The organism is Dysgonomonas hofstadii (genome assembly GCF_014196915.1).
Classification (GTDB): Bacteria; Bacteroidota; Bacteroidia; order Bacteroidales; family Dysgonomonadaceae; genus Dysgonomonas; species Dysgonomonas hofstadii.
The window spans coordinates 1-57,671 of the sequence record NZ_JACIEP010000020.1; the positions used below are offsets into that span (position 1 = coordinate 1).

Annotated in this window: 48 protein-coding genes and 1 riboswitch (1 of these 49 running past the window's edge); of the genes, 30 read left to right on the plus strand and 18 right to left on the minus strand. The window is 39.0% G+C overall.

Going from position 1 to position 57,671, the window contains the following annotated elements:
* Nucleotides 1-226 precede the first annotated feature (226 nt).
* Nucleotides 227-1,411: a low temperature requirement protein A gene (locus tag GGR21_RS18735; protein WP_183308801.1), complete on the minus strand. Its 1,185-nt coding sequence runs from the start codon at nt 1,409-1,411 to the stop codon at nt 227-229.
* 528 nt (nt 1,412-1,939) lie between these two features.
* Here GGR21_RS18735 and leuS point away from each other — a divergent pair.
* From leuS to GGR21_RS18760, 5 genes are read left to right on the plus strand one after another with little or no spacing between them, the layout of a single operon-like run.
* Nucleotides 1,940-4,741: a leucine--tRNA ligase gene (gene leuS / locus GGR21_RS18740; protein WP_183308802.1), complete on the plus strand. Its 2,802-nt coding sequence runs from the start codon at nt 1,940-1,942 to the stop codon at nt 4,739-4,741.
* An 11-nt stretch (nt 4,742-4,752) separates the two neighbouring features.
* Complete coding sequence (locus tag GGR21_RS18745) at nt 4,753-5,616, plus strand: YitT family protein (protein WP_183308803.1); 864 nt, start codon at nt 4,753-4,755, stop codon at nt 5,614-5,616.
* Between the two features lie 2 nt (nt 5,617-5,618).
* Nucleotides 5,619-7,280 carry a hypothetical protein gene (locus tag GGR21_RS18750; protein ID WP_183308804.1) on the plus strand — a complete coding sequence of 554 codons (1,662 nt, stop codon included), beginning with the start codon at nt 5,619-5,621 and terminating at the stop codon, nt 7,278-7,280.
* Nucleotides 7,281-7,284: 4 nt separating this feature from the next.
* On the plus strand, nt 7,285-8,058 hold the full coding sequence (locus tag GGR21_RS18755; protein WP_183308805.1) for an SDR family NAD(P)-dependent oxidoreductase: 774 nt from the start codon (nt 7,285-7,287) through the stop codon (nt 8,056-8,058).
* Nucleotides 8,059-8,066: 8 nt separating this feature from the next.
* Nucleotides 8,067-8,831, plus strand: a complete 765-nt coding sequence (locus tag GGR21_RS18760) for a DUF3667 domain-containing protein (protein WP_183308806.1) — start codon at nt 8,067-8,069, stop codon at nt 8,829-8,831.
* On the opposite strand, the gene GGR21_RS18765 is transcribed toward GGR21_RS18760, so the two are convergent.
* The gene (locus tag GGR21_RS18765) at nt 8,820-9,398 is read right to left on the minus strand and encodes a phosphatase PAP2 family protein (RefSeq protein ID WP_183308807.1); all 579 of its coding nucleotides are present in this window, start codon (nt 9,396-9,398) and stop codon (nt 8,820-8,822) included. The genes GGR21_RS18760 and GGR21_RS18765 overlap by 12 nt on opposite strands.
* 1,886 nt (nt 9,399-11,284) lie before the next feature.
* Here GGR21_RS18765 and GGR21_RS18770 point away from each other — a divergent pair.
* Nucleotides 11,285-12,583: an inositol-3-phosphate synthase gene (locus tag GGR21_RS18770; protein ID WP_183308808.1), complete on the plus strand. Its 1,299-nt coding sequence runs from the start codon at nt 11,285-11,287 to the stop codon at nt 12,581-12,583.
* A 50-nt stretch (nt 12,584-12,633) separates the two neighbouring features.
* Here the strand turns inward: GGR21_RS18770 and GGR21_RS18775 are convergent, their stop codons facing one another.
* From GGR21_RS18775 to GGR21_RS18785, 3 genes are read right to left on the minus strand one after another with little or no spacing between them, the layout of a single operon-like run.
* Nucleotides 12,634-13,797, minus strand: a complete 1,164-nt coding sequence (locus GGR21_RS18775; RefSeq protein WP_183308809.1) for an endonuclease/exonuclease/phosphatase family protein — start codon at nt 13,795-13,797, stop codon at nt 12,634-12,636.
* Nucleotides 13,781-14,671: a rhomboid family protein gene (locus tag GGR21_RS18780; protein WP_183308810.1), complete on the minus strand. Its 891-nt coding sequence runs from the start codon at nt 14,669-14,671 to the stop codon at nt 13,781-13,783. The genes GGR21_RS18775 and GGR21_RS18780 overlap by 17 nt, the downstream gene beginning before the upstream one ends.
* Nucleotides 14,652-15,407, minus strand: coding sequence for a rhomboid family intramembrane serine protease (locus tag GGR21_RS18785; protein WP_246348121.1), 756 nt, complete (start codon nt 15,405-15,407; stop codon nt 14,652-14,654). The genes GGR21_RS18780 and GGR21_RS18785 overlap by 20 nt, the downstream gene beginning before the upstream one ends.
* 223 nt (nt 15,408-15,630) lie before the next feature.
* On the opposite strand from GGR21_RS18785, the gene GGR21_RS18790 reads away from it, so the two are divergent.
* Nucleotides 15,631-15,897, plus strand: a complete 267-nt coding sequence (locus tag GGR21_RS18790; protein WP_183308811.1) for an HU family DNA-binding protein — start codon at nt 15,631-15,633, stop codon at nt 15,895-15,897.
* A gap of 167 nt (nt 15,898-16,064) precedes the next feature.
* The gene (argS, locus tag GGR21_RS18795) at nt 16,065-17,858 is read left to right on the plus strand and encodes an arginine--tRNA ligase (RefSeq protein WP_183308812.1); all 1,794 of its coding nucleotides are present in this window, start codon (nt 16,065-16,067) and stop codon (nt 17,856-17,858) included.
* A 2-nt stretch (nt 17,859-17,860) separates the two neighbouring features.
* Here argS and GGR21_RS18800 read toward each other — a convergent pair whose 3' ends face one another.
* A complete protein-coding gene (locus GGR21_RS18800) occupies nt 17,861-18,901 on the minus strand; it encodes a DUF6340 family protein (RefSeq protein WP_183308813.1) in 1,041 nt (346 codons plus the stop codon).
* Nucleotides 18,902-19,065: 164 nt separating this feature from the next.
* Between GGR21_RS18800 and GGR21_RS18805 the strand changes: the two genes are divergently transcribed.
* The 11 genes from GGR21_RS18805 to GGR21_RS18855 all read left to right on the plus strand — a co-directional run bounded on the left by GGR21_RS18805 (nt 19,066) and on the right by GGR21_RS18855 (nt 32,832).
* Entirely contained in the window at nt 19,066-21,228 is a 2,163-nt protein-coding gene (locus GGR21_RS18805; protein WP_183308814.1) for a helix-turn-helix domain-containing protein, read from the plus strand.
* Nucleotides 21,229-21,306: 78 nt separating this feature from the next.
* Nucleotides 21,307-22,563, plus strand: a complete 1,257-nt coding sequence (locus tag GGR21_RS18810) for a PLP-dependent transferase (protein WP_183308815.1) — start codon at nt 21,307-21,309, stop codon at nt 22,561-22,563.
* A gap of 6 nt (nt 22,564-22,569) precedes the next feature.
* On the plus strand, nt 22,570-22,956 hold the full coding sequence (locus GGR21_RS18815; RefSeq protein ID WP_183308816.1) for a VOC family protein: 387 nt from the start codon (nt 22,570-22,572) through the stop codon (nt 22,954-22,956).
* 425 nt (nt 22,957-23,381) lie between these two features.
* Nucleotides 23,382-23,846 carry a hypothetical protein gene (locus GGR21_RS18820; RefSeq protein WP_183308817.1) on the plus strand — a complete coding sequence of 155 codons (465 nt, stop codon included), beginning with the start codon at nt 23,382-23,384 and terminating at the stop codon, nt 23,844-23,846.
* 18 nt (nt 23,847-23,864) lie between these two features.
* Entirely contained in the window at nt 23,865-25,631 is a 1,767-nt protein-coding gene (locus tag GGR21_RS18825) for a hypothetical protein (RefSeq protein WP_183308818.1), read from the plus strand.
* 307 nt (nt 25,632-25,938) lie between these two features.
* Nucleotides 25,939-26,367 carry a type II 3-dehydroquinate dehydratase gene (aroQ, locus tag GGR21_RS18830; RefSeq protein ID WP_183308819.1) on the plus strand — a complete coding sequence of 143 codons (429 nt, stop codon included), beginning with the start codon at nt 25,939-25,941 and terminating at the stop codon, nt 26,365-26,367.
* Between the two features lie 46 nt (nt 26,368-26,413).
* Nucleotides 26,414-27,880, plus strand: coding sequence for a pyruvate kinase (pyk, locus tag GGR21_RS18835; RefSeq protein WP_183308820.1), 1,467 nt, complete (start codon nt 26,414-26,416; stop codon nt 27,878-27,880).
* Between the two features lie 788 nt (nt 27,881-28,668).
* On the plus strand, nt 28,669-30,117 hold the full coding sequence (locus GGR21_RS18840) for a hypothetical protein (protein WP_183308821.1): 1,449 nt from the start codon (nt 28,669-28,671) through the stop codon (nt 30,115-30,117).
* Between the two features lie 91 nt (nt 30,118-30,208).
* Entirely contained in the window at nt 30,209-30,853 is a 645-nt protein-coding gene (locus GGR21_RS18845; protein ID WP_183308822.1) for an O-methyltransferase, read from the plus strand.
* Between the two features lie 405 nt (nt 30,854-31,258).
* On the plus strand, nt 31,259-31,612 hold the full coding sequence (gene rbfA / locus GGR21_RS18850) for a 30S ribosome-binding factor RbfA (RefSeq protein ID WP_183308823.1): 354 nt from the start codon (nt 31,259-31,261) through the stop codon (nt 31,610-31,612).
* Between the two features lie 2 nt (nt 31,613-31,614).
* A complete protein-coding gene (locus GGR21_RS18855) occupies nt 31,615-32,832 on the plus strand; it encodes an FtsX-like permease family protein (RefSeq protein WP_183308824.1) in 1,218 nt (405 codons plus the stop codon).
* On the opposite strand, the gene GGR21_RS18860 is transcribed toward GGR21_RS18855, so the two are convergent.
* A complete protein-coding gene (locus GGR21_RS18860) occupies nt 32,827-33,312 on the minus strand; it encodes a GNAT family N-acetyltransferase (protein WP_183308825.1) in 486 nt (161 codons plus the stop codon). The genes GGR21_RS18855 and GGR21_RS18860 overlap by 6 nt on opposite strands.
* Entirely contained in the window at nt 33,309-33,731 is a 423-nt protein-coding gene (locus tag GGR21_RS18865) for a hypothetical protein (protein ID WP_183308826.1), read from the minus strand. The genes GGR21_RS18860 and GGR21_RS18865 overlap by 4 nt, the downstream gene beginning before the upstream one ends.
* A 115-nt stretch (nt 33,732-33,846) precedes the next feature.
* Here GGR21_RS18865 and yihA point away from each other — a divergent pair, with 115 nt between their 5' ends.
* The 6 genes from yihA (at nt 33,847) to rpsA (ending at nt 39,425) form a co-directional block, all read left to right on the plus strand.
* Nucleotides 33,847-34,446 (plus strand): ribosome biogenesis GTP-binding protein YihA/YsxC, encoded by a 600-nt coding sequence (yihA, locus tag GGR21_RS18870; protein WP_183308827.1) that lies wholly within the window; start codon nt 33,847-33,849, stop codon nt 34,444-34,446.
* Nucleotides 34,447-34,448: 2 nt separating this feature from the next.
* Entirely contained in the window at nt 34,449-34,928 is a 480-nt protein-coding gene (locus GGR21_RS18875; protein ID WP_394353496.1) for a nucleoside deaminase, read from the plus strand.
* A gap of 15 nt (nt 34,929-34,943) precedes the next feature.
* On the plus strand, nt 34,944-35,588 hold the full coding sequence (locus GGR21_RS18880; protein WP_183308828.1) for a carbohydrate-binding family 9-like protein: 645 nt from the start codon (nt 34,944-34,946) through the stop codon (nt 35,586-35,588).
* A gap of 162 nt (nt 35,589-35,750) precedes the next feature.
* A complete protein-coding gene (locus GGR21_RS18885) occupies nt 35,751-36,398 on the plus strand; it encodes a DUF47 domain-containing protein (protein ID WP_183308829.1) in 648 nt (215 codons plus the stop codon).
* A gap of 10 nt (nt 36,399-36,408) precedes the next feature.
* Nucleotides 36,409-37,455 carry an inorganic phosphate transporter gene (locus GGR21_RS18890; protein ID WP_183308830.1) on the plus strand — a complete coding sequence of 349 codons (1,047 nt, stop codon included), beginning with the start codon at nt 36,409-36,411 and terminating at the stop codon, nt 37,453-37,455.
* 173 nt (nt 37,456-37,628) lie between these two features.
* A complete protein-coding gene (rpsA, locus tag GGR21_RS18895; protein WP_183308856.1) occupies nt 37,629-39,425 on the plus strand; it encodes a 30S ribosomal protein S1 in 1,797 nt (598 codons plus the stop codon).
* A 61-nt stretch (nt 39,426-39,486) separates the two neighbouring features.
* Here rpsA and GGR21_RS18900 read toward each other — a convergent pair whose 3' ends face one another.
* The gene (locus GGR21_RS18900) at nt 39,487-40,713 is read right to left on the minus strand and encodes a carboxypeptidase-like regulatory domain-containing protein (protein ID WP_183308831.1); all 1,227 of its coding nucleotides are present in this window, start codon (nt 40,711-40,713) and stop codon (nt 39,487-39,489) included.
* A gap of 479 nt (nt 40,714-41,192) precedes the next feature.
* Here GGR21_RS18900 and GGR21_RS18905 point away from each other — a divergent pair, with 479 nt between their 5' ends.
* The 3 genes from GGR21_RS18905 to GGR21_RS18915 all read left to right on the plus strand — a co-directional run bounded on the left by GGR21_RS18905 (nt 41,193) and on the right by GGR21_RS18915 (nt 43,030).
* The gene (locus GGR21_RS18905) at nt 41,193-41,852 is read left to right on the plus strand and encodes a rhomboid family intramembrane serine protease (RefSeq protein ID WP_183308832.1); all 660 of its coding nucleotides are present in this window, start codon (nt 41,193-41,195) and stop codon (nt 41,850-41,852) included.
* A 138-nt stretch (nt 41,853-41,990) separates the two neighbouring features.
* Nucleotides 41,991-42,320, plus strand: coding sequence for a hypothetical protein (locus GGR21_RS18910; RefSeq protein ID WP_183308833.1), 330 nt, complete (start codon nt 41,991-41,993; stop codon nt 42,318-42,320).
* A gap of 35 nt (nt 42,321-42,355) precedes the next feature.
* A complete protein-coding gene (locus GGR21_RS18915) occupies nt 42,356-43,030 on the plus strand; it encodes an OmpA family protein (protein WP_183308834.1) in 675 nt (224 codons plus the stop codon).
* 109 nt (nt 43,031-43,139) lie between these two features.
* Here the strand turns inward: GGR21_RS18915 and GGR21_RS18920 are convergent, their stop codons facing one another.
* From GGR21_RS18920 to thiM, 8 genes are all read right to left on the minus strand, one after another.
* The gene (locus GGR21_RS18920; protein WP_183308835.1) at nt 43,140-43,547 is read right to left on the minus strand and encodes a hypothetical protein; all 408 of its coding nucleotides are present in this window, start codon (nt 43,545-43,547) and stop codon (nt 43,140-43,142) included.
* Nucleotides 43,501-44,664 carry a glycosyltransferase family protein gene (locus GGR21_RS18925; RefSeq protein WP_183308836.1) on the minus strand — a complete coding sequence of 388 codons (1,164 nt, stop codon included), beginning with the start codon at nt 44,662-44,664 and terminating at the stop codon, nt 43,501-43,503. The genes GGR21_RS18920 and GGR21_RS18925 overlap by 47 nt, the downstream gene beginning before the upstream one ends.
* A 583-nt stretch (nt 44,665-45,247) precedes the next feature.
* The gene (locus GGR21_RS18930) at nt 45,248-46,435 is read right to left on the minus strand and encodes a class I SAM-dependent rRNA methyltransferase (protein ID WP_183308837.1); all 1,188 of its coding nucleotides are present in this window, start codon (nt 46,433-46,435) and stop codon (nt 45,248-45,250) included.
* A 33-nt stretch (nt 46,436-46,468) separates the two neighbouring features.
* The gene (locus GGR21_RS18935) at nt 46,469-48,760 is read right to left on the minus strand and encodes a TonB-dependent receptor (RefSeq protein ID WP_183308838.1); all 2,292 of its coding nucleotides are present in this window, start codon (nt 48,758-48,760) and stop codon (nt 46,469-46,471) included.
* Nucleotides 48,761-49,337: 577 nt separating this feature from the next.
* Nucleotides 49,338-50,150, minus strand: coding sequence for a bifunctional hydroxymethylpyrimidine kinase/phosphomethylpyrimidine kinase (gene thiD, locus GGR21_RS18940; protein WP_183308839.1), 813 nt, complete (start codon nt 50,148-50,150; stop codon nt 49,338-49,340).
* A gap of 17 nt (nt 50,151-50,167) precedes the next feature.
* On the minus strand, nt 50,168-50,821 hold the full coding sequence (gene tenA, locus GGR21_RS18945; RefSeq protein ID WP_183308840.1) for a thiaminase II: 654 nt from the start codon (nt 50,819-50,821) through the stop codon (nt 50,168-50,170).
* A 7-nt stretch (nt 50,822-50,828) separates the two neighbouring features.
* Complete coding sequence (gene thiE, locus GGR21_RS18950; protein ID WP_183308841.1) at nt 50,829-51,470, minus strand: thiamine phosphate synthase; 642 nt, start codon at nt 51,468-51,470, stop codon at nt 50,829-50,831.
* A gap of 4 nt (nt 51,471-51,474) precedes the next feature.
* Nucleotides 51,475-52,269 carry a hydroxyethylthiazole kinase gene (thiM, locus tag GGR21_RS18955; protein ID WP_183308842.1) on the minus strand — a complete coding sequence of 265 codons (795 nt, stop codon included), beginning with the start codon at nt 52,267-52,269 and terminating at the stop codon, nt 51,475-51,477.
* 77 nt (nt 52,270-52,346) lie between these two features.
* A riboswitch (TPP riboswitch) is annotated at nt 52,347-52,441 on the minus strand.
* A gap of 159 nt (nt 52,442-52,600) precedes the next feature.
* Here thiM and clpB point away from each other — a divergent pair.
* Entirely contained in the window at nt 52,601-55,189 is a 2,589-nt protein-coding gene (gene clpB, locus GGR21_RS18960) for an ATP-dependent chaperone ClpB (RefSeq protein WP_183308843.1), read from the plus strand.
* Nucleotides 55,190-55,342: 153 nt separating this feature from the next.
* The gene (locus GGR21_RS18965) at nt 55,343-57,274 is read left to right on the plus strand and encodes a S9 family peptidase (RefSeq protein WP_183308844.1); all 1,932 of its coding nucleotides are present in this window, start codon (nt 55,343-55,345) and stop codon (nt 57,272-57,274) included.
* A gap of 57 nt (nt 57,275-57,331) precedes the next feature.
* On the opposite strand, the gene ahcY is transcribed toward GGR21_RS18965, so the two are convergent.
* A protein-coding gene (ahcY, locus tag GGR21_RS18970; protein WP_183308845.1) for an adenosylhomocysteinase crosses the window boundary here: on the minus strand, nt 57,332-57,671 show its 3' portion. 1,079 nt of this gene lie beyond the right edge of the window; 340 of the gene's 1,419 nt are visible here — the last part of the coding sequence; the start codon falls outside the window, past its right edge — the gene reads right to left on this strand; the stop codon is at nt 57,332-57,334.

Consider the following 57,671-nt stretch of genomic DNA (forward strand, 5'->3'; position numbering starts at 1 on the left):
GGACGTGAAACCAAATACTGTCTGAGCCGTAGGCGAGTTTATTTGGTTTAGTCCCTGAGCCTGTAACGGGTAGCACGAAGGACGAGCCACCAAAGAGTTTTTGGTTCCTTTTGGGGATTTGGCCAAAAGGAACACAAGCAATCTTCGATTGCGCGTAGTAGAAAATATTAGAACGTATATTTTCAACCATTGATTCACATTATATATAAATAAACATATATTTTCCTCATTTTGTTTTTATATATTTATGTTTAGTTTTAGGATTAAAGGTTTCATATAAACTGATAATAACAAAGATTGAAACCGACAAGGTGTTTAAGAACAATAAGTTTAAATGTCTGTAGAACGGTATTATGACTATTAAAGCCAGGATACCCCATATATGTGACTTAGCCAGCCGTTCGCAGGTGAACCATTTGTATATCATATTGGCTATAAGATATATTATAGGCCCTACTATAATGACGGAAATAGCTTCGGGACTGACGTGCCCAAGTGGATGTGCTACCACCAGCTCATCACCTACGGCGCTCATAATCAATGCACCGACCAAAACCACATGAACGGCGTGATATTTAAGTCCCAACATTCCGGGATTGTCCACCTCCTTTATCTTTTCAGCTCCGGCTTCACTGCTCGCGTCGAAATATACCCACCACATGGCCAGGCTGCTCAAAGCTGAAACCATTGCGGCGAGGATGACCGGGATATTCCAGTCTTCTATTTCGCTTAACGAAGCGCCCGTCATCAGGATAGTTTCTCCGAATGCAATGATTACGAATAGCTGGCTGCGCTCTGTCAGGTGATGCCCGTCGATAGTCCACTCTTTTGCTGAATCGGACTTTCCCAGAAACGGCAGATAAAAGCCGAACATCGGTGATATATAGTCACATATAACTGCTATGCTCCACATCGCAATACGCATATAGTCTTCCTGAAATGCTCCGGCGATCCAAAAGACGGCGGATATCGCAAACCAACCGAATATGCGGGTATAGTTTGGTGTCAGTTCATGTTTCTTGCCGAGCATAAACAATATAGCTCCTGTACGTCCCAATTGTATCACTACATAGCATATGGCAAAAATCAATCCCCTGCTGCCGAACGCATCGGGTATTGCAGCCGCTATAATAAGGCCTATCAGCATCAGTACGAACAATATCACTCTTATCTTTCTGATGTTGGGGTCGAACCAATTGGTCATCCATGTCGTGTGTTGCCATCCCAGCCATACTGCAAACCAAAGGATTGTGCTGTGTACGAAGCCCAGCCAGTTGAGGTTGTGTAGCAGGTAATGTGATATCTGTGTGACGGCAAATACATATATAAGGTCGAAAAGCAGTTCCGAAAAAGATACGGAAGCTATTCCTTCTCCCCGTTTACGTAATAAAGAATGAGTGGAGTGTGCCATGTGTTTATTTTTTAATTTAACAATTTCTGTTATTGTCTTGTTCGTTTTGTTCAAAGTCCGACTGTTAGTAATTAACAAAAAAGTTACAAAAGTTACACTTTTGCCGGTATTTATAAGGGTAACCCTTTGTAGTTGCCTGAGGATGAGATAAACGAGCAGGGACAAGCCTTTGCCCCTACAATCACTGTTTTTAACTAAAACCTGACATCTCTGACAGTTTTTATTTTATTTGCCTCCACTTTTAAGTGGAGGGTTGCAGAGAGATTTATGAATGGCTCTAGCCAAAAGGTTTTTATTTTTTATCCTCCAGCTAAAGCAGGAGGCAATTAACCAAAACCTGACAAACCTTACAACTTTTTCAAAGAGCGCTTTTACTATCTACCGACTACTGTCTACTAACTACTATTATAATACATAGATAAAGATTTCCCCAAATCATAAACTTTGCATATTGCCTTTTTATTAATGTATTTTAATCTAAAGAAATAACTATCTTTGCGCCAGTAAAAATTGTAGCGAAACTTAGTTATGGAATACAACTTTAAAGAAATTGAAAAACGTTGGCAACAGTACTGGATTGACAACAAAATCTACCGTGTAACAGAAGACAAGAACAAGCCAAAATATTATGTGCTTGATATGTTTCCTTATCCCTCGGGAGCAGGATTGCATGTCGGCCATCCACTCGGATACATTGCATCCGATATTTATTCCCGCTACAAAAGGCTCAAGGGCTTCAATGTGCTTCATCCAATGGGTTATGATGCATATGGGCTTCCTGCCGAACAATATGCTATACAGACCGGACAGCATCCGGCTATCACTACAGCACAGAATATCAACCGTTACCGCGAGCAGTTGGATAAAATAGGTTTTTCTTTCGACTGGAGCAGGGAAATTCAGACATGCGATCCGCGCTATTATAAATGGACGCAATGGGCGTTTATAAAGATGTTCAACAGCTATTATTGCTACGATGAACAACAAGCCCGCCCAATAGAGGAATTAATAGAAGCATTTGGCAGTGTGGGTACTGAAGGTATGAATATTGCCTGCAGCGAAGAACTGCACTTTAGTGCTGCCGAGTGGAAATCATATTCGGAAAAAGAACAACAGGAAATATTGTTGAATTATCGGATAGCTTACCTGAGCGATACGACCGTTAATTGGTGCGGTGCTTTAGGCACGGTGTTGGCAAACGATGAGGTGATCAATGGCCTGTCCGAACGTGGAGGTTATCCTGTTGAGCAGCGTCTGATGCGCCAGTGGAGCCTGCGTGTATCTGCTTATGCGCAACGCCTGTTGAATGGCCTTGATGCAATTGACTGGAGCGAATCTATCAAAGAGACTCAGCGCAACTGGATTGGTCGCAGCGAGGGTGCGGAAATGAAATTCAAGGTAAAGGATTCGGATATTGACTTTGAAATATTTACTACCCGTGCCGATACAATCTTCGGAGTAACTTTTATGGTACTTGCTCCCGAAAGCGAATATGTATTTCAGGTAACAACAGAAGATAAAAAGGCTGAAGTTGAAGAATATGTAAAGGCTACCAAACGCAAAACTGAGCGTGACCGCCAAATGGATAAAAAAGTATCCGGTGTATTCACTGGTGCTTATGCTATCAATCCGCTGAACGGAAAAGAAATTCCTATCTGGGTGGCCGACTATGTATTGGCCGGATACGGGACAGGTGCTATTATGGCCGTTCCGGGACATGACAGCCGGGACCATGCTTTTGCAAAACATTTCAATCTGCCGATCATTCCGTTGATTGAAGGGGCTGATGTGTCGGAAGAAAGTTTCGATGCCAAAGAGGGTATTATGATGAACTCCGGCTTTTTGGATGGTTTACAGGTGAAAGACGCTATCGAAAAAGCAAGACAATATATCAAAGAAAATAATCTGGGGCGTATAAAAGTAAATTATCGTTTACGTGATGCGATCTTTTCACGTCAGCGTTATTGGGGTGAGCCGTTCCCTGTTTATTACAAAGGCGATATGCCTTATATGTTGCCTATAGATAAACTGCCATTGGAACTGCCGGAGGTGGATAAATACCTGCCGACTGAAACCGGCGAACCGCCGTTAGGCCGTGCTACTAAATGGGCATGGGATGCCGTAAATGAAAAGGTGGTAGATAATACACTGATTGATCATAAAACTATTTTTCCTCTGGAATTGAATACAATGCCGGGATTTGCCGGATCATCCGCATATTATCTGCAGTATATGGATCCATATAATCCGGATGAATTGGTAGCAAAAGAAAAAGTGGAATACTGGCGCAATGTGGATTTATATATCGGAGGAACAGAACATGCTACCGGTCACTTGGTATACAGTCGTTTCTGGGACAAATTCCTATATGATATAGGTGTTTCCTGTGAAGACGAGCCTTTCAAAAAGCTGATCAATCAGGGAATGATACAGGGACGCAGCAATTATGTGTACCGTATCAACGGAACAAATAAGTTTGTTTCATATAATCTTAAAGATCAATATGAGACACAGGAACTTCATGTCGATGTAAATATCGTAAGCAATGATATTCTCGATCTGGAAGCTTTCAAAGCATGGCGTCCCGAATACGAAACAGCCGAATTTATCCTTGAAGACGGTAAGTATATCTGTGGCTGGGCAGTCGAGAAAATGTCCAAATCGTATCACAATGTTGTCAATCCTGACGATATTGCTGAAAAATATGGCGCAGATACGCTTCGTATCTATGAAATGTTTTTGGGGCCGCTGGAACAATCTAAACCTTGGGATACAAATGGTATAGACGGGGTTCACCGTTTTTTACGCAAATTGTGGAACCTGTTCTATAAAGGAGACGAATTTGTGGTAACGGATGATGTGCCTACAAAAGATGAGTTAAAGGCTCTTCACAAATATATCAAGAAAGTGACCGGAGATATAGAAGTGTTCTCTTTTAATACTTCGGTGTCTGCATCTATGATTTGTGTAAATGAGCTGACGGCGTTGAAATGCAGTAAAAAAGCGATTTTGCAGGAACTGGTTATTGTACTTGCTCCTTTTGCCCCTTTCATTGCCGAAGAATTATGGCATGCATTAGGTAATGAGACATCTGTGGTTAATGCCCAATGGCCAGTATATAATGAAGAATATCTTGTTGAGGATTCTTTCATATATGGCGTGGCATTTAACGGGAAAGTACGTTTCGATCTTGAATTTCCGGCAGATGTACAGCAGAAAGATGTGGAAGAAACAGTCTTGAACCATGAACTGGCTCAAAAATGGCTTGATGGAAAAACACCTAAAAAGGTGATATTCGTACCGAAGAAGATGATTAATGTCGTTTTATAATCTTTTAGACTATGCCGAAGCGATACCTTAAAGAGTTTTACTGGAAAGACTATGCTATAATATTTTTTGGTCTTGCTGTTTATGCAATAGGACTTATCGGGTTTATCAAGCCTGTGGGAATAGTTACCGGAGGACTTACCGGTATTGCCCTTCTTGTGGAGTATTCGACGGGTATTCCGCTGCAATACACTTACTTCCTGACAAATTTAGCCTTACTGGGCGTTGCCCTGAAAATATTGGGTGTGAAATTCCTGATAAAAACTATCTACGGAGTTCTCGTCCTCACAACCCTGCTCACTATCTGTCAGATGTATATAACAGAGCCTATTGTGAAGAATGAACCACTGCTGTCTGGGGTTATCGGGGCTATGCTGTGTGGTACGGGGATAGGTCTGGTTTTCAGTTCGAATGGTAGTACGGGAGGAACTGATATCGTTGTCGCTATCATCAATAAATATAAGAATATCGCCTTCGGACGGGGAATGCTTCTTTGCGATTTTGTGATCATCAGTTGTTCATATTTCCTGTTTTACGATTATCAGAAGATTGTATATGCCCTGATAGTGATGGGTGTGATGACCTACTGTATAGATATGGTGATAAACGGTTTCAGGCAGTCGGTACAGATACTGATATTTTCGGAAAAGTATGACGAAATAGCTACAGCGATCAACCGGGAATTACACCGGGGGTGTACCGTGTTGGATGGTACAGGCTGGTATACTAAAAAACCGACTAAAGTGCTAATAGTGCTGGCCAAACGTACCGAGGCTGTAGATATATTCCGTCTGATAAAAAGCATCGATGAAAAGGCATTTATCTCTCAAAGTACTGTTCGTGGAGTATATGGCGAAGGGTTCGATAAAATAAAATAAAGATGACATTTGAGCCATATTATATTGTACTGATTCTTTTCTGGATACTCGTCTTGATTTTCAATTTTAAAGAAATTGAAAGAGCAAAGACGATCGAGAGTAAACAGGATCGACAGTATATTTATTGGATACAACTAGTGCTTTTGGTGGGAGTTATTGTGCGTACACTACCTGTTAATATACCTGCCGGAATTTTCTTTGATGAGGCTATGAGTGGATATGATGCATGGTGTTTAGCCTATTATGGTGTCGATCAGCATCTAACTTCTTATCCGGTCTATTTGCGATCGTGGGGTGGTGGAATGAATGCGTTATATGCTTATATTTCGATTCCTTTTATAAAATGTTTCGGACTATCGCTGCCAGTGTTCAGATTGCCAATGGCTCTTGTTAGTTGCTTCTCTTTGCTTCTTTTATATTATACTTTGAGAAAAACGTCGATGAACTATTTGCTCATCTTTTTTATTATGTTTCTGATGATAGTTAATCCATGGCATATAATGAAAAGCAGGTGGGCTTTGGAGTCGAATATCGCTCCTGATATTATATTGATAGGGATATGTTTTCTTATATTAGGATATAATTCTATATCCGATAAAAAAAAGCGGGCATTCTTTTTTGCCGGATTCTTTTTTCTTGCCTTATCGGCATATGGTTATGCTGTAACGTGGTTTATGCTGCCCTTGTTTTGTCTGTTTCTGTTTGTATTTCTTTATAAAAAGAGAAAGATAAGAAAATATGAGATTGGTCTCTATTCACTCGAATTATTGATACTAGTATTCCCTTTGATTTTATTTGCTTTTTTAATCTTGACAAATGGAGAGCAATTTCGGTTAGGGCTAACTATAACAACATTAGAAGAAAATCGGCATAATAGCACCACGCTTTTTGGAGAGGGTGATTTTTTACCTCAAATAGTGATGTATCTAAAGAAGATATTCAACCTTCTTATACTCGGAGATGATACCTATAGATGGAATACATTTTATCTGTTTGGCCAATTTTATAATATATTACTTATCCCCATACTTATTTTTTCTTTTTATCTATTACGAAAGAGGAAATACCATAATATTTCTGATAGTTTATTTATTCTGTGGCTAATGGCTTCTGTTCCGATCGTGTTTTTGGTGGAGCCAAATGTAAATCATTGGAATGTACTATGGTTCCCTCTGATATATTTTACAGGAAGGGGATTGTATTTTTGTGCTGAAAAATATTACTATGTAAAGTATCTAATCATTGGAGGACTAATATTACTTTTTGTGATGTTTAGTAGAAAATATATTACATTTTTTGGACATGTTGATACCTCTGAACTTTCTGGTTTTGTAGGTGAATACGAGGGGTTTATCAGCTTTGCTAAAACGAAAGAGTTTGACAGAATATATTTTGATGGGTCATATCCTATGGTGTTGTTCTACAATCCTGTCAGTCCTTATATAGTGGCTTCCACAAAGAAGAAAAGACTGGACTCTTATAATATTTTCAATAGCGTCGAAGGATATGATAAATTTCGTTTTTATCTTCCGTCGGATAATATAGAACCGACCCCTAAAACCGCTTATATACTAAGAAACTACAGATTGAAATATTCAAATATTGATGTCGATAAATATAATATAGATAAAGGAGAAGTATTTTTCATTATCTGGAATGAGTAATTTTATGAATCTAACAGGCAAAAATATAGTCCTCACAGGAGCATCTTCAGGCATAGGAAAGGAGATGCTTGCTATATTATGCACATATGATGATGTGAAAATTATTGCTGTTGCCCGCCATATAGAAAATATTCTTCAGATAGAGAACAAAGTTTATCCCCTTGCTGTTGATATCAGTACGAAAGAAGGAGTCGACAAACTTTTTGAGGTAGCAAAAGAAATGGTGGGGCATGTAGATGTTTTTATCGCAAACGCAGGCTTTGCATACCTTGAAAAAATATCAGAAGCCGATTGGCAGCATCTCGAAAAGATATATTCCCTGAATGTATTTTCTCCAATCTATTCTTTAGAAAAACTACTTGTGTCGTCGCGAGATAAGCCTGTGGCCTTCGCCTGTACTATATCAGGGGCAGGTCTGGTCTCTCTGCCGGCATATTCGCTTTATTGTTCTACAAAAGCTGCACTGCATCATTTTATCAGAACATACAGATATGAACAAGATAAAAATATACAAATAACATCTGTTTATCCTGTAGCTACGCGTACTGGTTTCTTCGATAAGGCTACGGGAGAGAAAGAGACTCCGCTACCGTTCCCTTCTCAGGATGCAGTGACCGTAGCCCGGAAAATAATAAGTGGAATCGAAAAAGGGAAAAAGAATGTGTATCCGTCTGTCCTGTTTCGTTTGTTCTACCCCATAGGAAGAGCCTTTCCCTTTATGCTCCGGTTATATTCTTTGCAGGAGAAACAAAAAGTAAAAAAATGGCTAGATAAATAATGCTGACAATGGACACTTCATCAAACTTATGTAAAAACTGCGGAGAGACTACTAGCGGTAAGTACTGTATCAATTGTGGTCAAGAGGCTAAAACAGGGCGCATCGATCGACATTATATTATACATGAGATACAGCATACTGTTTTTCATGTAGACAGAGGGATCTTATACACAATAAAAGAACTGTTGGTACGACCCGGAAGCACTATCCGGGAATATCTGCTTGGCAAAAGAGTATCCTATTTCAAACCTTTTGCTTTTGTAATTATTATGGGAACCATATATGGTTTTATGGGTTACTTTTTTAAAGTATATCCGGAAGAATCGATTATGTTTTCCGATCCTGGTAATGCAGATGCTAATCGCTATTCGCAACAGACTATCGACTGGATATACGGGCATTATTCACTGGTCATGTTGGCATTTATTCCCTTTTATGCATTAGCCTCGTATATTATGTTCCGGAAGACCGGTTATAACTATATTGAGTTCCTTGTTATTTCTTCATATATTTCAGGTATACAGATATTTCTTCACATTGTGACGTATTTTATATATTACCTCACACTATCTGATTGGATTGTGGGTTTTATCCTTTTAATAAGTTATCTGTACGCTATATGGACGTATATTCAATTATTTGGCACTAAATCGTGGGTATCAGTTATATTCAGGACATTGATAAGTACGGTTTTATCAGTTTTTTTCATTATGATAACCAGTACTGCTTTCTTTGTAATCCTGTTTATCCTTTTTCCGGGTTTAAGGCCTTAAAACAGCCTTTTTCATTATGTAATATTCATATAGCTTGTACCCCACAATGCCTATCAGTATACCGAACAGTGTCCCTATGGCGACATCTGACGGATAATGCTTGGCCAGATATATTCTGCTGTAAGCCACCAAAGCAGCCCACACAATAGCCAGATATCCGTAAATCCGGTTTATCTTGTTATGGCTCACAAAAAGAAAGAAAAAGATAGCCATGGTAAAGGTAGTAGCAGAATGCGATGAAAAAAAACTGGTACTAGTACTGTATTTTTCTATGGCATGAATAATGCCCTCCCATTCCTCATTGTGTATAGGACGGGGACGTCCTACCATCATTTTAACCAGGTTAGTAAGCAGGGCGCTCATCCCGATTGAAAAAAGGAAGGCAAAAGAAGTAAGCTTCTTCCATCCATTACTTTTGATATATATAAATGCCACCAGAAGCAGGCATACTATAATCCAGCACCAATATGAACTGAGAACCAGCATCACAGGGTCGAGCCATGCCGTGTGTTTACTGTTGAGGTATAAGAGTAGTTCCTGATCCCACTGTATAAGCTTATCGAGCATAATCTTCTTTTGAAATTATGGACAAAGAAACAGAATTTTAATGCTACTGCATTAAAATTCTGTCAATCTTTGTACTTTTTAGCTTTTCAGGGGCTCATTTTTTGGGGTATAATGACACATTATGGATAATGCCCGCAAATAGCAAATTGTAAGCGCTGAATGTTAAAGCTTTACAAACTTTACATGTTTTACAGTTTTTTCTTCTCCCGTCTCTTTCTTATTGATGCAATCTACCTTATCTACCTGTCAATATATTATTTTTCAAAGACCGCTTTTTATTAGCCACTGGCTAATAGCTATTAGCTTTTTAGTTAAAACCTGACACATCTGACAAGTTTTCTCGCAAAGTAGCAAAGTGTAATTTTAATTTATACTCTCTCTGTTTCTCCCCCCAAGGGGTAGGGCTGTTAAGTTCTCTGCTTTGTTCTGTTATTTTCTGCTGTCATCCTGAGTGAAACGAAGGATCTCTTATCTTGCAAGAGATGTTTCACTCCGTTCAACATGACAAAGAGGGTATAAATTCAGAACTTAACAGCCCTGCCCCTTGGGGGGAGACGGAGGGGGCTTCTATTACATAGATAAATATCCCCAAAAAAAATGCAGGGTTGCCCACCGGATAACCCTGCATTCTCATCGACAGTCATCAACTGTCATTTTTATACATAATTAACTGCACTTCGTTCCGTTGAACGTTGCCTCGCCTGCGCTCCGTCGATTGCTTCGCAATCCATCATTCATCATAATAGGTTTGTTTCCGGCGATACTTTCAAAAAGCCGTTTATCCCCTATTTTCACAAACGGTAGAATAAAAGTTGAAGACAATTTTGTTAAAAGACAAGACAAAAAAATTACCGGCGGTAAGTAAATATCCCGGAAACAAAGAACTTATTAAGAGAATGAATAGTGTAGCCTCCGCACCGGATACACCTGTGGCGGAAAATATAAGGCTGCGGAAATTTTGAGAAAAACTTCCGGAGTTTTTAATAATTTATAAAATATTTTTTAGGTTATTGCGCATTGGTGCGCGCAGTATTGCGCAGGTGTTCAGATAACCCCGCGTGATATATATGCACAGGAGATAAGTGCACAGGAAATGCGCATAAAAAAGTACCGGGAGTAATAAAAGGGGTTGGTCAGTTAATGATGTGCTCTCTCTAATAAAACAATGCTAACTTGCAAATTTCCAGTCGGAAAAATGGCACATAGTTTTGCATCTTCGTGAGTTAATGTCATCCTTATTTGTATCTGTTTGCTCCTTATCTGTTCGCTAGTATAGGGAATGAATTTAAAAATGAAAAATTATTAGCAAAAAATTAACAAATGAAAAATCTTTTTTTTACGGGGATACGTAATATTATCTAGAAAGTTGTCGTTTATAATTTATTGTAATAGATGGAAAAGTTACCGGGAATAGAGTTGTTGCTAAAAGAATTGGTTAACTGCAAGTTTCGTATTGTTAGAATAAAAATAACAGGTATAACCTTGCATTTTCCATGCATTGTTATACCTTTGTTTAGAATTTAGCAGGTGAAAAGTATCTTTACTTACTATTTTTGGTTGAGTTGGCAAAGGGAAATCATGCAAAAACTCATTCTTTATTAGCTTTACTTTCGGGATCAGAGCGATGAATCCCGTTTCAATTTATTTGAAAAAAATACTTGGATACTTTGATAATAACTACAGAGTTGCCAAATTGTATGATTCAATAATGGAAGCCGCTTGTATGGTGGAAAAGCCCGGGTTGGGAGAATAAAATGGATCATATTCTTTTGTAAATCTGTACTATTATATAGGCTTGATACGATGGGATTAATCCTGTTGTAAATAGTCACAGTTTAAAGGATTGCTGCGGGTTGCAGTGTATTTTAAAAATTTAAATTAAAAAGATGGAAAAAGTACAAGTAAAAGGAGCCAACGGAAAGCTTGGCGTCCTTGTTGTTGGAGTTGGTGGCGCTGTTGCGTCTACATTTATCGCAGGTACGTTGATCACCCGTAAAGGAATGGGTATACCTGTAGGGTCAATCACTCAATTGGCTACAATGCGTATAGGGAAAAGAGAAGATAACCACTTCCCTAAAATTAAAGACGTGGTGCCTTTGGCAAATTTGAACGACATCGTCTTCGGCGGATGGGATCTGTTTGAAGAAAATGTTTATCAGGCAGCAAAGCACGCAGAAGTATTGACGAAAGAAGATATTGATAAAGTAAAAGACGAGCTTGCTACAATCAAGCCTATGAAAGCTGTGTTCGACCAGGAGTTTGTGAAACGCCTGCACGGAACATGGGTGAAATCTGCCCCTACCAAATGGGACCTTGCAGAACAGGTGAAAGAAGATATCCGTAACTTTAAGAAAGAAAATGGCTGCGACCGTATAGTTGTTATCTGGTGCGGTAGTACAGAAGTGTTCACTCCACTTGGAGAAGTTCATAAAACGCTTGCTGCTTTCGAAAAAGGATTGAAAGAAAATCACAAAGACATAGCTCCTTCCAACATCTATGCTTATGCTGCTGTGGCTGAAGGCGTGCCTTACATCAATGGCGCTCCTAATCTGACAGTAGATATTCCTGCGATGTGGGAACTTGCTGCTCAACATCAGGTGCCTATTTGCGGTAAAGACTTCAAAACAGGGCAAACTATGTTGAAAACAGTTCTTTCACCAATGTTCAAAACCCGTATGTTAGGTCTTAACGGCTGGTTCTCTACAAACATCCTGGGTAACCGTGACGGAGAAGTTCTTGACGATCCGGGTTCATTCAAAACAAAAGAAGAATCTAAATTATCTGTTATTGATAATATTCTTCAACCTGAACTCTATCCTGAACTTTATGGAAATGTTTATCATAAAGTGCGCATCAACTATTATCCACCTCGCAATGACGACAAAGAAGGATGGGATAATATCGATTTGTTCGGATGGTTGGGTTATAAAATGCAGATGAAGGTGGATTTCCTGTGCAAGGACTCTATTCTTGCGGCACCATTGTGTCTTGACCTTGTATTGTTTACCGACCTGGCTAAACGTGCAGGTATGAGTGGAATCCAGGACTGGTTGTCGTTCTACTTCAAGAGCCCAATGCACGAGCCTAACAAGGTAGCAGAGCATGATTTGTTTATCCAATATGTGAAGTTGAAAAATACACTTCGTAAGATGATTGGAGAAGAAACAATAGATTATCTTGATTGATATCTTATACTAAACAAAACGGGCTGTTCAATCGAACAGCCCGTTTTGTTTTATTTAAATGCCAGATAAGTCCACACCGGATAATGATCAGAATATTTTATCTTATCTACAGTGCAATTGTAAGATTGAAAAGCTTTGGAGTGCATTATATAGTCTATCCTCACCCAAAAGTAGTTTTCGTGATAGGTTATCCCCTGTCCAAATCCTGTATTGGCATAGGAGTCCACCAGATCCTTTTTCATTGTGTGGTAGGCATATGACATAGGAGTATCGTTGAAATCTCCGCAGATGATAGTTGCATCGTTTTCCTGCTTGTCCAAAAATCCCCGGATGACATTTACTTGCCCTTCGCGTACGCTATAAGCTGTTCCAAGCTTGTCCTGTAATGTTGCGGCCATAGCATCAAAAGACTCACGGTCTCTGGTTTTCAGGAAGTCTTTATATAATTGCTTATCTCTTGCTGTAAGGCTGTTAGACTCAAGATGATTGATAACAAGAGAGACTTTCCGGCCTTGTATTTCCAATTTGTGTATAACCGATCCATTATAAGTGCTCTCTATAGGTACTTTGGTGGATTCCAGAATCGGGAATTTAGAATAACAGGCTATTCCGTATATGTGTGATTTCCTCATTGGCCCTAATCTGATAATAGATTTGTAAGGATAATCTTTCATTATATTATCCATCTCTTTCTCCGAAATAAGGTTTCTCCGGTTGTTGTTATTGCTGGATACGGAAAATTCCTGAAAGCAAACAATGTCGGCATCACTGTTTGTGACATAGTCAAAAATAGGGTTTTCACGAGCTTTATCTCCGGTCAGCCAGTTAAACCCCCTGACGTTATATGTTAGTATCTTTATTTTTTTTTCGGGTAATTTGTTCGATTTGAAATGAATAGGGAAACAAGTAGAAATGGGTTGCCAGCAACAAGCTATTACGGCAAGTTGGACCAGGGCATATTTCCATCGCCAGAATATCAGCCACAAAATCAGGTAGCAGATATTAATAAACAGAGTAATAGGAAATATAAGCCCAAGATATGCAATAAAAGTTATTTTAGAAGGAACGACAGTCCACGACAATATGGAAAGTAGCAGGAATATTATAGCGATTATATTGGTTGCAAATACAATGTATTTGATGAACTTTCCAATTTTTTTAGCTGTAAATCTCTCGATTTTTCCGGTTTTATCTTTTTTATTTGTTGCTGGCATCGAATAAACGTTTTTTTTCTTCTGCGTTTAAGCTTGAATAACCCGAAGCTTTGATCTTGTCAAGTATGCGGTCTATATCTTCTGCTTCGTTACGTTTCCGCTTATTAAATTCATAATCTGCTTCGCGGTTCTTATATTTTACCTTCATCTTTTTAGGTTTTGAAAGCGAAGGTTTAAACAAATTAACAATCCAGTCTATTGTTTTGTTGAGCCATTTCGTCATATCTTTTCCTTTCAGAAATTGCTTGGCATAAATATATCCCATCAGTGCACCGCCTATATGGGCTATATGGCCTCCCGGATTTGACAAACTGCCTAGCCCGATAAAGTCAAGAACAAATAAAATAAGGGCTATATAAATAATTTTCACCCTGCCGAAAATGAATAATGTAATTTCCTGATTCGGTCGATAAAAAGCGACGGCGAAAATGATTGCCATAACCGAAGCTGAAGCCCCAATCATGGGCACATAGTTCATCTTTATTAGCAGAGGAATAGCATTGAATGACAAGACATATAGCAAAGCTCCGGCAAGTCCGCCTAATATATATAAACTTCCCAGGTTTTTAGGGTTGAAATACGATAGAAATATCTGCCCAAACCAATACAACATCAGCATATTAAACAAAATATGCAGGAAGTTTTCATGGACAAACATATATGTCAGCGGAGTCCAGAGCCGAGCCAACAGAATATCCAGTTGGGCAGGTACTGCAATATAATTCAATATTATATCCGTGATGTTAATCTCGAATAACTTTGCAATATTGGCAATTGCCAGAATGAGGAAAATGCATACATTGATAACGATAAGCCGTATCAATATATCCTTTCGCTGAAGTATCGGTTTTATGTTATTTGAATATATGCCCATTTGTCATAAATCCTTTTTTACGCCAATAAAGTAATAAAAAGAGTCCCGTTATTAATCCACCCAAATGTGCAAAATGGGCTACGTTGTCGTAAGGACTGTCTACAATACCTAAAACTAATTCCAATACTCCATATCCAATTACAAACCATTTTGCCTTAATTGGAATTGGAGGAAAAATAAGCATAAGTTCTGCATTGGGAAATAGCATACCAAATGCAACCAAAACACCAAACACAGCTCCGGAAGCACCTAGCATTGGTCCGTTTAGTAATCCGTTCAGATTTCCCAGTATCGGATCAGTATAGTTCTTTCCCATCGCTATTATAGATGCACCTTCATTGTATACATTTGAGATAATCTCAGGAGGTAGAGATGCTTCGATAGATTGAAGACGTATATACGTGATAATCATTTGTAAAACAGCAGCTCCAATACCTGTGATTATATAATATATTAAAAATTTCTTTGGGCCCCATACGGTTTCAAGTACGCGTCCGAACATAAAAACAGCAAACATGTTAAAGAATATGTGCCCTATACTGCCATGCATAAACATGTAAGTTATTATTTGGTGAGGCATGAATAAGTCGGATGCAATATAATGCAATGAAAGGTAGTTGTCGAAATTTATATTTTTCAATAGGGCTGTGGCAAAAAATACCAAGACATTTATAATTAATAAATTCCGTGTAACTACCGGAATCCCTCCCATAAAACCCGCATTATTTTGATTCATCTTTTGTTCCCTAATTGTTTATTTCAGAGTGCAAAAGTACGGATATTTTTTGTTTTAGGGGTGAAAATAGGTAGGCATTTAGATATTTTCTGAATTAATGTGAGTTTTTCCGATTTTTTTTTATGATTATTAAATAAAACCCTTATATTTGAATGCTAGAACGGAAAAAGAGAAGATAACAATCTCGTTATATAATGTTTAATTAAATCATTACAATTTTATTATGAACAAGACAGAACTTATCAATGCTATCGCTGAAAAATCAGGTCTGAGCAAAGTTGACTCTAAAAAAGCATTAGAGGCTTTCATTGCATCAGTAACAGAAGAAGTTAAAAAAGGAGGTAAAGTTGCCCTAGTTGGTTTTGGAACATTTTCTGTAACTCAAAAAGCTGCTAGAAAAGGGATTAACCCTAGGACTAAGGCTGTTATTAACATTCCTGCCAAGAAAACTGTTAAATTTAAAGCTGGTGCTGACTTGGCTGCTCTATAATTTAGCATTCGAAAAGAAAAGAAAAAAGCAGAAAGGGGTTGCCTTTTCTGCTTTTTTCTTTTCCCTTATTGCCCAAAACTATACATTAACACCTCGTAAAATTGAGGTATGTAACTATTTTTCTTAATTTTGCATCCTGAATTTTACCCAATAATACAGAAGCGGATATGAAAATAGAAATTAAGCTCCAGCAATACGTTATAAAAGCTATCGAATCGTTGTACGGGCAGGCTGTTGCCCCGGAAGCAGTATCTTTACAGAAAACGAAGAAAGAATTTGACGGACATTTAACATTGGTTGTTTTTCCCTTTCTGAAGATATCAAGGAAAAGCCCGGAGCAAACGGCTCAGCAAATAGGAGAATGGCTTGTTGATAATGTCTCGGAGATAGCTGGTTTTAATGTAATAAAAGGTTTTTTAAATCTTACGATAGCTTCTTCTGTATGGATAGAATTATTAAATAACATCCATCATACTCCGGAGTTTGGATTTGTCAAGCAAGAGGCTGATGCAGAGCTTGTAATGATAGAGTATTCGTCGCCGAATACCAATAAACCACTTCATTTGGGTCATATTCGCAATAATCTGTTAGGCTACGCTTTGGCAGAAGTGTTAAAAGCTAACGGTAAAAAAGTAGTGAAGACAAATATTGTAAACGATAGAGGAATACATATCTGTAAATCGATGCTGGCCTGGCAAAAGTGGGGAAATGGAGAAACACCCGAATCTACCGGGAAAAAAGGCGATCATTTGGTAGGGGATTATTATGTGTTATTCGATAAGCATTATAAAGCCGAGTTAGCCGAACTACAGGAAAAGGGATTGTCGAAAGACGAATCCGAAAAATCCTCGCTGATGATGGCCGAGGCTCGTGAAATGCTTCGCAAATGGGAAGCAGGAGATACCGAGGTCGTCGCTTTGTGGGAAAAAATGAATTCATGGGTGTATGCCGGGTTCGATGCAACTTACAAGAAATTGGGAGTAGATTTTGATAAAATATATTACGAGTCCCAGACCTACCTGAATGGAAAAGATACTGTCCTGGATGGACTGAAAAAAGGCATATTCTACCAAAAAGAGGATGGCTCTGTGTGGGCTGATCTGACTGCTGACGGGCTTGATCAGAAACTTCTTTTACGCAGTGACGGTACATCGGTATATATGACCCAGGATATTGGAACAGCAAAGCTCCGTTTCGACGATTATCCGGTTAACAAGATGGTGTATGTTGTCGGCAATGAACAGGAATATCATTTTAAGGTGTTGTCAGTATTGCTGGATAAACTGGGATTTGAGTTTGGAAAAGGTCTTGTGCATTTCTCATACGGAATGGTTGAATTGCCTGAAGGTAAGATGAAATCCCGTGAGGGGACAGTTGTTGACGCAGATGATCTGATCGAAGATATTGTAGCTACGGCCAAAGAGATGTCTGATGAAAAAGGCAAACTTGACGGCTTGTCAGCAGAAGAGATCACTAATATTACCCGTGTTGTAGGCATGGCTGCACTTAAGTATTTTATACTGAAGGTAGATCCTAAAAAGAATATGACCTTTAATCCAAAAGAATCTGTTGATTTGAATGGAAATACCGGGCCATTTATTCAATACACCTATGCCCGTACACAATCGGTATTAAGGAATGCGGTAGATTTAGGAATAGCAATTCCGTCTTCTCTGTCAGCAGAGGTTGACTTGTCGGTAAAGGAAGAAAGCCTTGTTCAGCTTCTTGCTGAATTTGAAGTTGTTGTGAAACAGGCCGGCGATGAATATAATCCTGCATTATTAGCCAATTATGCATATGAACTGACGAAAGAATACAACCAGTTCTATCATGATCATACGATTCTGAAAGAAAATGATACGGACAAGAGAACTTTCCGTCTCGTTTTATCAGAAGAAGTGGGTAAAACTATAAAAAAAGCAATGGCGTTACTAGGAATAGAGGTTCCGGACAGGATGTAATCCTATTCTCCAAGATCTTCTACTGCTTCAGAGATACCAAGTTGTTCTTCCAGCTTGTGTGCATTGTTTTTCCTTTTATCAAGCTCTGTCTTATAGAGAGATATCTGCAATGCCAGTTTTTTGTTCTTAGTAAACAGCGAATCGAAAGCTGTATTTATCCATTTATATGCCTCATCTATATTGTCGAGACATTCATTGGCTAGAGCGATATTCGAAGCTAACTTTATTTTTTTATCTGCCTTGGTCTCTTTGTCATACAGAGCCGTCCATATAGTGAAGGCATTTTCCCATTTGCCTTCTTTTGCAAAATTGGCAGCCTGCTTCATTTCCGAAGAATTGTCGGAGTAATACCAGCGGTCGTGCGTTTTCCACGACGGGATAAACATCCCTGTCATCTTGTCGGCTCCTACTATAGACAGATCTGTTATCAATGTATTGACTTCCGATGTATAGTTTTTTCTGATGTCCCATGGTGCCGGTCCTTCTCTGAACAAGCTGTCGACATAGCCTATCCGGCTGTGGTACAAGTCTCCGTCATTTGAAAATACTCTCAGGATAGAGCCCAGCTTGGCCCCTATAATACTATAATCTGTAAAATATGCAGTGCTTTCCGATTCTATCTGGGCAGATACGACGAACAGATCTAAAGAAATGAGTACGTCTGCTTTTTGCTCACGGCAAATAGCCTGAACTTTTCTTTTAGATAGTGGATTCAGGTCTTTCAGTATTTTAGAGTTATTCGTTTTGTACGGATACAGATCTACTTTATTAAAGTACTGCTCTTCGTTCATAAACTGTACTAGTGATCCCAGTAGTATAGTACGGGCACTATCAAGGGAAATTACAGATTGCCCGCTTTTGTTATCATCAGCATCATCTTCTTCCGCCACAGTAGGGCTATTGTCTACAATCAGCACATTGTTTACTTCTGGCGAAAATGTAACTATGGCTGGTTCGAGTGTGTCGATGGGGATCATATAGAACGGCGATGCACACGAACTAAGTATAAATATGGCAGACAGGAAGCATATAATGTGTTTCATGATTGATTATCTTTAGTTTAAATGCAGATAGAAATGATGCTCTGAATGATTACTATTATTTACAATATGGTTTCAAACTCTAAATGTACAAAATAAGCTTTATATTTGTAATAGATATGCCAACTTAATGTGTGCATTTTGCAAACCGGATTATCAGAAATATAATGCAACAACCTCAAAATACTATTTTTAATCTTGCAGTTGATATTGTGAGTAATACTTCCCGGAGCGTTTTTCTTACAGGGAAAGCCGGAACGGGTAAGACTACCTTTCTGCATTATATTCGTAATCATTGCGATAAGAATATTATTGTGACAGCGCCTACCGGAGTGGCGGCTATCAATGCCGGAGGAGTTACATTGCATTCTCTGCTTCAACTCCCATTCGAGCCCTTTATTCCCGATTTTGAAGGAAAGAAGAAGCTGGATTACCACTTTAAACTGCGAAAATCTAAGATAGAGATGTTGCGGGAACTCGATCTTTTGATTATAGATGAGGTGAGTATGCTCCGTGCCGATATGCTCGACGCTATCGATCACATGCTAAGGCGTTACCGCAACAATTCCAATCCTTTTGGCGGAGTGCAGATGTTGTTTATCGGTGATATGTTTCAGTTGCCGCCTGTTGTGCAACAATCGGAATGGGATATGCTAAAACATTATTATCCTTCTCCGTTTTTCTTTCATGCGCAGGTACTGGAGAGTTATCCGTTGCTTTATATAGAGCTGAAAACAATATACAGGCAGCAGGATCAACTGTTTATAGACATCTTGAACCGGATCCGTAACAATTGTTCTACCCCTGCCGACTTGCAGGAACTGAATAAACGCTATAATCCCTCTTTTATCTTACCTGAAAAGGATCGTTATATCGTCCTTTGTACTCACAATTATAAAGCAGACCGAATAAATAAAGATGAACTGACAAAACTAAGTTCGAAAGAGTTTGTGTATAAGGGTGAGATCTCTGGTGATTTTTCAGAAAGTTCATTGCCTGCCGATCACGATCTGCTCCTCAAAGAAGGGGCTCAGGTTATGTTCGTTAAAAATGATGCGGGTGAACACCGTCGCTATTACAACGGTAAACTGGCTACGATAAGCCGGTTAAAGGATGATAAGATAGAAGTCTGTTTTGAGAACGGGCATTTGCTCGAACTGGAAAAAGAAACATGGAGTAACATACGTTACACACTGAATGCCGAATCGGGAGAAATAGAAGAAGATGTTTTAGGTTCATTCACTCAATTTCCTATACGTCTGGCTTGGGCGATTACCATACACAAAAGTCAGGGCCTGACATTCGACAGGGTGGTGATAGACGCCGGACAAGCTTTTGCCGCCGGGCAGGTGTATGTGGCCCTTAGCCGTTGCACGTCACTCGACGGGATTGTCCTGTTTTCCAGGATTACGTCGCAGAGTATAAGTACTGACAGATACGCATTGGAATTTTCTGCTAAAGAAGAAGATTTGAATATTCTTGATAATATATTGAAAGAGGAAAAGCCGGCTTATTGTGCTACTCAATTGAAAAAATATTTCGACTGGTCGCCTTTTATCCGCGCTCTTCATGCTTTGAATGAACTGGCATCCGAGAAAAAGATACCAAAACAGGATGAGGCACAGGCTATGATGGCCGATATGTGCAGCCGGGCGATAGAACAGCAGGAAATAGCTCAGAATTTTATAAAAGAACTGAACCGTATTCTGTCGGTGCCGAATGTCAATCTCGATTATCTGAAAGAGCGGGTTGGTAAAGGAATCGTTTATTTTCACAGCGATGTGCAGCAGCAGATTATTATACCTATAGAAAAGCATCTTTTAAGTCTTAAAAATGCATCAAAAGTCAAAGCTTATTTAAAGAAAGCAACAGAAATACATCAGACCTTGTTCCGGTTACTGGAGCGGTTGGAGCAGGTGCGTTATGGTGAAATAAATCTTGCGGAAGGATTGGTTTTTAAACGTATTCAATTGACGGAGCCTCACGAAGAAGAGGCTATCCCGGAAAAGAAAAAGCGCCCCGAAAAAGGGGATACCCAAAGGCTCACTTTGTCCCTTTTCAACGAGGGAAAATCTGTTAAAGAAATCTCAAAAGAGCGGAATCTTAAGCCAATGACAATAGAGGGGCACCTGGCGTCTTTTATCCTTACCGGTGAAATGGATGCCTCGCAATTGATGGACAAAGATAAACTGGAAACTTTGGCCGGTAAACTTCAAGGTATTGAGCTCAACAGTCCATTATCATCGATAAAAGAAATGCTGCCTCCCGAATATAGCTATTTCGAAATAAGGGTTGCGATAAATCATTTGCAATATTTGTCTCAAGAGTAAAGCTTTTAACCGTCGATTTGACATTATATTCATAAGTCTTTTTTACCTTTGATCCTTATTTCGTTAAATTTTGGAACAATGGTACAAAAAGACATTCAGGGCGAGCAGTTTTCTACACGTATAATAAGTGAAAAGTTTAATAAAAAAGATGTGCATGGAGCAATATCCATGCCCATATACCGGAATGCCGCTTTCGAATTCCCCGATTCGGAAAGCATTGCTGCGGCTTTCCAAAACAGAGAAACCGTCGCGTCGCATACTTATTCCCGTATAACGAATCCGACTGTCGAAAATCTGGAGCGGAAGATAAAAACTGCGTCAGGTGTGGATAATGTACAAATGGTGGCTTCGGGTATGGCGGCCATATCCAATACTTTTTTTACTATTGCCTATGCAGGCAGTAATATTGTAACGTCTCCACACCTTTTCGGGAATACTTTTTCATTCTTCAAATTCACATTGGCGGCATTCGGTGTTGAAGTGCGGTTTGTAAATACAGACAATCAGGAAGAAATAGCTTCGGCTATCGATGAAAATACCTGTGCTTTTTTCTGCGAACTGATCACAAATCCACACCTTGAAGTTGCTGATCTGCCCCGAATATCAAAGATATTGAAGAAAAGGAATGTTCCGATGATCGTAGATACTACCGTAGTGCCATGGTGCGGCTTTGATGCCAGAAAAGCAGGTGTAGATATAGAGGTCGTGTCCACTACCAAATATGTATCGGGGGGTGCAACCGGGATTGGAGGTGCCATATTGGATTACGGAACTTTCGACTGGTCTTATAACAAACGTTTGCAGGAGGCTTCGAAGAATGATAAAATGTCGCAATTTACCTTTAAGCTGAAAAGAGAAATAGCAAGGAATATTGGAGCGGCTATGGACCCCGATACGGCATACCAACAGATGTTGGGAATGGAAACGCTTCAGCTACGTTTCGAAAAAATGTCGGACACCGCTTACCAACTGGCACAATTCCTTTCCAGGCAGAAGCAGGTGGTAAAGGTGGGGTATACTAAACTTGAATCATCGCCCTATAAAAAGATATCTGATGAATTATTTTCGGGCAATCCCGGCGCTATGCTTACATTTAGCCTGGAAAGCAAAAATGCATGTTATCAGTTTATGGATAATTTGCAAATCATCCGCAGGGCAACAAACCTGTTCGATAATAAAACACTGATTATTCACCCTGAATCAACCATTTATGGGACTTTCTCCCCTGATATGAAGATAGTAATGGGAATTGAAGATAATTTATTAAGATTATCTGTGGGATTGGAAGATTTTGAGGATTTAAAAGGTGATATTTTACAGTCTTTTGATAATTAGTGAATTATGAGAAAGCTGAAAGTCAATTATATTAACATCGTTATAGACTGTGCGGATGCCGGACTGATGGCTGATTTCTATAGCAGATTGTTAGGCTGGGAGTGGACTCATCCGCAGGCGAACGGTTGGGCAGCAATAACATCACCAACAGGAACAGTGATCGCTTTTCAGGAAGTGGAAGGCTATGAGCCCCCGGTTTGGCCATGGGAAAAGGGTAGGCAAGGGCAGATGCTTCACCTCGATCTGTGGGTGGATGATCTTGACGAGGCTGTGCAATTCGCTATAGGGTGTGGGGCAAGATTGGCTGATACTCAATTTTTCAAATCATCGAGAACATTGATCGATCCGTCTGGGCATCCGTTTTGCATCGATACAAATGGAGTAGAGGATTGAAAATAAATGATATTGAATATGACCAATGCTATAAGTGTTAATTTTAAGCTTATATTATCAGGATTATAAATTCAAAAGGGTGAATTATTTCGACCCTATTCAGGTAGGAGTACTAAATAGTCCTATTGCCTTTCTATGCAGAATTATTTATTAGAATTTTATAGTTTATTGATAATTTGATTCAAATTTATTTACATCACATAAATAAAATACAGATAATTTTCGGAAATTTGTATCCGACTTTTGGCTATTTTCAAATAAAGCTGAGAATAATTCTTTAATCCTGATAACAGGTAAAGCTCCTATCCCCCCCTTTTATTTCCTGTATTCTCAAAAGTTTTTTGTATTTTCTATCTCTTTTTGATTTTACTTTTTGAAAAAAGTAAAAGGATCTTAGCATTTATTGAATTAAAACTTTAATTGTTATGAAATTTATATGCCCGATTCTATTGTCGTTTTTCTTTTTGATTTCCTGTAATGATGAAGATCCCCTGGAAATTACTCCGTCCACCCCGATCGTATACTTACAGGCACTTTATAAATTGAATGGGTCTGACAGCATATATGAGGATAGTTATTCTAAGGTATATGTCTATTATGGTAAGGCTGATGCCCAGTTTGCTTTTTATAGTTTCGGCGAAAATGGAAGACTTACAAGGAGAGGGATAACAAACAGTTTGCAGCATCCGGAGATGTATCTGCCCGATACAATAATCACTACGGATATACATGGGGAATGCCTGTTTACACCGTCACATCTGGATGAATATATCACAATGATACTGGAAAGCCGTCGTTTAAAAGGACATTATGGAACAATCGCATTTGGAGATTCAAGATCTAATCATTGTAATTCATATGTTTTTGATGAAAAAAATATAATCTTTTAACTTTTAATATATAAAACCATGAGAAAAAAATTATTGTTTTCCGCTTTAATTTTTGCTGCATTATTATATTCCTGTAGCGACGACGAAAGTGAATTTAATGGAAAAGAACAATCTAAAACGGATATGAATTCCATTAACGAAGATTCTGCAAAAAAGCTATTTAGTAAGGCCTTGCATGAGGCATTTAGCGAAAGTGTAGAGTTCCGGCAGATTATCAAAGACGAAGCTTTAAAGCAAATTGACAAGGATTATGATGTATTATACTCTTTGATCAGTGATACAAGGCTGAAAAACGGAAGAACTATTGAAGAGCTTCTCGCATCTTATATAAATAAAGATACCCTTGAATTGATAGAAAATCAATATCCTACCTTAACAATATTTGTTCCCGAGCTGCCAATGAATTCTTTTTCAGCGAAAATCTGGAATTGCGAAGACGAAAATCCGGCAGTAAGTTATTTACCTTCCATATCTTCCGGAGATATACCTGTGATTCTGTCGAACGGGAAAGAGTCTGCGATGAAAAAAGGGGAGATTCCAGGTTTTCCTATTGTAGTAGTTAAAGATAATGAAAGAATTGTGTCTACAAGCCAACTTAAATCTTTATCTTCGGATAACCTGTCATTGGAAAAATCAGGTCACACAAAAGGCTATTTATTCTCATTTGTAGATCAGGAATTTGATAATTTAAATGAAAGAAGCCAATTAAAATCAGCAATAAATTCCAAAGATACGATTGCCCCCGAATCATTGAAGATATTCTATGCGTTTACACATTTCGGATTAACCGGATACCAAAGGGACTATATTTACTATAACCAAACTCCAACACAATTAGATGGCTCTTTTGATAGACGGTTTAGGGAAAGTGTGGTCGGTCTGGAATTTAAAGGAGATCCTCAGATTGCATTAGATCTTATATCCGGAGATGGCGATGAAGACCCAAAAGCTCCGGCTTCAATACCAGGACATGGTAGAAGTAGGGGAGAAACTGCAAAGATTTGGACTGACGGGCACTTCGATTTTAAAATAACCGCTTACGTTGGGGGAACAAGTCCTATTCCAGAAGGTTCTTCGGTTTTTATATCCGTTAATCCAGATGATATATTTGATATAGATTATGGGGCAAACAGAAGTTCGGACGGTTCTGTTGATGCAAATACTTATTATATACAATCTATTAAATTAAAGAGATTGGTTCTTAATCGCCCTCTTTATGACTGGGATTTATCTAAATATTCTCCAACAGCTAAATATGTATTGTCAGAGATTGACCACGGGCAGGTTACTACAACACAAACAACACAGACAATCAAAATGGCATCGAACGTTTCTCTTACCGGAAAAATAGGATTAGGTATTTCTTTAAGTTCAGAAGAATCTATAACAAACACCTTCACAGTACAAAAAACAGATAAAGATGATATCCTTTGTGAATTTTTAGTAAATTATTCTGATCCTGTTATTCTCAGCAACCAAATGGATTCCATAGAGAATTTCACCATAGTAGATTCTACAAATATCAAATTTGTATCAAATGATGATTTTTCCGCATACTCTGGTTCCAGACCTTCTTATAGTGGTACTGATTCTAATACCAGGCCTTCCGGTAATGATAATACTAGACCTTCCATTAGTTCCACCCATAGTAATTCCGATCCCGTTAGACCTACCAATAGCGGAGGCGTGGCCTATTCTCCAGATTATTTATATATTCCTAAATACTATAATATCTATGGCTCGAATATCGTAACTGTGTATATCAGCCCTATCCAAACTTTTTAAAAAAAGATTACCAAAAGGAAAGCTTTCCTTTTGGTAATTTAATTTTTCAAATCATCGAGGACTATGATCGATCCGTCTGAGCATCCGTTTTGCATCGATACAGATGGAGTAGAGGATTGAAAATGAATGATATTGAGAGATATCCGATGCCGTAAATGTAAATCGTAAGCTTATCTTAACTCAGGTTAAATTACATTATTATTTTCTATTATTTGTAAGGCGATCATATCCTTATTCAAAGAAAAAATAGTATTTTTGTGCTCTAAACAAACAAAATTCACTATTTTACGATAAATAGTTGATAAATATGAAAATACAGATAATAAACGGTCCAAATCTGAATTTGTTGGGAAAAAGAGAGCCGGATATATATGGAAGCATTTCGTTCGAAGAGTATTTCGCTCATTTGCAACAAACATTCAAGGGCTGTGAATTGTTTTATTTTCAAACCAATCACGAAGGAGATATTATAGATAAAATACACGAGGTGGGCTTTTCGTATGATGGGATTGTCCTCAATGCAGGTGCTTATACACATACATCTGTTGCTATTCACGATGCAATCAAGGCGGTTACAGTTCCGGTGCTCGAGGTTCATATCTCTAATATTCATACCCGCGAAGAGTTTCGCCACAAGTCTATGATTGCTCCTGCCTGTAAAGGTAGTTTAGTGGGGTTGGGATTAGCGTCCTACGATCTGGCGATTGAGTATTTTGTCAAGATGAAGAAAGCTTGATATAAACAGAATTTTAAGAGAACTATATATTAAATTAAATCCATTTATGATTCAGAAGAAAACGAAAATTGTAGCTACAATTTCAGATTTGCGTTGTGATGTTGATTTCCTGAGATCTTTGTATGAAGAAGGAATTAATGTTGTGAGAATGAATTCAGCCCACATGACCGAAGAGGGCTTTGTGAAAGTGATGACAAACGTACGTGCCGTATCACCAAGAATAGGTATTATGATGGATACCAAAGGTCCGGAAATACGTACAACTGCAACAGCCTCAGGAGAGAAGATTGCTGTAAAGACAGGAGATAAGGTGAAAGTGATAGGTGATATCAATTTCTTATCTACTCCTGAGCAGATTTCTACTTCTTATCCTAGTATTGTAGCCGATGTGCCAGTTGGAGGTACTCTTCTGATCGATGATGGAGAAACAGCATTGAAAGTTGTAGATAAAACTTCAGAATATCTTCTTTGCGAAGTTCAGAACGATGGAACAATCGGTAGCCGTAAGAGTGTGAATATACCGGGAGTAAGTGTAAACCTTCCATCAATTACTGCTAAAGATAAGAGAAGTATCGAAATAGCAATCGCAAATAAAGCCGATTTTATCGCTCACTCTTTCGTTCGTCACAAACAAGACGTGTTAGACGTTCAAAAGATTCTTGACGAGCATAACAGCCCTATCAAAATTATCGCTAAAATTGAAAATCAGGAAGGTGTTGATAATATCGACGAAATATTTGAAACAGCTTATGGTGTAATGGTAGCCCGTGGAGACCTCGGTATCGAAGTGCCACAGGAAAAGATTCCGGCTATCCAGCGGTTGCTTATCCGTAAAGCTATTGAATATAAGAAACCGGTTATCGTGGCAACTCAGATGTTGCATACAATGATCGAAAATCCACGTCCTACCCGTGCTGAAGTAACTGATATTGCAAACGCAGTATATTACGGAACTGACGCTGTGATGTTGAGTGGAGAAACAGCTTATGGTAAATATCCGGTTGAAGCCGTTCGTGCTATGGCTCAGATCTGTGCCACTACAGAACAATCTAAACTGGATGAAAAGGCGATTCCTGTACCATTCAAGGATTCGGAATACGATACAACTTCGTTCCTTTCCAAGCAAGCTGTAAAAGCAGCTACCCAATTGGGACTTACAGCTATTATTACAGATAGTTTCACAGGTCGTACAGCTCGCACAATTGCTGCATTCCGCAGTAAATGCCCGGTATACGCTGTTTGCTGTAGTGAAGAAGTGGTGCGTCAGCTTTCTGTTTGCTATGGAGTAGAAGCTACTTATCAGGAGTCTACAGGGTTTACAACACATAAGCATAAAGCTTATTTCCTGAAATCATTGCAGACATTGCTTGAGCGTGGATTGATCAAGAAAGAAGATCAGGTTGCTTACCTTAGCGGAACCTTCGGTGAAGGTAAGGGAACATCGTTTCTGGAGATCAATGGTGTAGGCCGTGTAGTTGATGCTGCTGAATCATTTGAGGTTCCGGTAGACTAATGAAATAATAATTCAATATACCACAAGTATAAAAGGGAGATAACGATTTTTTGTTATCTCTTTTTTTATGCCTAATTACAAATTAACAAATTTTCATAATTTGTATTTTGTGGCTAACTCTTTTTGATATACTTTTACAAATAATAAGAATGGAGACGCAATAGACACTTGACAGACTGCCTTTTATAATGGACAAAATATGTTTCGATAGAACGATATTTTCTTCTATGTTTTCGCCTGAAAATTTGGAAGTTATCTCTATTTTGTTAGAGAGAGAGAGAGAGAGAGAGAGAGAGAGAGAGAGAGAATAATCCTTTATTCTAAATTTAACTTATTACCATCCTATTTATCTGCTTCAGGGAATTTTTTTCCTTTTGAGGTTACATGTGTTTATATTCACGCGTGGTTTAATGAATACACGTATGCGTATATTCTAAATATTTTTTTTAGAAAAAACAAATTATCCGATTTTTTCGAAATCTGTTTTCGAAAACAGATTTTCTATTTATTCCCATTAACAGGGAATCACTCAATTTATCTTTTCAATATTGGAGAGAGCAAGGCTGCTAAAAGGAACGTAATTGCATTTTGCGGACCTTTTCCTTCTATTCATTCTACAAATTGTTTGTCTTTAAATTTGTCTTTGAATATTAATATTTATCTGTTTGTGAAAACGGATTTGTTAAGTTTAGCTTGTAAAATGAAGAGTTTATGCCGCCTTGTTTCCCTCCGATATCAAAATACAATCATAGCACAAATTGATAATTATAAACTAAAAAATGCGACTTATGGATCTTAACAAACTAACAACAACTTGCTTTGTATTCCTGATACTTTTCTTGTCATTATCGACATTACAGGCGCAGGTTACAATCGGAACAAATAAACCACCTGAAAAATTTTCAGTATTAGAGGTTTCAACAATGTCTACAAAAGGCGGATTGAGGCTGCCCATATTGACTACTCAGGAAAAAACAGATTTGGCTATAAACAGCCTTACCAATCCGGATGAGGTGTCTAATGCTTTTGGTTTGACCATCTTTAACAAAGATACAGGATGTATTGAATATTGGAATTCCCAGAAATGGATCAGTCTCTGTGATGGCGGATCGGAAGGCACAGTTGATTTTTCTAATTGTAATGCTATAACTGTGGAAGGGGTGTATGATACTGATCTGGCTCCTAAAGAACAAAGTTTAAGGATTGTGGTTCCGGTGACAATAACTTCTCTTGGAACTTATAGCTATACTGCTACAGTAAATAATGTTACCTTTCAGGCGAAAGGAACATTTGTTAATTTCGGACCTCAGGATGTTTATTTATATCCCGTAAGCACCAGCGGAACAGTACAGGCTGGGGTTACATTACCTGCGACAATTGAAATAGGACCTCTCACAGAAGGAGGTTCTATTGTGTGTACTAATATCCTTGTTAAATTTGTCAGTAGAAAGACCTCGATACTTACAATACTCAATTTAACGGGAGGAGAAGATGACTGGGATATTACAGCTAGTAATGGAGGCGATTATTCGGCAAATTCTCCGGTTGGTTGGGCGGCCCGTTGGGTCGCAGGTACTACAACATTGTCGGGCGTGACTAAAACCGCTTTGGAGTATGCGGGTACTGCGGGGATACAGATTATCAGCCTTAATCCTACTGCCGGTGGAGCAATCGCTACACTCGATGAAACATTGGCAGATGTTTCTATTGTTTGGGTAGGGGCAAATGATAATTCAAATTCCCGTTTCAACTCCGGGATAGTACAAGTGTTGACAGAATGGGCAAAATCAGGCCAGGGATATATAGTAACAGTTGCGGATAAGATAGCCGGTGGAGCAATCTCACAGAATCTTGGACTTATTATAGAGGATGGGGCTTCTGTAAACGGTTTTACGGTCGCCACCAATATGCCGGAAGTATTTCAGGTTACAGGCGTTCCTTACAGCCTGACTAATGGACTGGAAGTGCCGAGAGCCGGAGCAAATGCAGGGTATATAACATGCAAGGGAGGAATAACCTTTTTAAAGACCGGATCGGGAGTGAGCCCTGAAAGAAAACTTGGAGTGTACAATCCCGACACATATACGTTCGGCTTTGCCGATAAATTCGGTAGTGAACAAACTGCTTCCGGAGGATTTACTTCATCTTCTACCGGCAGTGCTGCTTTAGCTTATAATTTACAGCGTGTCCTTGTCGATATCTGGGCATATATGTTACAGAATGCGCCTATAAAATAATTTAAAATCGGATATATAATAAGGAGCGATGGTAGTCAATCATCGCTCCTTTTTTATAAAAAGTCTGTATCTTAGCAGGCAAATAATTATTATGTCGTTAGATAAAGACCTGAATATAGAAAACTATATTCTCTCGCATATAGATGAAGAGCCCGAACTGTTGAGGCAACTGAACAGGGATGCGCATGTAAACCTCCTGAAGCCCCGTATGCTGTCGGGACATATGCAGGGGCGTATGCTGAAAATGTTCTGTCGCATGCTGCAACCAAAATATATACTGGAAATCGGTACTTATACGGCTTACGCCACCCTTTGTTTGGCCGAAGGTGTGGCTGAAGATGCGGAAATACATACAATAGAGGTGAATGACGAGCTGGAAGATTTTATCATGAAGCACCTCTATAAATCGAAGTTGAAAGACCGGATACATTTATATATAGGTGATGCTATGCAGATTATTCCATCGATAGACCGAACGTTCGATCTGGTGTTTATAGATGCCAACAAGCGTCATTATGTGGAGTATTACGATCTTATATTTGATAAAGTACGTCCGGGGGGATTGATCGTAGTGGATAACACGTTGTGGGATGGGCATGTGCTGGAAACTCCTAAGCCATCGGATAAACAAACCATCGGTATTCAAAAATTCAATGATATGATAGCGAAAGATGACAGGGTTGAAAAAGTTATTTTACCTGTCCGTGATGGGTTAACCCTGATTTGGAAGAAGTAAAAGAAACAGATTGCAATAATAATTGTACTTTTGTAGTCTTTACTGGTTAAATGAATCAGGATTAGAAAACTTTATCTATGATTTTTTAATGTGCCGATTAGCAGATGTGCCAGTTTGCCAATGAAATAAAGACAATCTTTGATAAATAGAAAAATCTGTAAGGTTTGTCAGTTTTTATTTAGTGTACTAGAAAAAAAGTATACTAGTTTACTAGAAGTAATATTAATAAATAGAACTAGCAGGCCAGAAACAGCGTTCAGCGGAACAGAGTGTAGCTAAAACTTGGAACTAATAAACTAAAAAAGTGTCAGCTTTGTCAGGTTTTTGTTAACTGATAACTATTGACCGATAACTGACAAAAGTGTAACTTTTGTAACTTTTTACAGCTAATAAATATAATAAATAATGGATACAACCAGACAACAAAAAATAAACCGCCTGCTGCAAAAGGAACTGAGCGAGATATTCCGTAAACAAACACAAATGATGCGTGGGGTGCTCGTTTCTGTTAGCGTCGTGCGGGTAAGTCCCGATCTGGGGAATGCAAAAGTCTATTTAAGCATTTTCCCGTCGGAACAGGCGAAAGAGATACTCAAGAATATAAAAACGAATGTAAAGACTTTGCGTTTCGACCTGGGACAAAAAGTTGGGAAACAACTTCGGATAATTCCCGATCTGTCTTTTTATCTGGATGATTCACTCGATTATCTGGAGAATATAGACAGGCTTCTGGATTCAGATAACAATAAAGACGAATAAACTTGAATCTTCCGCTACATATAGCCCGCCGGTATCTGTTTGCCAAGAAGTCGCATAATGCTGTTAATGTTATTTCATTAATATCGGTATGCGGTATTACAGTGGCAACGCTGGCACTGGTATGCGCTTTATCTATATTTAACGGTTTTACGGGAGTAGCTGCCAGTACATTCAGCGATTTCGATCCGGAGTTGCAGATTGTGCCGGTTAAAGGCAAGGTGTTTGATCCTAATACAGCGGAAATACAACAGATAAAAACACTGGCTGAGATAGATTTTATATCTGAATCATTAGAGGAGAATGCCCTTATCATGTATGGGGAACGGCAAGAGCCTATTGTCCTGAAAGGTGTGTCTCCGAAGTTTCGTAATCTGGCAAATGTAGACCATCTTATAGTTGACGGAAATTTCGTCCTTCGCGAGGGAGATATCGATAATGCTGTTATAGGAGTTGGCCTGGCTATGTTTATAGGAGTAAGAGCTAATTTTGTCGATCCTGTACAAATATATATGCCTAAGAGGAATGTGAGGGTAAATCCGGCAAATCCGGCTGCTGCATTCGACCGTTCCGATGTCTTTATAAGCGGGGTTTTTGCGCTGAACCAGGCAAAGTACGATGATCAGATGCTGATAGTGGATATTAGCCTTGCACGAGAATTGCTTCGCTACGAAACCGAAGTTTCATCGTTAGACATCAAAGTGAAGGACAATGCTAATATTTCTGTTGTGCAAGAAAAGATAAAGTCTTTGCTGGGGGATAACCTGTCGGTGAAAAACCGTTTTCAACAGCAAGAAGACCTTTACCGGATGGTGAATATAGAGAAATGGGTTACATTTCTTATACTGGCTATTATCCTTCTGATTGCTGTCTTCAATATTGTAGGCTCCCTTACTATCCTGATAATAGAAAAGAGTGAAGATATAAATATACTGAAAAGCATGGGCGCAAGTAATAAGTTCATTACACGAATATTCTTAGCCGAAGGGTGGATGATAACACTCGTTGGGGCAGTTTCAGGGATTATATTGGGGGTTATCCTGTGTTTTCTTCAGCAGGAATACGGCTTGTTGGCTCTCGGGTCCGGTACCGGACAGTTTGTTGTAGACTCTTATCCTGTCGAAGTGCAGTTCCCCGATATTGTAGTAATATTTGTAACGGTGAATATTATCGGTTTCCTTGCTGTATTATATCCGGTAAATAATTTACGGAAACGTTTATAGTATCAACTGCCAGAATTCGACATCGATAAGTTTATCGAACTTTACACCCGATTCACGGAAGTTCCCTACCAATCTGAATTCGAATTTTTGATGTAGCTTTTGACTTGCTTCGTTTGGTAATGAGACGACGCCTATCAGTGAATGGATATTGATTTTTCTGGCTCGTTCGATCAATTCTTTGTAGAGGACAGAGCCTATGCCACTCCCTGTATATTGAGAGTCGAGGTAAACGCTGGTTTCGAGAGTGATGTCATAGGCAACCCGTTCGCGCCAGTTATTCAGGTATGCGTAACCGGTTATCTCCCCATCATTTTCATATACGAAAAAAGGAAAGCCTTTGGCCTGTATTTTCTTTATACGGTTTTGTATTTCTTCCGGGCTGACAACATCGTATTCAAAGGTGATAATTGTTTCCCGGATATAATAGTTGTATATATCTGCTATCCGCGAAGCGTCGGCGATTGTGATATCCCTTATCATAAACTTTCTCCGCCGGTGTGAGGAGGTATTTCCTGTTCCTGGTATTGAAGTACAGGTTCAGTAGCGACAATGCTGTCTACAACGAATTTTGTATAGCCACGCCAGGGCAATTTGCCATAATACTCTTTGTAATGCAGTTTTACATTCTGTCCGCTTAGCGACATTAGTTTTATAGCCAGTTCTTTGTCTTCTACCGAGAATTGGAATTCGTTTGATTGCAATCCCTGTTGTCCCGGACGGAATCCTGACTGAATTAGTTCTCCCTCGTAGGTTTTGAATATAATTCCCTTGTGTTTCACATTATTCAGTATGCCGGCTTTTACACCCGAATCGCTGTAAGGGACATAATACCAGATATAGCCGAAAATCAAAAGTCCAACGAGTATGACAGCTATGGTTATTGCAGCAAATTTCTTCATCTTTATCTATATTATGATTTGTTAAAACAACAATTCACATATGTTTGTTCAGAAAACAAAGATATTCATATTTTTATGACTATTTTTGTTTGGCTATTTAAAAAAGAGTGAGAATATGATCATAAAAGACGCTAAGTTTGTAATAAGTAATACCGATTACAGAAAATGCCCTCAGGACGGAAAACCTGAATATGCATTTATCGGGAGGTCGAATGTAGGCAAATCTTCATTGATCAATATGCTGACAAACAGGAAAGGGCTTGCGATGACTTCTTCCAAGCCGGGCAAAACACAACTTATCAATCATTTTATTATCAATGACGAATGGTATCTGGTCGATTTGCCCGGATACGGTTATGCCCAAAGGGGAAAAGAAGGCAGAGAGCAAATCCGGAAAATAATAGATAGTTATATCCTTAACCGGATAGAGATGACTAATCTGTTTCTCTTACTGGATTGTCGTCACGAACCTCAAAAAATAGATTTGGAGTTTCTGGATTGGCTTGGAGAAAAAGAGGTGCCTTTCGCAATAGTTTTCACTAAAATAGATAAAATGAGCAAGGCACGGTTGAAGGAGAATCTTCAGAGTTATACAGATAAGCTGAAGGAAACATGGGAGGAACTACCACCTGTATTCTATACATCATCTGAGCATAAGATAGGGAGAGAGGAAATTTTGGATTACATAGATCAGATTAACAAAGACCTGAAATAAAAATGAGAGAAAAAGATACACATGCCGGATATATGAAGAAAGCGATCAGTCTGGCTAAAAAAAGTGTGGAAAAAGGCGGTGGGCCTTTTGGTGCTGTGATTGTAAAAGAAGGAGTCGTTATTGCTCAGGGCGCTAATTGTGTGACCCTGAATAATGATCCTACAGCACATGCTGAAGTGTCGGTTATTCGCAAAGCCTGTAAGAAATTAGGTACATTCGATCTTTCGGGATGTGTGTTGTATACATCATGCGAGCCCTGCCCGATGTGCCTCTCGGCCAGTTACTGGGCGCATATCGATAAGATATATTATGGATGTACAAAGGAAGATGCTAAGAATATAGGTTTCGATGATTCCTTTATTTATGACCAGATAAACCTGAAGCCCGAAAAACGTTCGATACCTGCTGTAAATATCCTGCACGATCAGGCGATAGAAGCATTTCGCATGTGGGACAATAAAGACGATAAAGTAGAATATTAAATTATACCTTAAATTATGCTATTAGTACCTTTTATAGATGTTTCAGATGTAGATAATCCTGATCTCATTAAAGAAAAACTTAATGGAATACCATTAAATAACATCTCCTGTGTAGACTGGCCCGATCAATATCCATCCAAGCCTGATGTGTCATTTAAAATAGCACACAATGGAGATTTTCTGTTTCTCCGTTTTTTTGTGGAAGAAAATGAGATATTGGCGAATGTAACAGAGGATAATGGTTCTGTATGGAATGATTCGTGTGTTGAATTTTTCCTCTCGATAGGAGACGATCCTTATTATTATAATGCAGAATTTTCCTGTATAGGAACAGCACTTCTTGGTTATAGGAAAGGGCGTGAAGGAGCTGTCCATGCAAGTAAACCGGTGATGGAGCAGATACGTCGTTTCTCAAGCTTGGGGGCTGATCCGATTAAAAAAGAACAAGGAGAATTTAAATGGGATTTACTAGTAGCTATTCCGGTTGCAGCTTATTGGAATTCCGGTTTGCAAACATTTAAAGGACTAAGAGCGAAAGCTAATTTTTATAAATGCGGAGATGAATTGACTGTTCCTCACTATTTATCATGGAACCCTGTTTTGACTGAAAATCCGGATTTTCATGTCCCTCGTTTTTTTGGAGAAGTGGAGTTTGAATGATAGACAAAAACAGGAAAGATAATTGTCAATAACAGAGCGAAATAACTTCTGGTATTTTTGTGTTAAAAAAAGTTTTACAGGCCGATTTTTTTTCTATCTTTGCGCACGGAAAAGACAGGCTTTTCAGAGCCAACTTCTAAACGCGGATATATAATACTATTTATGAAAAATAATCTATTCGATAGGTTCAAGCCTAAAGAAAATAAATTCTTCCCTCTGATGACGGGAATGGCTGAAGTTATACTCAAAGCATCGGATCTTATAATTGAATGCGTACAGGTTACAAACCATAACGATGCAGTCGAATATTACAAAAAGATAAAAGAACAGGAACGAAAGGCTGATGATATACAAAATCAGATTTTTGAAGAACTGAACGAAACATTTATCACTCCGTTCGACCGGGAAGATATCAATCATCTGACAGCAACGATGGATGATGTGACAGACCTGATCAACAGTTGCGCTAAGCGTATAATGCTTTACAGCCCGAAAGTCATGCCTGAGGCAGCCACACGTTTGGCTATGTTTGTAAGGGAATCTGCCGGTTACCTGGTACAGGCTATAGACGAACTTGATGTTTTAAAGAAAAATACTGATAAGATCAAGGAGTATTGTGTTCAGCTAGGTGTGATAGAAAAAAAGGCTGACGATGTTTATGAGCATTTCCTTATTGACCTGTTTGAAAATGAAACGGATGCAATCGAGGTTATAAAGCTGAAAGACATCCTTCATGAACTGGAGCGTGCTACTGATGCCGCCGAAGCTGTCGGAAAGATTATTAAGACAATGATTGTTAAGTATTCATAAGCAGATTCACATGACTCTATTAATAATAATCATTGTTTTAGCCATTATTTTCGATTTCATAAATGGATTTCACGATGCGGCTAACTCAATAGCCACTGTCGTATCCACAAAAGTCCTTACCCCAACACAAGCTGTTATCTGGGCAGCATTCTTTAACTTTGTAGCATATTTTATCGCTAAATTTATCATCGGAGGATTCGGTATTGCCGATACTGTATCTAAGACCGTTGATATGGATTTTGTTCTCCAGAATTTTGGAAATCCTTCGTTGGTTATTATTGCCGGACTGATAGCAGCCATTTCCTGGAATCTTATTACGTGGTGGTTGGGTATTCCGTCGTCATCTTCGCATACACTGATAGGTGGATTTGCCGGTGCTGGTATTGCCGCGTCAGGTTTTCAGGCAGTGCATGCCGGAGTAATAGGAATTATTGCGCTGTTTATTGTTGTAGCTCCGTTGATTGGTATGGTGAGTGGTAATATGATAACTCTCCTGACGCTCCATTTTGTGAAAAAAGTGAAACCTGGAAAAGCCGATCGTTGGTTTAAGAACCTTCAACTTGTTTCTTCAGCTGCACTTAGTATAGGGCATGGACTGAATGACTCACAAAAGGTGATGGGGATTATAGCTGCGGCTCTTATTGCGTATACTACAACAAATCCGGATGTACATCCGTGGCTATATATGAATTCTATGAATGATATGCACGACTGGGTGCCTTTGGCCTGTTTTACGGCAATAGCTTTCGGTACGGTTTGCGGAGGATGGAAGATAATGAAAACAATGGGTAACCGTATAACCAAGATTACTCCTATCGAGGGATTTTGTGCTCAAACTGCGGGTTCATTAACTTTGTTCATCACAGAGATCTTGCATGTGCCGGTAAGTACTACCCATGTAATATCGGGAAGTATTATCGGAGTAGGTTCGGTAAAAAGGTTGTCGGCTGTTCGCTGGGGGGTAACCAAAGATTTGTTGGTTGCATGGATATTGACTATTCCGGTGAGTGCGTTGATGGCTATGGTTTTCTATTATCTTATAAACCTTTTATTTTGAATATAATTGATTTGAATATATTAGACGGATAATCTTTGATTATCCGTTTTGTTTTTATTGAAATTAATTGCATTATATACTGAAAAACAATATCTTTGCACCGCTTTTCTAAGCAAATATGTTTAACAATTTAACTATACTGATCAGGACTGGTGCCAGATCGATTTTAAATGATTGATAATTTAAAGAATGTACAACCGGTTGCAGATTTCGACTGGGATTCGTACGCAGAAGGAGAATCTTACTCCAGTAAAAGCAAAGAAGAACTTGTAGAAACCTATGACCAGTCGTTGAACAAAGTAAACGACAAAGAAGTGGTAATGGGTAAAGTAACCGCAATGAACAAACGTGAGGTTGTCGTTAATATTGGTTACAAATCGGATGGCGTTGTTTCGATGAATGAATTCCGATACAATCCGGATCTGAAAGTTGGTGACGAAGTAGAAGTATACATCGAAAGCCAGGAAGACAAAAAAGGCCAGCTTATCCTTTCTCACAAAAAAGCACGTGCTACACGTTCTTGGGATCGTGTTAACGAAGCTCTTGAAAAAGATGAAATTATCAAGGGTTACATCAAATGCCGTACTAAGGGTGGTATGATCGTTGATGTATTCGGTATCGAAGCATTTTTACCAGGATCACAGATCGACGTGAAGCCTATCCGCGACTACGATGTGTTTGTCGGAAAAACTATGGAATTCAAGGTAGTGAAAATCAACCACGAATTCAAAAACGTTGTTGTGTCTCACAAGGCTCTTATCGAAGCTGAACTTGAACAACAGAAAAAAGATATCATCTCGAAACTTGAAAAAGGTCAGGTGCTTGAAGGTACAGTTAAGAATATCACGTCTTACGGTGTGTTCATCGACCTTGGCGGCGTAGACGGATTGATCCATATCACAGACCTTTCCTGGGGACGTGTTCAACACCCAGAAGAAGTAGTTAAATTGGATGAAAAGATCAACGTTGTTATCCTTGACTTCGACGATGACAAAAAACGTATCGCTCTTGGCTTGAAACAACTTACTCCTCATCCATGGGATGCTCTTAGCGCTGAACTTAAAGTTGGTGATAAGGTGAAAGGTAAAGTGGTTGTTATGGCTGACTATGGTGCATTCATCGAAATAGCTCCTGGTGTAGAAGGCTTGATCCACGTATCGGAAATGAGCTGGGCTCAACACCTGCGCAGCGCTCAGGACTTTATGAAAGTTGGTGATGAAGTAGAAGCGGTAGTGCTTACTCTTGATCGTGACGAACGTAAGATGTCTTTGGGTATCAAACAACTGAAACCGGATCCATGGGAAAATATCGAAGAGAAATATCCTATCGGAAGCAAACATACTGCAAAAGTACGTAACTTCACCAACTTCGGTGTATTCGCTGAAATAGAAGAAGGCGTAGACGGCTTGATCCACATTTCAGACCTTTCTTGGACTAAGAAAATCAAACATCCTAGCGAAGTTACTCAGATAGGTGCAGACATCGATGTACAGGTTCTTGAGATCGATAAAGAAAACCGTCGTCTTAGCTTAGGCCACAAGCAACTTGAAGAAAATCCTTGGGATGTATTCGAAACTATCTTTACTGTAGGTTCTGTACACGAAGGAACAGTTGTTGAAATGGTTGACAAGGGTGCTGTGATCTCTCTTCCTTATGGTGTAGAAGGATTCGCAACTCCAAAACACCTTGTGAAAGAAGATGGTTCTCAGGCTAAAGTTGATGAAAAACTTGACTTCAAAGTGATCGAGTTCAACAAAGACTCTAAACGTATCATCGTTTCTCATAGCCGTACTTTCGAAGATGAAAGACCTGAAGCTAAAGAAGCTACAGGAGAAAAGAAAGCTAAGAGGTCAGCTAAAAAAGACAATGATACTGTAGTTCAATCTTCTAACATGGAGAAAACCACTTTAGGAGATATCGAAGAACTTGCAGCCCTGAAAGAAAAGCTTTCGGGTGGAGATGCTAAATAAGCAAGAAATCTGACACTAGATATTCTAAGTGAGCCGGGAGATGTTAATCTTCCGGCTTTCTTTATAACTGATTAATCAGCAGGAATATACCAAAAGCACCTCCGGCACCCAGTAGACTTTTCCAGAACCAGTTATTTGAAGCATTCGGAGCAATTCCTTTAAATTCGTATTGCAGGTAATTCATATCATCGGCATAAAGATCGAGCCAGAATTCGCGATCGGTAGAATCCGGAAAATAGAACAGCTCCTGAATATAACCGCTCAATCTGCGGTTACGGTATTTCTTTTTATCGACCAAACCTCTACAGTCTACATCACAATAGTAAGTAATCTCCTCCTCATGTCCGAATTCATCTATAGCTCTGAATTTATAGTAGGTATAGCATTCTTTCATAAAGTATTTATCAGCAGCTTTTACAAATTGGAATCTTCCGTTTTTTCTCAAAGTCTTTACTTTCTTACCCATATAAGGCTTATAGGGACGAATTTCCAGCAAAGAATCGACCGATTCTATTTCCATGGATGCTATTGTCATATCTTCTTTGTTGATAATAACTTCGCCTCTGGCCCAGCCGTCTTTTCCCTCTAAAGGCTCGATCTGAAGGATAATGTAGGAACTGTCGGAAGAATAAGCCCGTGTTGTTTCATTATTTATACTTTTACCGAATGTAAAGAGATGTGAGGCATGGTATTCAGCACCATATAATTCAGAAGTGGGGGTTACAGATCTTTGTACACGCTTTATGTCCATTATGTTGAATACGTAAGGAACTCTCTCTTTCTTTAATTCTTTTTTCAGGTCTTTCTCGCTGAGGGTGGTTGCATATTTCAGATAGATCTCATTCTGAAGTGTATCTGTCGATTTGGTCTGAAGAAAGTGTAACAGATAGCTGATAGATGCATCTGTCAACAGCTTCTTCTTCGTATTGATCATCACTTCCTCCAGTAGCATATCTGCGTCTCCCGGGCTGATAATAACCGGATTGAGCGATACCGGGTTTAATTCCATAACTACAACTGGGTTTTGCTCCAGAGAAGCCTTTAATATTGTTCTGGCTTTGTACCCGAAGCACTGGAAATGTATGGCTTCTTCTCCTGTCACCGGTAAGGAAAAGCTCCCTTTAGCATCGGTGTATACATACTCCCGGGACGATGCCCCATATTGTACAATAACATCAGGGATGGGAGTCTGGGTGTCTTTGTCTATAACAGTACCTTTTATCGGTGATTGGGCAGCGCTGTTGATAGAATAGATAGACAATAAGATAAATAAAAGATGTTTTTTCATTAAAGTCAGATAATCTTATAATTAATGCGAATCAGTCGTTTAACTTGTTAAAAGTTGACAAAGTTGACACATATTTTAGTTTATTAGTTCCAAGTTTTAGCTACACTCTGTTCCGCTGAACGCTGTTTCTAGCCTGCTAGTTCTATTTATTAATATTCTTTCTAGTAGACTAGTATACTTTTTTTCTAGTACGCTAACTAAATCCTTACACATTTTATTATTTTCCAATTTGTTCATTTTTCAAATTTTCATTGGTACATCGGCATATTATATAATCGCCACATTGATATATCATAGATAAACTTTCCAAGAAAAAATGCACATTTACATAGACTTCGTTTGTTTCAACTGTTGATGTTATAATTAAAAAACGCATAAAAACAGGCTTTATTTTAACTTCACTATTTCTTTCATATTTAAAACTAATAAATATATCCTCTTTTTTATACCTTTGCCCCGAATAAATAATATCTGAATATATGGATCTTAGTATTGAAAAAATTATTCCCATCATTATTATTGCACTCACAGCCATCACAAGTATAAAAGGTTTTAATGATATGGCTTTTTTCGATCGGTATAAGTTCAATGTCGGAGCTATACTTGGCAGCCAGAAACAGTGGGACAGGCTACTGACATCATCTACCTTGCATGGAGATTATATGCACCTTATATTTAATATGCTGACATTGTATTTTTTCTCAGATATTATTATCTATTCATTTGGTATATGGCAATATTTACTCATATACTTCCTTGCGATTATTGGCGGAGGTTTACTATCCCTGTGGGTACACCGCAGAGAATATTATTATAGTGCGATTGGTGCCTCGGGCGGTGTTGTCGGAATCCTTTTCGCTGCGATAGCTATAGACCCCACTATTGGTATTTATTTCTTTTTTATACCTATACCTATTCCCGGCTGGATATTCGCTTTGGTTTATCTTGGATATTCAATTTATGGTATGCACAACCAGTTGGGTAATATAGGGCACGATGCTCACTTGGGAGGAGCTGCTGTCGGGCTTATACTGGCAATTCTGATCGAGCCTGTACTTATACAGATCAATACGCTTTATATAGCTATAATGATCATTCCCCTTGTTGTATTGGCGTATCTTGTTTTGAAAAAGAAATAATCGTACATTTGTCACAACTTAACACAATTTCAAAAAATTAATTAAACCAATTTCACAAAAACAAGTCAAACTTTTGAACTTCGTAATAGATTCTTTGTTTATTAATTATAAATATATAGATAATTAAAGCAAAATATAATGAGCAACGAAAAAGACCTTATACAACACGATGATGACGATGCTGTAAAATTTATCCAGAACTATCTACCCCAGGAACTGAAAGGAAAATTCTCCAACGATGAAATTTTATACGTCTTAGATGTAATCTATGATTTTTATGAAGATAAAGGGTTGATGGACGAAAATGTCGATGAGGCTACAATCGTTGATATCGATGAAGATGAAATGGTTACTTTCGTTCTGAAATCCGTTAAAAAAGACAAAATATATAACTTTTCGGCCGATGAGGTTACCTTTATTATACAAGGTGAACTGGCGTATGAGGACTCCCTCGGAATGTTTGAATAATAATTTACTATACAATAATTTAATTTTTTTTGATTATGAAAAATTTTTCATTTATCGCAGCAATTATACTAAGCTGCTCTATTTTATTTACTAGCTGTGGAGCTAGCGATACAGTTAAAGGTGGTGCTGTCGGTGGTGGTGCCGGAGCTGCTCTTGGTGCCGGTATTGGTGCCATTATCGGCGGAGGTAAAGGCGCTGCATGGGGTGCCGGTATAGGTGCTGTTGTAGGAGGTAGTGCCGGAGCTATCATCGGTAACAAGATGGACAAACAAAAGAAAGAATTGGAACAGATCAATGGAGCTCAGGTTGAATCTATCAACGACGGACAAGCCATTAAAGTTACTTTCGAATCAGGCATCTTGTTTGCTACTAACTCAAGCACATTGAATACTGCATCTCAAAGTTCGTTGAACAGTTTCGCTAATTCACTGAAGAGTAATCCTGATACTGATGTTCAGATCTATGGACATACAGATAATACAGGTAATGATGCTATTAATAATCCATTGTCTGAAAAACGTGCTCAGGCAGTTTATAACTTCCTTGCAGGAAAGGGTGTTTCAGGAACCCGTATGATTACTCAGGGATTTGGTTCTTCTCAGCCGATTGCTGATAACGGCACTGCTGCCGGAAGGACTCAAAACCGCCGTGTGGAAATCTATATCCTTCCAAATGAGAAGATGATACAGGATGCACAACAAGGGAAATAATTAAGTTTACTTTATTTTATATTGCAAGAGTTGCCAATTGGCAACTCTTGTTGTTTAGTAACAGTTATCATTGATAACTGTTACTAAAGAAAAATACCGGTTCTTATATTTACATTTGGGGATTTTCTTCAGGGATGTATTCTGATTCCTTGTAATAATACACGTTTGTTTCAAAGTTATCATAAACGAGTTCAAGATGCCCATGAGCCTCTAATTCTTCTAACAGAGGCATTATCCTTTCTTTTTTATAATTAGAATGAGATGTCAGGATATATATAGGGGAGTTTTCCTTTATCGTCTTTATGTCTTGTCTATTACAGCTATCCATAAAGAATCCTTCACCAAGTATTACATTATTCTCGAATCCGGCAAACGAGGTTTCATTGTAGCTGTTTTTATAGGAAAACCCAGGTATACTAAGATAGTAAACATACAACATTTCATTCTTATTTATATTAGCTCTAATATAATCAATAGCCTGATTTGTTTCTTCTGTGCGCCTGTACCGGTTGTTCATATTTGTATTTCTGTACCCCGGTTGTAGATAATAGCATGATGATAAATATTGTTGTGGCTATTGTATTCTGAGTTCTGTTGGTTGAATATAATTTATCCAGATAAAAGAAAAATAAGATTCCGGTTATAGGATATATGAAGAGGAATAAACGTACAGAAACCGGATACATGCCAAGCATTGAAGCAAATAATGTAATAATTATACCTCCGCATACAATGAATATGTATTTATTCTTATCACAAAATATATTTATAAATACACCAATTATAACAATACTTGTAATAAGTATTTTGTAAGAGCCCAGCTGATCAATAATTGTTGATATGAGAGTTTTTAATCTAACCACATCCTCATAGCTGGTCGGAATAAGAGGGAGTCTGTAATCTTCCCAAAATATGGACATTTCCCCTTGATCTATAACAGGTGCAAGCCAAAAGAAATAATAGGCGATAAAACTTAGAAGAACAGCAACACCGCAGTATATGCTAAATTTAAATCTGGAATAATCCTTTTTTATTAAACCATCAATGAACTCGTACAATAATATACTTCCAATGAAAAAACAACAGGGATTAGACAACCATATAAGAGCAGCATATAGCATAATAACAATGAATCTGTTCGTTTTCTTTTCCGTGTAAAAATAGAAAATAACGATCGTCAGCAATACAGCAACACAATCTGTCATATAAGGCTTAAATTCGTTCGAATACATGATCAATACTGCGAGATTGGATATAAATGCCACTCCCAATAGAGGGAACCTGATAGGACATATTTTTTTCAGAAAATAAAAGCAGATCCCCAACAGAATAATGTATGAAATGAAAGACCAAAGGCGAAGAGTAAATTCTGAGTTTCCCAATAAAGTTGTGATAATTTTTACTATATATAAGTAGATAACAGGTGCAGATTGGTTCCACTCAAAAATATCTGAAGTGAGGTCGGTAATCCCCCTCTGACAAAATGAGTAGGCAAGCATCGCCTCGTCCAGCCATAAACTTCGCTCTGTTAGATTAAGGCTAAAGCTGGTATATACAGAGGCAATAATAGTAATAAGGCACAGTAGATTAATAGAACATTTTGATAAGAATTCTATGTTTTTAGTTTTCGTCATGATATTCGTGTGTTATGTATTTGTATTAAATTATACAAAATGGTTATTGCAATGTTTTGGCACTAATTCCTATTCTAATGTTTACATCCGGATATAGATCGGACATAAGCATATAGTCTTCGCCAAAATGTTGCGACAGATTAATTCCCTTTCGTAAACAAGAAAACAATGATAGAGACACACTCAGAAAACAGAACAGCAAAATACCAATCCGATTCCTTTTTACCTCAAATAAGGGAAAGTACGGATGCAATAAATCGCCAACTATCTTTTTACGGATAAAAGACAGTTGTAATTTGTTTTTGTAAAAATTGCGATGTAAATTCGCGCTACGCGTGTGGTGGAGAATGGTCTCTCTCTAACAAAAAAAAGCTAACATCCAAATTTTCAGACGGAAAAATGAAATGTAGTATTGCTTTTCTGTGTGTTAAAATCATTGTTGTTTGTGCTCGTTCACTGTTATCTGATACAAATATAGGTAATAAATAAAAAAAATCAGAATTAAAAAAAATGTTTTTTTTGATATGTGATCTCAGTTAACAACAATATTCTCTTTATTTGCTCATTAGATAATTAGTTTTCACTATTCAACATACAATACCAATCCTTTCAGATATTCTCCCTCAGGATGGTAAATATTTACAGGATGATCGGCTGGCTGGCTCAACTGGTGTAATATTCTTACCTTTCGTCCCGACATGGCGGCAGCACTAAATACAGCAAGGCGGAAAGCCTCTTTAGAGATAACCTGAGAGCAGGAGAACGTAAACACAATACCTCCGGATGCTACTTTTTCAAAAGCAGTTGCGTTCAGGCGTTTATATCCCTGCAATGCATTGCGGATAGCTCCCCTGTGCTTGGCGAATGCCGGAGGATCCAGTATGATGAGGTCATACTCTCCTTTTTCTATATTTCCCAGGAATTTGAATGCATCTTCTGCAAATGCCTCATGCCTTTCATCTCCGGGGAAATTGATCTCTACATTTTTGTTAGTCAGTGAGATCGCTTTCGATGAACTATCTACCGAATGGACTAGTTTCGCACCTCCGCGCATAGCGTAGAACGAGAATCCCCCTGTGTAGCAGAACATATTCAGTACCGAACGGTTATCCGAATATTTTTCAAGCAGAGCCCTGTTGTCCCGTTGGTCGACAAAGAAGCCTGTTTTCTGCCCTTTTACCCAGTCGGGATAGAATTTAAGGCCATTCTCTATTGCAATTTCAGATACATCTTTTCCTCCATACAGATAATCATTCTCTGCACCTAAGTTTGCCTTAAAAGGCAATGTCGTTTCCGATTTATAGTAGATGTTCTTTAATGTATCGCTCATCACAGATCTCAGGGCAGCGGCTATTGTCAGTCTATCCTGATGCATTCCTACAGAGTGGGATTGGATAACGGCCGTCTCTCCATAGATGTCGATGATCAGCCCGGGAAGGTTATCTCCCTCGCCATGTACAAGGCGGTATGAATTGTTTTCATCGGAGACCAAACCGATGGCTTTACGCATATCGAAAGCCGATCGCAGCCGTTTCTCCCAGAAAGGCACATCGATTTCCTCTTCTTCGAACGACAGCACACGTACTTCGATGCTACCTATCTGATAGTGGCCGACAGCAATAAAGTCATTGCCCGCTGTATAAACAGCAACTACTTCTCCTTCTTCGAGGTCTGCGTCCTTTTGTTGTATAGCGCCCGAAAATATCCACGGATGAAACCGCTTCAGGGATTCTTCTTTCTTTGGCTTCAGTTTTATTTTTTTGTAAATCATACCTAAATAGCTTAGAGCTTGAGAGGCACAAAATTACAACTTTATTTTCAAAGAAGCACCCCAGCGCATAGGTTTTGATTTCTGTGCATAGTAATTACCCATCGATTCGAACAGGAAGGCATTGTAATCACGGTCGAGAATATTCTTTCCCCATACTTCCACGGTAAAGATATTCTTCTCTAAAGCCAGATGAGCATTGAGTACCCCGTAAAAACCCTGAGACATTTCATTATCTTCTGCCCAGTAAATTTTTCCTATTCCCGAGAAATTGGTATCGAAGGATATCCTGTCCAATATGGCTTTTCTTTTGAAGTCATAGGTAATACTTCCCCCGACATTGAAAGTCGATGCGGGAGCGAACGGAATATGGTTGTCCGTGTAATTGTTTACCTCATTGCCATCCCCGTCTTTTACGATATAATCCTTAAAACGGGCATCAGCCAGTCCGTAATTGACATAAAGATAAAATCCGTTGCATGGGCGGGTTTTCAAACCGATTTCGAAACCTTTGCTGTCAGCCTTTCCCGCATTGCTTACCATACGTCCGCCACGGTTGTTGATAAACTGTGTTATCTGCACATCATGTACATCGATATAGTACAAGGCGAAGTTCGTAGACAGGGTGTTGTCGATTATATCTATCTGTCCTCCGAGTTCGTAATTCCAGCTGTATTCGGGTTTGTAAGCGATCCGTTTGTTGATATCTTCTTCTTTCATGTCTTCCATCTGCCGCATATTGTTTTCGAGTGCTTCCTGCAACAGGTCGGCGAAGATTTGTATATTGTGTCCCCCGGCCTTGTAACCTTTCGATGCGGAAGCATACAGATAGGAGGCCGGCTTGAATTGATATTTTATTACAGCCTTGGGTAGTAATTCAAGAAAATCATCAGACGAACTTCCTTGAAGTATAGCATTCGCTTGCATTGGTATGGCGACAGGCGATCCGGCGGGTTGCATGGTGAAATTCGCCAGAGCATCCGAGTTATATTCAAGTTTAGTCTTTTCATAATCGAGCCTCAGTCCTAAAGTTGTGGATAACCCGGTAAGTCCGAACAAATTATTAAATGTTGACTGGTGGAATATCGCAGCCCCATAGATCGGACGTTTGAAAGTGCTGTTCAGGTCTATTACGTCATCTGTAAAAATGAATTTAGGAGCTTGCGGATTATTTCCGTGAACTTCATCCAATGGCTTTTGCAGATATTCGGCGATGCCATCTTCCATCATATATACCGGCGATGTTGTATGCAGATAATCATAGAAGCCATATACTCCGGATGACCATTGATAATTTGATTTATTTACCGACTTGATAGTTATCTCCTGACTGATTGAGTTTTGTCTTTGCTTTTGATTGATCTGAAAGTAAGATTTTGGAGTATAATCCTGATCCATATTCATTTTGTCTTTCAGGTATTGATACCCTGTCGTGGAATTTATCTCAAAACCTTTACCTGAGTATCGCAGGGCAAGGCCATTAGTCAACAAATTACGTTTGTAATAACTATCGGAATTGTAATTGATCTCATTGGTTGCTATATTGGCATAGGGGAACGCTCCCTGATCTACATAATCGTAACTAAACGAGTAGGTTGCGGACAGGCGGGATGTTATGTTCCATTCAAACTTTATCCGGCTTCCTGCATTTTTCAGATCGTCTATTTTTTTGTTATTATACAGATTGGTAAAATAACCGTCATCCTGTTTATAGAAACCACTGACAGAGATTCCCATCTTATTGTTCAACTGCTGGAAATGAGAGATATTCCCCGAGAATTGACCGTAATTTCCTCCTCCCGCTCTGATTGTAGTTCCCTGATAGGACAGGGGCGAGAAAGTATATATATTTATAAGCCCTCCCATTGTGTTTCGTCCATAGAGCGTACCTTGTGTTCCTCTTAATACTTCCACCCGTTGAATGTCGAAAAGTTCGGTGTCGAAAGATGTTGTATTGAAATAAGGCACATTGTCCACATAAATACTTACTGTCTGATCTCCCGAACGGGCACCGATACCTCTGATGTAGAAAGGGGCAGTCATCTTAGACCCGTAATCGGCAGCAAAATAGTTGGGAACTATCGCACTTAAATCCTTCAGAGAGTTGATTTGTAAAGCCTCCAGATTCTTCGGAGAGAATACCGAAACCGCAGCAGGCAACGATTTCAGACTATTTGTTTCCTTTATGGATGAAAGAATGACAATATCATTTTTCAATTCTGTATACAAGGTGTCTTTAGGCAGGTCTTTCTTAGCCTGCAGTCCTGAAATGCACAGGAGGGAAAAAAATATAAGATGGATTTTTTTTATATTATTACAAGTTTTCATAAATTTAATTTATTAGGCAATGCAAAGGAAATGCATTCCTGTAGCTTTATCAATCACTAGATGTAGTGATTTCAATAAATTATTTGAACCTATAATTGTTAAAAGTTGACAAAAGTGACACATCGTTCAGTTATCAGCCAACAAAGAACTCCTGCTACTCTTTTTATTCTGTGTTTCAAAAAAAGTTACAAAAGTTACACTTTTGCAACTTTTTCAATTTCGTTCTTTCGTCCTTTTTCGTTCTTTCGGATTTGTAAACCGAAAGTCCTTAATTGCGGATTTTAAATGAGGCTGTCCCAAAAGTGATTTTGCACTGTTAAAGTGTTACTCTCTCTGTCATTCTGAGTGCAACGAAGGATCTAAACTCTCCCGAAAAGAGATATTTCACTGCGTTCAATATGACAAAAAGAAACCAGAAAATACTTTTGGGATACCCTCCATATTACCACATTGTCTCATTAGTTTATCTTATAGATAAAATTCCGTAAGAAAAATGCAGTTTTATAAACAAAAACAGATATGAATAGCTGTTCGCTATTTCATATCTGTCTTATACGATTGACCTTGTTTTATCTGATTACTCCCAATACTTGAAAAAATGATGTACAGGTCCGTGTCCTTTTCCTATCTCATAATCAGCCCCGGCGATAATGGCTTTGTTGATATAATCTTTGGCTTGTCTGACAGCCTCATTTAATGGTAAGCCATGAGCCAGAAAAGATGCAATAGCCGAAGAGAATGTACAACCTGTTCCATGTGTGTTCTTTGTATGAACACGTTCGGATGTCAGTTCTATTATCTCGTCTGTTTCGGCATTGTAGAATACATCGGTAAGTTTTTCGTCGGAAAGATGTCCTGCTTTGAGCATAACAGAGACTTTATTACCAAATGATAGCTCCTTCACGACATCCGGCAGGTCTTTCTGACTTTTAATGCTTTTCCCAAGAAGTATCTCGGCTTCGGGTATATTGGGCGTTATTATCCTGACAATGGGGATCAGCTCTTTTTTTAGTGTTTCGATAGCTTCATCCTGCAACAGTTTATCTCCCGATGTAGCTACCATTACCGGATCTAAAACCAGATTTTTTATATTGTAATTCAATAGAGTTTTCTTTACAGCTAATATCAGTTCAGTGGAGTGGAGCATCCCTATCTTTACGGCATCGGCACCTATATCATCCAATACCGATTTTATCTGCCCTGTAACAAATGGTACAGGGATAGGGTGCACGTCGGTAACACCAACTGTGTTTTCGTCCACTACAGCTACTATCACAGTAGCACCATAGCATCCGCAAGCTGAAAATGTTTTCAGATCGGCCTGAATACCTGCGCCGCCACTTGGATCGCTACCTGCTATTGATAAAGCGATTTTATAATGCTTTTTCATAATTTTTTAATCAAGTTTTATATAGTCCATTTTTCAAGACGCCATGCGCTGTCCCAAAATAACCATTCCATTTTGGAACACATCACATAAGCTGTGGTCATTGCTTTACGTTGTTCTTCGGTACACTTTTCAGCCAGTTCATCGCAGATAGCGATAGCCGTTTTTACCGAATCTTCGAAAGCTTCGCCGCCGTAAGTATCTATCCAGCTTTGATAGGGATTGTGTCCTTTTGTCTGATTGGCCAATATATAGTCTCCCACCTCTTTGTAAATCCAGAAACAAGGTAACACAGCCGCAACAATCACCTCGACCGGAGAGTTAGCGAGTTGCCTCAACAGGTAAGATATATATAGCAGGCAGCTTGGCGATGCTTCTGATTTAATATTGCTTTCTGTTTTACTTACGAACGATTCATGCAATGCTTTTTCTACAGCTATACTGTCTCCTGCAAAGTGGATAAAAGCTTCTATATGTTCCGGTTTACTTAGTTTAGAGGCTATGCCCGTAAGCACTTTTCCGTATTCGGCGAGGTAAAGTGCATCCTGCTGAATATAAAACGTAAACTTTTCTTTATCCAGCGAGCCATCTATCAATTCCTGTATAAAAGGTTGTTCAAGTATCTGTTTATAGACTGGTTCTGCTTTCTTCCATGCGGTTTCACTCCATTTCATATTTTATTCATTTTTTGTTTTTCGACTCATTTACTATTTTTCTTAACTCCGAAGCAGCCAGACTTGGATCGTTCGCTGACATAATAGCCGATACGACTGAAATACCATCTGCTCCGGCATGTATTATATCTTTGGCATTCGACTGGTTTATGCCGCCAATACCTACACTCGGGTGCTTACTTATCCGGGTAATTTCCTTTACGCCATCCAACCCTAAGGCCGAGGCTGTGTCTGTTTTCGTCAGTGTACTGAAAACAGGGGATATGCCAATGTAATCGACATCCAGATTATTCGCTTCTATCGTGTCTTCTATATTTTCTACCGAAAGGCCTATGATCTTATCTTTCCCCATCAATTTGCGGACTATAGGGTAGGGTATATCGTCCTGTCCTATATGCAGGCCATCAGCGTCGCATGCCAGCGCGATATCGAGCCTGTCGTTTATTATCAACGGAACTTTATACGGTTTCAGCAGCGTTTTCATTAGCATGGCGAGTTCGTAAAACTCTTTGCCGGAACAATCTTTTTCGCGCAGTTGAACCATTGTTACACCACCTTTTACGGCAGCTTCCACCACTTCGCTCAATGTGCGTCCGAGTGACAGGCTACGGTCGGTTACAAGATACAGGCTCAGGTCGAAAGGTAACATAGGTTTATAATTTTATATTGGCTTTTATCGTATCACCATTCAGGTTGTATAGTTCATCGAGAAAGTTCACCTGTAAACTACCGTTTCCCGACGATCTGTGGGCTGCGATTTCTCCGGCAATACTCATTATCGCCATTCCGTGCGTGGCGGCTTCCAGCAAGTCTGGGTTCACTGCCGTAAATGCGGCAACCACCGCAGTTGCCGTACATCCCATGCCTGTTACACGGGCCATCATCGGGTTGCCGTTCTTGACTGTGCGTACATTGTCACCATCGGTAATATAATCGGTCTGCCCACTGATAACGACTACTGCATTCGTTTTTCTCGCTAATGTTTTTGCAGACTCCAGAGCAGAGTCGGAAGAATCGGTACTGTCCACCCCTTTGGTCTGTATTCCGGCGTTGCATAATGCCATTATTTCAGATGCATTTCCCCTGATAACAGATGGTTTGCACTCTTCAATTATCTGCTTGCATACATTTGTCCTGTATGGTGTAGCTCCTGCGCCTACAGGATCGAATACTATGGGAGTACCTTTTTCTAATGCGGTTTTCCCGGCAATAAGCATTGCTTTTACCCATTCAGGCTCAAGCGTGCCTATGTTTATTACCAGGGCAGAAGCAATACTCGCCATATCGGCTACTTCTTCGAGCGAATGTGCCATAACAGGGGATGCCCCTACAGCTAGCAGTCCGTTGGCTGTGTTGTTCATTACTACATAATTTGTGATATTATGTATCAAAGGCGATTTTTCTCTGACCAGTTCCAGATCCCGTATTAAATTGGAAATATTAATCATATTTAATTCGTGTTTTAAATGAAAAAGCCGTCTCATCAAATGAAACGGCTGGTAAATATATCTGATAAATTATATACTTATAGATTTTACCGTTTCCCTACGATGCCAATTACAACATATCAGGTTCAAGGGTTTAATCTCAGCTCTTTCTTAAGCACCCCTAACAGTACGCACACCACAAACTTACATAAAAAAATCGAAGAAAGGGATAAAAACGAGTAAATATATAAAAACTGACATTTTGTCAAAAAGATTGTTTTGGCAAATATTTTGAACGGATAATATCAGACAACTGTTATAAAAATTAGAATATAAAAGGAGAATTAAATATATGAATTTCAATAATTTTACTATCAAATCTCAGGAAGCTATTCAGAAAGCAGTTGAGATAACAAGGGATAAGGGACAGCAGTCTATCGAGCCTGCTCATATCCTTTTGGGAGTGATCCTTATCGGAGAGAATATTGTGAACTTTCTTTTCCAGAAGTTAGGTGCAAATCCCTCACATATTACATCGGTGCTGAACAAGGATATCGATTCCTGTCCGAAAGTTTCGGGAGGAGAACCTTACTTGAGCCGTGAGAGTAATTCTGATTTGGACAAAGCGGCCGATTATGCTAAGAAAATGGGAGACCAGTTTGTTTCTATCGAACATCTTTTACTTGGCTTGTTATCGGGTAAAAGTTCTGCAGCCCAGATGCTAAAAGACGTAGGCGTAAACGAAAAAGACCTGCAAGCTGCTATCAGCGAATTGCGGAAAGGCAATAATGTGACCAGCCAGTCGGCTGAAGATACATATCAGTCATTAGAAAAATATGCGATAAACCTGACTCAGCGGGCTAAGGATGGAAAACTCGATCCTGTAATCGGCCGTGATGACGAAATCCGTCGTGTATTACAGATATTAAGCCGCCGTACAAAAAACAATCCGATACTGATAGGCGAACCGGGGACCGGTAAAACGGCTATCGCTGAAGGGCTGGCACATCGTATTATCCGGGGCGACGTCCCAGAAAATCTAAAGAGTAAACAGATTTATTCTCTTGACATGGGTGCCTTGATTGCCGGAGCAAAATACAAAGGTGAATTTGAAGAGCGTTTAAAATCAGTAGTCAATGAGGTAATCAAGTCGGAAGGCGAAATCATCCTTTTCATCGATGAAATACATACACTGGTAGGCGCAGGAAAAAGTGAAGGGGCAATGGATGCCGCTAATATTCTAAAGCCTGCTTTGGCTCGTGGCGAACTTCGTTCTATTGGTGCTACCACCTTGAATGAATATCAGAAGTATTTTGAGAAAGATAAGGCTTTGGAACGCCGTTTCCAGATCGTGATGGTAGACGAGCCTAGCGAGATGGATGCTATTTCTATTCTTCGCGGGCTGAAAGAAAAATATGAGAATCATCATAAGGTGCGTATCAAAGATGAGGCTATTATTGCCGCAGTACAGCTTTCGAGCCGTTATATCACAGACCGTTTTTTGCCGGATAAGGCTATCGACCTGATGGACGAAGCAGCAGCAAAATTGCGTATGGAAGTGGATTCTGTTCCCGAAGAACTGGACGAAAAGAGCCGCCGTATCAAACAATTGGAAATAGAGCGGGAAGCCATCCGCCGGGAGAACGATAAAGCTAAAGAAACTGAACTATCCAAACAGATCAGTACGCTGAAAGAAGAAGAGAAAGACCTGAAGGCCAAATGGCAATCGGAGAAAGACGTGATCAATAAGATTCAGCAAAATAAGATAGATATTGAAAATGTCAAGTTTGAAGCAGAGAAAGCCGAGCGCGAGGGCGACTACGGAAAGGTTGCCGAACTTCGTTATGGTAAACTCAAAGAATTGGAAGACGGCATTACTAAATTGCAGGAGCAATTACACCAGATGCAGGGTAATCAGGCTATGGTGAAGGAAGAGGTAGACTCTTTTGATATAGCTGATGTGGTTTCCCGTTGGACAGGTATTCCGGTAAATAAGATGTTACAGAGTGAAAAGGATAAGCTATTGAATCTTGAAGATGAATTACATCGACGTGTCATTGGCCAGGATGAAGCAATTGCCGCTGTGGCCAATGCTATACGCCGTAGCCGTGCTGGATTGCAGGACCCGAAACGCCCGATCGGTTCGTTTATTTTTCTCGGTACGACTGGAGTAGGGAAAACAGAATTAGCGAAAGCTTTGGCCGAATTCCTGTTCGACGATGAGAATATGATGACACGTATCGACATGAGCGAGTATCAGGAAAAATTCAGCGCAACCCGCCTTATCGGAGCACCTCCGGGATATGTGGGTTATGATGAAGGTGGGCAATTGACTGAAGCTATCCGCCGTAAACCTTATTCAGTTGTATTGTTTGATGAAATAGAAAAAGCACATCCCGATGTATTTAATATTCTGTTGCAGGTATTGGATGACGGGCGGCTAACCGATAATAAAGGGCGTGTAGTCAATTTTAAGAATACGATCATTATCATGACATCTAATATGGGTTCGGGATTGATACGTGAAAATTTTGCAGGTATCACTCCGTTAAATCACGATGAAATCGTAGAGAAAACAAAGAAACAGGTACTGGATATGCTGAAAGTAAATATTCGCCCTGAGTTTCTGAACCGTATCGATGAGATCATTATGTTTGAGCCACTTAATATGAAAGAGATAGAACAGGTGGTTCGCATACAGCTCGATGGGGTAAGGAAAATGCTGGACAATAACGGTGTAAAACTGGAATTTACAGGTGATGCTGTTAATTGGATCGCTCAAACAGGTTTTGATCCTGAATTTGGTGCCCGTCCGGTGAAGCGTGCAATTCAGCATCTGGTACTCGATCCGTTATCTAAGAAGCTGCTTGAAGGTAGTATTAATAAATCAGCTCCGATTATTGTGGATGTAATTGAAGGGGTATTATTTTTTAAGAATTAAAGTTTAGTAAATATCATAGAGGACGATTCTAATTTTATATTGAATCGTCCTTTTTTTGCTGTTTATCAACATCATAAAGAATAGTTGATTGTCTGTGATTTTTTAATACATTTACACGACTAATACTTTTAGTGGTAATTAAATTTATAGACTATGAAAAGGAAATCATTATCATTGGGCGTACTTGCCTTTATTTGTTTAACATTGGGTATTATCGTTTCTTGTAACAAAACTCCCGAACCGGCACCGGTTATTCCGTTAGAGGATTTCTTTAAGAATCCCGACAAAACATCTTATCAGATTTCTCCTGACGGACAATACTATTCTTACAAAGCTCCATATGAGAGCCGTATGAATATTTTTGTTCAGAAAATCGGTAGCGATTCGGCCTTGCGGATTACTTCCGAGACCGAACGTGATATTTCCGGGTATTTCTGGGGAAACAATAATCGTATATTATTCCTGAAAGATACAGGCGGAGATGAGAATTTCCAGCTCTATGGCGTAAATATTGATGGTAGCAATCTACTGCCTTTGACTGCTTTTGAGAAGGTGCGGACAATGATTATCGATGATCTGCCTGATATTGAAAGTGAGGTAATAATCGGTCTGAATAAACGGAATCCTCAGATATTTGATCCATACCGTTTAAATATAGAAAACGGAGAGATGACAATGCTTGCGGAAAACCCGGGTAATATTCAGGGATGGATGACCGATCATGACGGAAAACTTCGTGTGGCTGTTGCTCTGGACGGAGTCAATCAAAGCCTGTTGTACAGGGATAAAGAAGAAGAGCCTTTCAAGACGCTGATAACAACGAGCTTTAAGGAAACGCTAAGCCCTTATTTCTTTACTCCGGATAATCAAAAACTATATGCCATATCAAATATTGGCAGAGATAAGGATGCTTTGATAATATATGATCCTCAGACTGCTAAAGAGACTGAGATGCTGTATGAAAATGATAAATATGATATTACAGGAGCAAGCTATTCCAGAAAAGATAAAAAGCTCCAGGTGACGTCTTATATGGCTCATGATGGGGTTCGTCGTCATTTCTTCGATGATAAGCTAAAAAGTGTTTTCGAAAAAATTACTTCGAAAGTTTCGAATAAACCATTCGGGATAACCAGCATGAATAAGAATGAGGATATAATGATCGTTCGTACATACAATGATAAAACTCCGGGAGGATATTATGTTTATAATGTAGAAAAGGACGAACTTACGCATATCACAGATATATATCCATGGCTGGATGAAAATAATATGGCTGCAATGAATTGTGTGACTTACACTTCCCGTGACGGATTGACTATAGAGGGATATCTTACTCTGCCTAAGGGATATACAATGGAGACTGCTAAAAATCTTCCTGTAGTGGTAAATCCTCATGGAGGCCCTTGGGCTCGCGATAGCTGGGGCTTTAACCCGGAAGTGCAGTTTTTGGCTAACAGAGGATATGCTGTCTTCCAGATGAATTTCCGTGGATCGACTGGTTTTGGAAAGAAATTCTGGGAAATCTCATTTAAGCAGTGGGGTAAAACCATGCAGGATGATATTACCGATGGTGTGGAATGGCTGAAGAGCAAAGGTATAGCCAATCCGGAAAAGATAGCCATCTATGGAGGTAGCTATGGTGGCTATGCAACTTTAGCGGGATTGACATTCACTCCTGATCTTTATACCTGTGGTGTGGATTATGTGGGGGTGTCAAACCTGTTTACTTTCTTAAATACAATTCCTCCGTACTGGAAACCAATGCTTGATATGATGTATGAGATGGTAGGTGATCCGAAAGCGGATAGTACATTGCTGGCCAGTGCATCACCTGTATTCCATGTAGATAAAATAAAAGTTCCGTTGTTTATTGCTCAGGGAGCTAATGATCCGCGCGTGAATAAAGATGAATCGGATCAGGTAGTAGCAGCTTTGAAAAAACAGGGAGTGGAAACACAATATATGGTGAAGGACAATGAAGGTCATGGGTTCCATAACGAAGAAAACAGATTTGATTTCTACCGTGCTATGGAGAAATTCTTAGGTGAACATTTAAAAGATACTGTGAAGAAAGAGAAATAATCCGAATAGAATAGAAAAGCCCGATTTAATCGGGCTTTTCTATTCTATAGATATAGTTTAATACCTGTAATGTTCAGGCTTGTACGGCCCTTCCACTGGCACACCTAAATAATCAGCTTGTTCCTGGCTGAGTCTTGTAAGTTTTACTCCTATTTGTTCAAGATGCAGGCGAGCCACTTCTTCATCGAGATGTTTTGGTAAACGGTATACATTTACCTCATAATCACGTATCCAAAGTTCGATTTGTGCCAGAGTCTGGTTTGTGAATGAATTGCTCATTACAAACGACGGATGGCCTGTCGCACAACCCAGATTTACCAGACGGCCTTCGGCTAATAAGAAAATAGAATGTCCGTCGGGGAATGTGTATTTATCTACCTGAGGTTTGATGTTGGTA

Excerpts from the sequence above, each read along its gene's own strand:
- clpB (WP_183308843.1), top strand. The coding sequence starts at position 52,601 with ATGAATTTCAATAATTTTACTATCAAATCTCAGGAAGCTATTCAGAAA.
- GGR21_RS18775 (WP_183308809.1), bottom strand. The coding sequence starts at position 13,797 with ATGCCAGCAACAAATAAAAAAGATAAAACCGGAAAAATCGAGAGATTT.
- GGR21_RS18845 (WP_183308822.1), top strand. The coding sequence starts at position 30,209 with ATGTCGTTAGATAAAGACCTGAATATAGAAAACTATATTCTCTCGCAT.
- GGR21_RS18900 (WP_183308831.1), bottom strand. The coding sequence starts at position 40,713 with ATGAAAAAACATCTTTTATTTATCTTATTGTCTATCTATTCTATCAAC.
- GGR21_RS18820 (WP_183308817.1), top strand. The coding sequence starts at position 23,382 with ATGAAATTTATATGCCCGATTCTATTGTCGTTTTTCTTTTTGATTTCC.
- argS (WP_183308812.1), top strand. The coding sequence starts at position 16,065 with ATGAAAATAGAAATTAAGCTCCAGCAATACGTTATAAAAGCTATCGAA.
- GGR21_RS18810 (WP_183308815.1), top strand. The coding sequence starts at position 21,307 with ATGGTACAAAAAGACATTCAGGGCGAGCAGTTTTCTACACGTATAATA.
- thiD (WP_183308839.1), bottom strand. The coding sequence starts at position 50,150 with ATGAAAAAGCATTATAAAATCGCTTTATCAATAGCAGGTAGCGATCCA.
- GGR21_RS18935 (WP_183308838.1), bottom strand. The coding sequence starts at position 48,760 with ATGAAAACTTGTAATAATATAAAAAAAATCCATCTTATATTTTTTTCC.
- GGR21_RS18840 (WP_183308821.1), top strand. The coding sequence starts at position 28,669 with ATGGATCTTAACAAACTAACAACAACTTGCTTTGTATTCCTGATACTT.
- GGR21_RS18915 (WP_183308834.1), top strand. The coding sequence starts at position 42,356 with ATGAAAAATTTTTCATTTATCGCAGCAATTATACTAAGCTGCTCTATT.
- GGR21_RS18925 (WP_183308836.1), bottom strand. The coding sequence starts at position 44,664 with ATGACGAAAACTAAAAACATAGAATTCTTATCAAAATGTTCTATTAAT.
- GGR21_RS18805 (WP_183308814.1), top strand. The coding sequence starts at position 19,066 with ATGCAACAACCTCAAAATACTATTTTTAATCTTGCAGTTGATATTGTG.
- thiE (WP_183308841.1), bottom strand. The coding sequence starts at position 51,470 with ATGTTACCTTTCGACCTGAGCCTGTATCTTGTAACCGACCGTAGCCTG.
- GGR21_RS18920 (WP_183308835.1), bottom strand. The coding sequence starts at position 43,547 with ATGAACAACCGGTACAGGCGCACAGAAGAAACAAATCAGGCTATTGAT.
- GGR21_RS18765 (WP_183308807.1), bottom strand. The coding sequence starts at position 9,398 with ATGCTCGATAAGCTTATACAGTGGGATCAGGAACTACTCTTATACCTC.
- yihA (WP_183308827.1), top strand. The coding sequence starts at position 33,847 with ATGATCATAAAAGACGCTAAGTTTGTAATAAGTAATACCGATTACAGA.
- thiM (WP_183308842.1), bottom strand. The coding sequence starts at position 52,269 with ATGATTAATATTTCCAATTTAATACGGGATCTGGAACTGGTCAGAGAA.
- GGR21_RS18800 (WP_183308813.1), bottom strand. The coding sequence starts at position 18,901 with ATGAAACACATTATATGCTTCCTGTCTGCCATATTTATACTTAGTTCG.
- aroQ (WP_183308819.1), top strand. The coding sequence starts at position 25,939 with ATGAAAATACAGATAATAAACGGTCCAAATCTGAATTTGTTGGGAAAA.
- GGR21_RS18885 (WP_183308829.1), top strand. The coding sequence starts at position 35,751 with ATGAAAAATAATCTATTCGATAGGTTCAAGCCTAAAGAAAATAAATTC.
- GGR21_RS18865 (WP_183308826.1), bottom strand. The coding sequence starts at position 33,731 with ATGAAGAAATTTGCTGCAATAACCATAGCTGTCATACTCGTTGGACTT.
- GGR21_RS18780 (WP_183308810.1), bottom strand. The coding sequence starts at position 14,671 with ATGGGCATATATTCAAATAACATAAAACCGATACTTCAGCGAAAGGAT.
- GGR21_RS18905 (WP_183308832.1), top strand. The coding sequence starts at position 41,193 with ATGGATCTTAGTATTGAAAAAATTATTCCCATCATTATTATTGCACTC.
- pyk (WP_183308820.1), top strand. The coding sequence starts at position 26,414 with ATGATTCAGAAGAAAACGAAAATTGTAGCTACAATTTCAGATTTGCGT.
- GGR21_RS18770 (WP_183308808.1), top strand. The coding sequence starts at position 11,285 with ATGGAAAAAGTACAAGTAAAAGGAGCCAACGGAAAGCTTGGCGTCCTT.
- GGR21_RS18785 (WP_246348121.1), bottom strand. The coding sequence starts at position 15,407 with ATGAATCAAAATAATGCGGGTTTTATGGGAGGGATTCCGGTAGTTACA.
- GGR21_RS18745 (WP_183308803.1), top strand. The coding sequence starts at position 4,753 with ATGCCGAAGCGATACCTTAAAGAGTTTTACTGGAAAGACTATGCTATA.
- GGR21_RS18880 (WP_183308828.1), top strand. The coding sequence starts at position 34,944 with ATGCTATTAGTACCTTTTATAGATGTTTCAGATGTAGATAATCCTGAT.
- GGR21_RS18755 (WP_183308805.1), top strand. The coding sequence starts at position 7,285 with ATGAATCTAACAGGCAAAAATATAGTCCTCACAGGAGCATCTTCAGGC.
- GGR21_RS18860 (WP_183308825.1), bottom strand. The coding sequence starts at position 33,312 with ATGATAAGGGATATCACAATCGCCGACGCTTCGCGGATAGCAGATATA.
- GGR21_RS18750 (WP_183308804.1), top strand. The coding sequence starts at position 5,619 with ATGACATTTGAGCCATATTATATTGTACTGATTCTTTTCTGGATACTC.
- tenA (WP_183308840.1), bottom strand. The coding sequence starts at position 50,821 with ATGAAATGGAGTGAAACCGCATGGAAGAAAGCAGAACCAGTCTATAAA.
- GGR21_RS18790 (WP_183308811.1), top strand. The coding sequence starts at position 15,631 with ATGAACAAGACAGAACTTATCAATGCTATCGCTGAAAAATCAGGTCTG.
- leuS (WP_183308802.1), top strand. The coding sequence starts at position 1,940 with ATGGAATACAACTTTAAAGAAATTGAAAAACGTTGGCAACAGTACTGG.
- GGR21_RS18910 (WP_183308833.1), top strand. The coding sequence starts at position 41,991 with ATGAGCAACGAAAAAGACCTTATACAACACGATGATGACGATGCTGTA.
- GGR21_RS18965 (WP_183308844.1), top strand. The coding sequence starts at position 55,343 with ATGAAAAGGAAATCATTATCATTGGGCGTACTTGCCTTTATTTGTTTA.
- GGR21_RS18815 (WP_183308816.1), top strand. The coding sequence starts at position 22,570 with ATGAGAAAGCTGAAAGTCAATTATATTAACATCGTTATAGACTGTGCG.
- GGR21_RS18760 (WP_183308806.1), top strand. The coding sequence starts at position 8,067 with ATGGACACTTCATCAAACTTATGTAAAAACTGCGGAGAGACTACTAGC.
- GGR21_RS18875 (WP_394353496.1), top strand. The coding sequence starts at position 34,449 with ATGAGAGAAAAAGATACACATGCCGGATATATGAAGAAAGCGATCAGT.
- rbfA (WP_183308823.1), top strand. The coding sequence starts at position 31,259 with ATGGATACAACCAGACAACAAAAAATAAACCGCCTGCTGCAAAAGGAA.
- GGR21_RS18930 (WP_183308837.1), bottom strand. The coding sequence starts at position 46,435 with ATGATTTACAAAAAAATAAAACTGAAGCCAAAGAAAGAAGAATCCCTG.
- GGR21_RS18890 (WP_183308830.1), top strand. The coding sequence starts at position 36,409 with ATGACTCTATTAATAATAATCATTGTTTTAGCCATTATTTTCGATTTC.
- GGR21_RS18825 (WP_183308818.1), top strand. The coding sequence starts at position 23,865 with ATGAGAAAAAAATTATTGTTTTCCGCTTTAATTTTTGCTGCATTATTA.
- GGR21_RS18735 (WP_183308801.1), bottom strand. The coding sequence starts at position 1,411 with ATGGCACACTCCACTCATTCTTTATTACGTAAACGGGGAGAAGGAATA.